Consider the following 57,535-nt stretch of genomic DNA (forward strand, 5'->3'; position numbering starts at 1 on the left):
ACCCGGCGTGCAGATCAAAGTGGTTACTATCCCCCCGGCCAGCGGCGGCTTTATTCCCTATGCCCGGGTGATCCACAGCAAAATAATGATCCTTGACGATCGCCTCGCCTGGGTCGGCACCAGCAACTGGCGCGGCGGCTATCTGGATAACTCGCGAAACCTGGAGCTGGTGTTAAATAACGAGCGCATGGCACAGCGGCTAAAGCAGCTTTATCAGCAGCTGTGGGACAGCCCCTACGCCGCAGCGCTGCGCATCGATTATAATTATCCGCCACCGCAGCCGGGCGGCGAGAAAACGTCGCCCTGACAGTCTGGCTTACAACCCGGGTGGCGGGATGCCTGCCGCCCTGTCTCAGGCCTGGCGCGGCACCATCAGCGCTATGGTCATAAAAGAAATCACGCAGAACGCCACATTCACCAGCAGGCCTGCCGTCGCAGCGGTTGCCGCGCCCAGCGGCAGCATAGCCGCATAGACCGAGGCGGAAATGGCGATGCCGAACGCCCCGCCCAGCGAACTAGCCATTTTGTAGATGCCGGAGGCTACGCCGATTTTATCCTCCGGCGCGTTGGAAATAGCGGTATCGGTAGAGGGCGTGGCATAAAAACCCAGTCCGAGGCCAAACAGGATATAGCCGACAAACACCGCCGCTACGTAGAGGCTGTCAGGCAGCTGCGTTAGCGCCATTAGCGCCACGCCGCTGCCGGTAATCGCAGTACCCCACAGCATGGGTTTACGCGCCCCTACCTTTTGCAGCAGCATTTCCCCCACGCGGATCATCGCCAGTACCGCAATCAGGTAGCCCACGGTCAGCATCCCCGACTGAAAGGCACTGAAGCCGCGCCCCTGCTGCACATAAATACTGGCGACCATCAGCGTACCGGCAACGGCGTTCAGTAAAAAGTTAGAGAGCGTCGCCCCGCTCCAGGCGCGCTGCTTAAACAGGGCGAAATCGATAAAGCTGGCGCTTTTTTTACGTCGCGCGCCGGTGAAAAATAGCATCGCCGCCAGCAAAAATATCCCGCTGGGGATCAGGATCAGACTGTTTGTCCAGCCGAAGGCGTTGCCCTTGGTAATCGCCCAGTTCAGGCAGACCAGCATCACGACAAAGGTCAACAGGCCAAAATAATCAAAGCGATGGCTAGCGGTGGTGGTGACCTTGCTTTCCGGCGTGCCGCGAATCAGCAGCATCCCCGCCAGCGCAAAGAGGATCGACAGAATGAATATCCAATTCCAGCCGCAGTAAGTGGCTATCGCGCCGCCCGCCAGGGAGCAGAGGCCGGAGCCGCCCCAGGAGCCGATTGACCAGTAACTCAGCGCCCGCTGCCGCGCCGCGTCCTGATAACAAGTTTTTATTAATGCCAGCGTAGCCGGCATAATACAGGCGGCGGAAAGTCCCTGAATAATACGCCCAATAGCGAACAACAGGGTATTTTGCGCCACGATCAGACACAGGCAGCCAATAATACTTAATACAAACCCCAGCTGGGTTATTTTCACCCGGCCAACGCGATCGGCAACACCGCCCGCCACCACAATAAAACAGCCGGAAAATAATCCAGTCAGGCTAATGGCTAAATTTAACGATCCCAGCGGAATAGCCACATCCTGCTGAATAGCCGGTACAATATTCACCACCGACTGAGCAAATAGCCAAAACGTCAGCACGCCGGCCATAATTCCAATAATTAATCGACCGCTTCCCTGAACCGCTACGGGTTGATTTTGATTGTCTTCTGTCGCGGGCATCCAGATTCCCTCTGTGTTATACAATGCATAACAGTGATTATTCGACGTCACTCCGACGCGAATATCATTCTGCGCAGTTAATTTAAAAAGCGTTCCGCAAGATGGCTAAAGAACATTGCGCCCGGAATAATTAATTCATCGTTAAAGTCGTAGCCGGGGTGATGCACCATGCATCTTTCCGGCTCATCGCCTGCGCCTAAGAACAGATAGCTGCCGTGCGGATTTTCCGTCAGCATAAAGGCGAAGTCCTCGCTACCCATCACCGGTGTGGTATCTGTACAGACCCGGCTTTCACCGACCAGCTCACACGCTACGTTGATGGCAAACTCCGTCGCCGTAGGATCATTAACCAATACCGGGCTGCCGTTTACATGCTCAATTTTCACCTTCGCGCCAAAACTTTGCGCCTGCGCATGGGCAATATCGCCGATGCGCTTCAGCAGCAGCTGCCGCACCTTGTTATCCAGCGCGCGCACGCTTAGCTTCAGCATGGCGCTGGCGTTGATAATATTGGGCGCGGCTCCTGAGCAGAGGCTGCCGACGGTGACCACCGCAGAGGAAAACGGCGAGACGTTGCGCGAGACAATAGTTTGCAGCGCCAGCACAATTTGACAGGCCACCAGCGTAGCGTCAGTGGTTTTCTCCGGAAAAGCGCCGTGACCACCCTTGCCGCTGACCTCAATATGCAAGGTATCTGACGAGGCCATCATTGCGCCGGTTTTAAAATAAAAATGGCCCTTTTTTAAGCCCGGCATATTGTGCAGCGCATAGATCGCATCGCAGGGAAACTGCTGGAATAACCCATCTTCCAGCATGAGTTTGCCGCCATACAGCAGCTCTTCTGCTGGTTGAAAGATCAGATGCAGCGTACCGTTAAAGTTCTGCGTTTTCGCCAGGTAATCCGCAGCGCACAGCAGCGTCGCCGTATGGCCGTCATGACCGCAGCCGTGGAATTTCCCGTTCGTTCTGCTGCTCCATGATTTGCCGGTTTCTTCCTGCATCGGCAATGCGTCCATATCTGCCCGCAGGCCCAATGTTTTACCGCCGCGCCCGATCTTTAGCGTGCCCACCACCCCGGTTTTCGCCATGCCGCGATGCACCTGATAGCCCCATGAGCGCAATTTCTCGGCGACGATATTACTGGTGCGCAACTCTTCCAGCCCAATCTCAGGATGTTGATGCAGATCGCGGCGCAGCGTGGTAAAGGCGCCTTGATTATTGATAATATGTTGAAATTTCCCTTTCATAGCCAGCCCTATTCAATGCCATAACAAGTCATTTTAATGCAAATACTTCCTCGGCCATTACTTTCACTTTTCCTGACCATTTAAAATGGGTGCGGTTTCACATAAAGCGAAAAAGGGCATCACTAATATTATGGACAGTTAGCGTCAATCTTTAATTAGCTTCCGTCAACCTTAATTCGTACGGATATCATTATCCCTATGACGTTCACCATTACGGCGATGGGGATTTTAACGCGGCACGGCAGGCTTTATAAATTTTTATTTTAACCGTTGCGTTTAGTTAATTAACTCATCATGAGATACGCATTAAATAGCATTTAAATTAAACATTAATCTGCACATCGCTTATTCAAATATCAGCCATACTACATTTATCCCAATTCATCGGTCTTATTCGGTGCGGATTACGCTTATCTAATCCGTTAATCAACATCGGGGAATAATCGTGGCGCCGCAGTGATCGGCTTGAGCGTCGGTATTCATCAGAGGAGAAGTCACATGCTTAGAACCACGGCGGCTCTGCGCCGTGGCTATCCATTAACGCGCCTGGTTCAGGCCAACCTGGTCAAAATCGGCGGCGGCGTGACGCTCTGGCAGCTGCTGCTCACCCCAGGTACGGTTTACGATGCGCCCGCGCTGTACTGCCGGACGCTCGGCGATCTCCTGTACCCAGCGCTGCAGATTTTTGTATGAAGAGACATCAAGGAATTCCGCCGCTTCATACAGGCCACCCTGTACCAGCACGCCATACCACGGCCAAATAGCGATATCGGCGATGCTATATTCCTCACCGGCGATATAACGATGCTGGGCCAGTTGACGATCCAGCACATCCAGCTGACGCTTGGCTTCCATCGCAAAACGGTTGATGGCGTATTCGATTTTCAGTGGCGCGTAGTGATAAAAATGGCCGAAGCCGCCGCCAATATAGGGCGCGGATCCCTGCAGCCAGAACAGCCAGTTTAGAGTTTCGGCGCGCGCAGCGCGCTCCTGCGGCAGAAAGTGGCCAAATTTTTCCGCCAGATAAACCAGAATATTACCGGACTCAAATACGCGCACCGCTGGGTTTTCTGAGCGGTCCAGCAGCGCCGGTATTTTGGAGTTAGGATTCACCGCAACAAAGCCGCTGGAGAACTGATCGCCCTCGCTAATACGAATCAGATGCGCATCATACTCCGCGCCGTTTTCATCCAGCGCCAGCAACTCTTCCAGCAGAATAGTCACCTTCTGTCCGTTCGGTGTCCCCATTGAATAAAGCTGCAACGGGTGTTTACCCACCGGCAGCGCCGCCTCATGCGTTGCGCCAGAAATTGGACGGTTTATTTTTGACCAGCTTCCCGCGCCCTGCTGATCCCATTGCCAGACCTTCGGCGGCTGATAATTATTCTCTGACATGATGTGGTGTCCTTGATAGGAGTGATGAAGTAACTGACTACACTGAACCGAGTGTAGCAGGCAGCATTAAACAAACTTAACCTTGCTGGCCTTCATAAAGTGCGCCCCGTCAAAATGACACGCCTGAGTCATTTTGACATTCCTGAGTGGCATCAAAATGACAGCGCTTATTATTTTAACTTAAGAAATTCATTGAGTTAATCATGGCATACGGCTTGCAATAAACCGGACGACAGCCGCTTTCCGGCTGCTGCGTTCACCGTTAAAGGAGCCACCCATGCCCGGATATAATGATTTACAGCGTCAGGTAGAAATATGCGCCAGCAGCGAGCCTGCGCTGCGCGAGTTGCTGGGCGAAATCGAGGTAGCAGCGTTAATGGCCCATAATGAAAGCTATGCTTTACCGCGACGCAGAGGCATTTTTAACGCGCTACGCCAGCGCTTATTCCGCTTACCGCTTCCGGTTGATGGCGCACGGCAACGATGACGCTTTTTGCTATAGCAAGTTGAAGTAAATGAAAATAATGACGATTGAAGCCAATATCGCCGCCGGTAAAAGCTCGCTGATTGGGCCGCTGGCTGAACGTCTCAGCGCGTTGAGCGGCGAAAGCTGGCAGGTGATGGTGGAACCGGTTGATGCCGATCCGCAGTTTTTGGCGCTGCTGCAGGCCTTTACCAGCAGCCCCGGCGATGCCAACGCCCGGATACGCTTCCAGCTCTATATCACCCTGATGCGCCAGCAGCTGTTAAAGGATCTGCCCGACGGCAACTATTTGATTGAGCGTTCGCTTTACAGCGACGTGGTGTTTTGTCACGCCAACTTTCTGCATACCGAACGCCCCGATGCCGCCTATATGGATTATTACTATCAGATCAAAGCGTGCCTGAGCGATTATCCGCCGATTGACGTCGTGTTGTATATCGATCGCTGCCCACAGGCCTGCTTTGAGAGCTGTATGCAGCGCGCACGCCCTGGCGAAACCGCTTACACGCTGGATTATTTTCTCGATCTGAAACGCTTTCACGACGCCTGCCTGCCGCAGCTGGTGCGCACTTATCCTGCGCGGCTGATTACCTGTGCGGTAGGCGCTGGCTTCGCTGACGCCGATGCGTTGGCTGCACAGTTGGTGCAGCAAGCCGGCTGAAAGATAATGGGCAGCGTTGACCGGCTCCTGCGCGGTTAAATCGCGCCGCGAAGCGGCGTCAGCGAGCCGCCAGACTGGTGGGTTAACGTTTTTTCTTCGGCTGATATTTTTCCGGGATCGGCGGCACCGGCCGCTTATCATCAATCAGATGACGAATGGCGAGAATGGGATGGTGCCAGAGCATCCGCGGCCCCGCCCAGCGCATAATCTGTTTCATCTCTTCGCGTTTGGCCGGCTGATAGCAATGAATCGGGCATTGTTTACAGGCGGGCTTCTCTTCGCCGAAGGCGCAGCGGTCAAGGCGTTTCACCGCATAGTGATATAGCGACCGGTAGCGCTCAGTGTCACTGTCGGCCTGCGGACAATTCGTCTGATACAGGGCAATCATCTTCTCGATGGTGCGCTTTTCTCTCTGGATACGTTTTCCTGACATACAGAATAACCAACGATACTGATAAGGCGTAAATGGTCATGATGGGGTACAGAACGGTGACGTTTTACCCTGGATCGATCAAGAAGGTATTAAGCGCGATCAACAGAAGTGTCTGCGGGTAGCCTTTGAGCCTTCGCATTAAACATCTTCCAAACTTACATTTGATATGTTGGAACAGCAGTTTTGAGATAATCAGAAATAACCATCCTTTTAACTGTCAGATTCCATTAGCATTTTCTCTATAATTTTGAGATGCCGTCATGCGCCAGTTGAGATAACTAAATATCATGGCTCAATTTAATCACGTTGAACTCTCGCTTCTGAACCTGTCTTTGACTCACCTTTGGCTGACGCGCTGGCGGAGCTGGAGTTACTCCGGCATCTGCGACTGGAAACTAACGTTCACCCTATTCTATTTACGCAGTTGAAGGCCGTTTTCTACATGCAGGAGAGTCTCGGTTCCGCAAGGATTGAGGAAACCACACCACGCTTGCCGACTATGTTGAAGGAACGCAGAGTTCGACGGACCAGCTCAAAGAAATCAATAATATTGAAGCCGCGATGGAGTTTATTGACGAATACCTGAACAACGGCGATGACATAACAGAATCTTTTATCCGCGAGTTGCGTAACGATAAGCCAAAGTACGATCTGATGAAGATTGCACTGGCACACCACCGCTTTGGCTGGATACATCCCTTTGGCAATGGTAATGGCAGAACGGTCAGATTGCTGACCTATGGGCTGGCAGAAAGAGGCGAATAATCGAACGCAGTTCAACAGCGGATCCGTACGCAGAAAAGCAAAAACCCGCCTTATGGGCGGGTTCTTTAAATAGTGGTGCCCGGACTCGGAATCGAACCAAGGACACGGGGATTTTCAATCCCCTGCTCTACCGACTGAGCTATCCGGGCAACGGGGCGCATTAAACCGTAAAGCCGTGAAGTCGTCAAATGCTTTTCACTGATTTTTTACTGATTGCGCTCTTTTGCAGCAATAGGTAAAAACCAGGCTAAAAAGGCTTTTGGTGAGGTTCCTGACGCTTAACCTTTAACCCTCCAGGTCGATAACCCATGGTGAAACCCCCATAACACAATAAAGGTTCACCATGTTCAGTACTATTGCATCAGGAATGGCTTCGCTTTTTGCCACCAAACAACGGGGCTCCTCCGCCCTCGCTTCGTTAAATGCGGCGATCGCGATGATTGAGTTTAAGCCCGACGGCACCATCCTTACCGCCAACGATCTTTTTCTGCAACGGATGGGCTATCGTCTCGATGAAATCATCGGACAGCATCATCGTATGTTTTGCCCGACCGAGTTAGTTAACTCGCCGAAATACCTCTCTTTCTGGCAGCGTCTGCAACGCGGCGAAAGCTTCAGCAATAAATTTTTGCGCCTGGACAAACAGGGAAACCCGGTCTGGCTGGAGGCGAACTACGTTCCGGTACGCGATCGCCGCGGCAACGTGGTAAAAATCATCAAGCTGGCCTCCGATATTACCGCCGATATTCTGGATGCGCAGGAGCAGCGCGCGCTAACTACTGCCATCAATCGCTCAATGGCGGTGATCGCTTTTAACCTGCAAGGCGAAGTGCTGAAAGTTAACGCTAACTTTTTGCAGGCCACCGGCTATCGCGAACATGAGGTGATTGGCCAGCATCATCGTATGTTCTGCAGTCCCGAACTGCGCAACAGCGCGGAATATAAAGATTTCTGGCAAAAGCTGAATCACGGCGACTTTATTTCCGGTCTGTTCCATCGTATCGATAAACAGGACCGCCCACTGTGGCTGCGCGCGACCTATAACCCGGTGTTTGATGAAGAGGGGCAGCTGTATAAAATCGTTAAGTTCGCCTCTAACGTCACGGCCCAGATGGAAAAAAGCCAGCTAGAGCGCGACGCCGCGCAGCAAGCGTATGAAACCGCGCTGCGCACCGATGAAAACACACGCGTCGGCGCTACCGTAGTGGAAAGCAGCGTGCAAAATATCAATGCGCTGGCGGGCGAGCTGCACGGCATCTCCGGCGATATTTCCAGCCTGAGCGCCCAGTCAGATCGGATCGGTCTGATTGTCGATACCATTCGCAATATCGCCAGCCAGACCAACCTGCTGGCGCTGAATGCCGCCATTGAGGCCGCACGCGCCGGCGCGCACGGTCGCAGCTTCGCCGTGGTGGCGAATGAGGTGCGCTCGCTGGCGGCGAATATTAACCAGGCCACCAGCGAAATCGAAAAAATGGTGCGGGATAACAACCAGCTGGCGGACAAAGCGTTGAACAGCATCGAAACCAACCTCCAGCGTGCCGATCGCGGCGTGGCGCTGGCGCAGGAAACCGGTGAAGTGATTGCCGAAATCCGCCACAGCGCCGCCGCGGTGGTTAGCGCTATCAGTCATGTCACCGAGGCGCTAAAAGAGGAATAAGCGCGCCTTATGAGGGTGGGTCAGGCAGAAAAATATGATCCAGAATCTGCCTGACTACCGGGGCGGCTACCACGCCCTCGCTGCCGCCGTTCTCCAGGATCAGCGCCATCGCCACTTGCGGATCGTTATAGGGCGCAAACGCGGTATAAAACACATGATCGCGCAGCCGTACCGGGATCATTTTGGCGTTATAAACCTCATTTTGCTTCAGGCTGAACACCTGCGACGTCCCGCTTTTGGCCGCAATGCCATAAGGCGCGGTATGAAAATATTTATAGCCGGTACCGTTGGGCGAGTTAGCCATGCCGAACATGGCGCGTCGCACCAGCGCCCAGTAAGGCGAGTTCGCGTCCGCTATCTGCGGCTGCGGCTGCTTCGGTCGCCAGCGGGTAAAGCGTTTACCGCGCTGCGCGGCATACAGTAGATGCGGCGTGACCACGCGTCCGTTATTAATCAGCGCATCCATTGCCTTGACCATCTGTATCGGCGTGGCGATCCAGTATCCCTGCCCAATACCGACCGATACCGTATCGCCCTGATACCAGACCCGTTTATGCACCCGCTGTTTCCAGGTGCGATCCGGCAACAGCCCGTTGTACTCCTCTTGCAGATCGATGCCGGTGGATTTGCCGTAGCCGAATTGACTCAGCATCTGATGTATACGATCGATACCCATCTCAAAAGCGACCTGGTAGAAAAACGTATCGGCAGACTCCTCAATCGCTTTGGTGACATCCAGCATGCCGTGGCCGCTTTTTTTCCAGTCGCGGTAACGCCGCTGCGTTCCCGGCAGAGTCCAGGTGGGCGCGCCGTAAAAGGTGGTTTGCGGAGCGATCACGCCGCTGAGCAACGCCGACATCGCCATATAGGGCTTTACCGTTGAGGCGGGCGGATAGAGCCCCTGCGTGACACGATTAATCAGCGGCAAATTTTTATCTTGTAGCAGCTGCTGATAAGCCTGATAGCCGATGCCCTTCACAAAAGGGTTGGGATCGTAACTGGGGCTGGAGACCATCGCCAGTACTGCGCCGTCGCGCGGATTTTCAATCAGCACCGCCGCGCGCTGCCCTTTTAACAGGCTCTCCACATACTGCTGCAACGGCAGATCGAGGGTAAGCCAGAGATTTTTTCCGGCCACCGGCGGCACCTCTTTGAGCACCCGGACGATACGCCCGTGGTTATCCACTTCCACTTCCTGGTAGCCGGTTTTGCCATGCAGCAACGCTTCGTAGTAGCGCTCGATCCCCTGTTTACCGATGTTATGGTCGGCGGCGTAGTTTTCCGCCTCACCCTCTTCATTCAGCCGCTGATAGTCGCGGTCATTGATCTTCGATACGTAGCCCACCACATGCGCCAGCGCCGCGCCGTAAGGATATTGCCGATCCTGATAGCTATCGATCTCCACGCCGTCAAAACGGTATTGGTTGACCGCAAAGCGCGCTACCTGCTCCTCGCTTAACGCGCTTTTTAACACCACCGGCCGATAGCGGCTGCTCTGCTTCAGTGCCTGACGGAAATCGGCGATCTCTTCCGGCGTCAGACCAATCACCGGCGTCAACGCCTGGAGTAGCGCCTGCATATTTTTGATTTTGTAAGGCATTACCGTTACGTCATACCAGGTGATGTTTTTTACCAGCGCCGTGCCGTTACGATCGTAAATAATGCCGCGCCGGGGGGCGATGGGGATCATCTTGATGTCATTTTGATCGGATCGCGTCTGGTAATAGCCGTGCTGCTTTACCTGTAAGCGCCAAAGATTGACCACTAAGATGGCAAAACAGGTTATCACCAGGCAAAAAGCGGCGAGCGCACGCCGGGCAAAGAGCTTCTCTTCAGCGGCAAAATCACGAATTTTCATTAATAAACGACTATTTTTCTCATTCTCATTTTGCCGTTCATGATAAAGAGGTCGCCTGGTCAAACTAGCGAAAAGATGCATATCCACCGCTAAAAGTGTGACATTTAATGAGGATGTAACAGATAACGGCGCGAAAGCATGATAAGCGCGGCTGTCAGGTGGGGAAATGCGGGTGAAAATGCGAATAAGCCGCATTCAGATAGCGAATTAATTATCTTTAAAATCAGGCAATTGAAAAGATAAAATGCGTAAAAAAGCATACTCCTTTAACAAACTTTGCTGCATAATTCAGCACGCCATCTTTTATTTGCCACTACCTGAGGAATCGCTATGCTGACTAACGATATGACCGCACGTTTAAACGAGCAGTTAAATCTGGAATTCTATTCTGCTAATCTCTATCTGCAAATGAGCGCCTGGTGCAGCGATAAAGGCTTTGAAGGGGCAGCGGCGTTTCTGAAATCCCATTCGCGTGAAGAGATGGAGCACATGCAGCGCCTGTTTGATTACCTCAGTGATACGGGCGCAATGCCGGTACTGGGCAGTATCGCTGCGCCGCCGGTCGCCTTTAACTCTCTGGCGGATGTGTTTGAGCAAACCTATGAGCATGAGCAGCTGATTACGCGCAAAATCAACGAACTGGCCCATGCGGCAATGACCACGCAGGATTACTCTACTTTTCATTTCCTGCAGTGGTACGTGGCGGAACAGCATGAAGAAGAAAAACTGTTTAAAGCGGTGCTGGATAAGCTGGCTCTGGTCGGCAACAGTGGTAAAGGCCTGTTCTTCGTGGATAAAGATCTGGCAAAAATGGACGGTGAAAACCACGGTCCAACCGCTTAATCAGCGCTTTCCCGACGCGCCTCGGCGCGTCGGGAATCATAATTAAAGTATGGTTAAGCGCAGTTCTGAAGGCTGTGGTCGGCCAAAGAAGTAGCCCTGAAACAGGGTACATCCCTCATCCTTTAGCCTGTCGAACTGCTCACGGTTCTCGACGCCTTCCGCGGTAATCTGAATATCCAGGCTGCGGCTCATGCCGGTAATCGCGCGGATAATCGCCAGGGCTTCCCGACTGTCGTTCATATCATTAATAAACGAACGGTCGATTTTAATCTTATCGAACGGGAAAGATCGCAGATAGCTTAGCGACGAGTAGCCGGTGCCGAAATCATCCAACGCGATCAGCACGCCCAGCGCCTTCAGGTTTTGCAGCGTGCGAATATTTCCCAGCGTATCATCCAGCAATACCGACTCGGTGATTTCTACTTCCAGCCGCCACGGCTCCAGCCCCGATTCACGCAGTGCGCCCTCAACCACCGAGACCAGGGCACTGTTTTTAAACTGGACCGGAGAGAGATTTACCGATACCGTCTGCCTGCCCGCCCAGTTTTTTGCCTCATGGCACGCTTCAAACAGCGCCCAGGCACCAAGGCTATGGATTAGTCCGGTCTCTTCCGCCAGCGGAATAAATTCGCTCGGCATAATCAGCCCTTTTGACGGATGATGCCAGCGCATTAGCGCCTCATAGCCGATAATCGCCTGCTGATCGCTGTCGGTGATCGGCTGATAATAGAGTCGCATCTGGTTTCCCGTTATCGCTTCGCGCAGATCGTTTTCCATACAGCGCCGCGTGCGCGCCTGCGCGTCCATCTCCTGAGTGAAATATTCATAGCGATTACGCCCGTTGCGTTTGGCCTCATACAGCGCCATATCGGCGCAGCGCAATAGTTGCTCCGGAGAAGCCAGTTCAATATCGGCAAAAGCGATACCGATGCTCAGGCCGACCGTTAAATTGTGTCCGTCCACGTTGACCGGCGGGCGCACTACCTCAATCAGCCGCTGCGCCACCATGCTGGCCTCCTGCTGATGATTCAGGTTGGGCAGCACAATAGCGAATTCATCGCCGCCGATACGCGCCAGGGTATCTTGCTCCCGCAGCACGGCGCGCAGGCGTTTGGCAATAACGCGCAGCAGTTCGTCGCCCATCTGGTGTCCCAGGGCGTCGTTAACGTTTTTGAAGTTATCTAAATCGAGACAGAGCGCCGCCGTTTGCCGCTCATGCCGCTCTCCCTGACGCAGCGCGTCGTTTAACCGCTGACGAAACAGAATGCGGTTCGGCAGGCTGGTCAGGTAATCGTGATGCGCCATATGATGAATCCGCGCATCGGCGGCGCGCTGGTCGGTCACATCATCAACGATCAGCATCACATATTGCGTACGCGCATCGTTGCCGCGTACCGTCGCCGCCCGGGTATGCAAAATGCGCTCGCCGCTGGCGGTGATCAGCTGACGCTCGCTCTGGTGGACGCCTTCGCTACGCAGCGCCGCATCCGCCAGCACGTTAAAATAGTCGCTCAGCTCCGGCGGCAGGCATTCATGCGGTTTTTTGCCGTGCATGCTATTTTTCTCGACGCCAAACAGCTGCTCGGCTTTGCGGTTTACCAGCAACAGCTCACGTGAAACCGCATCTTCCACCAGCACGCAGGAGGGAATGCTAGTGATGATAGTATCCAGAAAGCGCGACATAGAGGTCATGCGTTCGCTCTGCGCCTCCGCCAGATCTTTGGCGCGCAGGATTTGCTGCTCATATTCACGCCGCTCGGTAATATCGCGGGTGATTTTTGCGTAGCCAACCAGCTTGCCGTTTTCGTCATGAATCGCGTCGATCACCACATGCGCCCAGAAGGCGCTGCCATCCTTGCGATAGCGCCAGCCCTGATCCTCAAAGCGGCCCGTGGTGCGCGCGATATTCAAATTAATCATCGGCGTTTTGTTCTGCCGCTCCTGCGAGCTGTAAAACAGTGAAAAATGCTGACCGAGGATCTCCTGCGTCGTATAACCTTTGGCACGCTGCGCCCCCGTATTCCAGTTCACTACGTGGCCGCCGGGATCGAGCATATAAATGGCATAATCGGTGACGCTCTCTACCAACAACCGGAACGTCTCTTCCTCTGCGCGCCGCTCGCGCTGTAGCTCGCGCTGTTCGGTACAGTCGCGGGTGATGTTCGCATAGCCGATCAGCTGGCCATTATCATCATGGATGGCGTCGATGATGACGTGAGCCCAGAAAGCGCTGCCGTCTTTTCGATAGCGCCAGCTCTCATTTTCGAAACGTCCGGTGCGGAAAGCGGTCTGGAGATTTTTCTCCGGGATATAGGCCATGCGTTCCTGCATGCTGTAGAAGGTGGAGAAATGTTTTCCAACGATCTCATCCGCGGTATAGCCTTTCGCACGCTGGGCGCCGGCGTTCCAGTTAACCACCAACCCTTCCGTATCCAGCATATAGATGGCGTAGTCGGTCACGCCCTCTACCAGCAGCCGGAATTTTTCCTGCTGCTCGCGCTGCTGGTTAAGCTGCGCCTGCTGTTGCGTGCAGTCGCGGGTGATTACCGCAAAACCGATTAACGCATTGTCATCAGCGTAAATGGCGTCAAACACCACGTGCGCCCAGAAAGCGCTGCCATCATGACGATAACGCCAGCCTTCCGTATCCAGCCTGCCCCGGCTGGCGGCGATAGCCAAATTGTTGGCTGGAACGTTTTTTATCTGTTCGGCTTTGTCATAAAAAATGGCGATGTTTTTACCGATGATCTCTTCCGGCAAATAACCTTTGATCCGCTTAGCGCCCGCATTCCAGTTGGCGATAGTACCATCGGGCCGAATCATATAGATCGCGTAATCGACCACGCTCTGCACCAGTAGCCGATAAAGTGTATCTGGGTTCTCGTTCATCATGTTGCCCGGTTGCTGCCCAAATAAACGCTCTGGGTGGGTTGGACGTGGCAACGTAGTGCGTCTGGCGGATCAGCGCTACGCTAAAGGAAAACTTAACAATTTGCCCGTTATCACATTAGGGGGCGAACTCTTGCCATTCATATCGGCAAGGTTGATAAAATTTTCAGTGATTTACAGATGAAATGATCTTAACAAAAAGACTTAAGCCAGATTGCCGCAATGCGGATGCATTATTATGTTGGGCTAAATCGCCAGCGCGATCCCCAACCCTTCACAGGGGAAATCAAAATCCGCCGGGTTAAACGCGTTATGCTGTTTCAGCTTACACTGACTTATTGACCAGACAGGGCAACGCATGAAAATTGATGCAGACATTAGCTTTCGCAAACTGGAAATTTTTATCGCCTTTATGGCCAGCGGCAATATTGCCCGTACCGCCGAACAGCTGAGTTTAAGCAGTGTTAGCGTCCATCGTGCTCTACACACGCTGGAAGAGAATGTACGCTGTCCGCTATTTATCCATCAGGGCCGCAGCCTGAAGCCGCTGCCTGCCGCCCATACTCTGTTGGAGTATGCGCTGGAGGCGGTAGATACCATGGAGAAAGGGATCTTTGACGCGCGTCAGACCGCCGGGCTGGGGCAAAAGCGCATGCGTATCGGCACGCTCTATTCGCTGACGATGGAAACCGTGCCGCGCCTGATCATGGGCATGAAGCTGCGCCGCCCTGAACTGGAGCTGGATTTGACCATGGGTTCTAACCAACTGCTGCTGAAGAAACTGGAGCTGGGCGAGCTGGATGCGATTTTACTCTCAGTCACCGACAGCCAGATCGACCGGCGGCGCCATGAGGTGTTGCCGCTGTTTGAGGATAATATTTTTCTCGCCGCCCCCAGGGAGGCAAAACTGACGGACGGCGCCAGCGCCGACCTGCGAGATTATCGCCAGCAAAAATTTGTCTCGCTGGCCGAAGGATTCGCCACTTTCCACGGCTTTCAGGAGGCGTTCGGCGTGGCGGGGTTTGATGCCGATATCGTGATGCGCGTTAACGATATTTTTTCCATGCTGAGCCTGGTGCAGGCGGGCGTCGGCTTTGCGCTGGTGCCGGGCAGAATGCGACGGGTATATGAAAACAGCGTACGGCTGTTGCCGCTGGCGGAGCCTTACCAGATGCGCCAGTCGATCGCTATTGTGTTCGATCGCAATCGCGAACACGATCCCAATCTGCTGCCGCTGGTGGCCGAAGGACGGATGTACGCCCGCGAGGTGCTGGCTAACGCTGAACGCGCGCCTGATGCGCCAGCTTAAGCGCCAGCGCGACGCCCCCTTGCTCCAGCGACAACGCATCGCCACGCGTTAGCGGTTCACGCGCCAGCCCGGTCAGCACCGCACCGGGCGGCATTTCCAGCGCCAGTCCTACGTCGCGTTCGTTGGCGGCTTCCATCGCCTCATGCCAGCGTACGGTGCGCGCCATATTCATCGCTAAATCATCGGCAATCTGTGTTGGCTGCCACAGCAGACGTGCGCTGCTGCCGCTGAGATAAGCGCAGCGCGGACGCGTCAGAGTCACTTGCGTAAAGGCCTGCGCCAGCTGACGCGCTGGCTCGTCCAGCAACGCGCAGTGCGAAGGCACACTAACCGCCAGCCGATGAACTTTTTGCGCGCCGTGCGCTACCGCCTGCTGCGCCACCTGCTGCATCGCTGTCTCACTACCGGCGATCACCATCTGCTGAGCGGCATTGATGTTCGCCAGATAACAGTCGCCCAGCAACGGCTCAATCTCCCGCTGGCGCAGACCGGTAATCGCCGTCAGGCCGTAGCCGGAAGGATACGCCTGCTCCATCAGTTCGCCACGCAGCGCCACCAGCCGCAGCGCATCGGCGAAATCCAGGGCGCCAGCCACCACCGCCGCCGGAAAAGCGCCGATGGAGAGACCGCTAACCATATCTGGCTCCAGCCCCTGACGCGCCAGTTCACGCGCCCAGGCGACTCCGGCGATCAGCAGGCAAAGCTGGACGGCGCGAGTATGACGCAGCGCCTGTTCGCTATCCAGCTGCGCGGCCTCTTCATTGAGCGCTGCGCTGGCTTCCTGCAGCAGGCGATCGTTGTCCGGCAATCCTTGTAGCATGCCTACACGCTGCGGCCCCTGCCCGGGAAACATAAACATTATTTTCATCGGTCTGATTCCTCCATTTTCGCCTGCCAGGGATTGCTCACCAGCCGCGGCCCCCGGTTGGTTTTCAGCAGCGCCCGTCCATCGCGCAGCCACTCATTCAGGGCAAAAGCGCCGTTGGGCGTTTCTACCTGGGTGTCCGCCCGGCACGGCAGGCGCGAAACCTGCTGCTGCCAGCGCTGAAACGCGGCGGGCGGCAAGGGCTGCGGCGCGCGAATCAACAGATCGAGATCGCTGGCGCTGTGCAGCACCGGCACATCGGTGGCCAGCGCATAGCCGCAGCTGCCGGTCACGCCCCACGGCCACGGCCATGACTGCTGCGCCAGCAGGATCGCCGCCTGAACCGGCTGCTGCGAAACAAAAGCGGAACGCAGCAGCTGTGCCAGATCCACCAGCGATTCCGGCGTCACGCAGCGTACAATCGCCTCGGCGGGCAGCCAGGCTGCGGCGCGCCGTTCACGTCCCATACCGCGGATCCCCACGGCGATCAATCCGGCCGGGTGCCTGTCCCGGCGCACCACCAGCGGCAGCGCGGGCCGCCACTGCTGCGCGACCCATTCAGGCAGATCGCCTGTTAGCGCCTGCGGATCGTTAAGCCAGATAAGGTCGTGGGGACGCGGTAACATCAATTACATTCCTGCAGTTAAAGAGATAAATAAAGGCAATGTGACAATACAGAGCACGGAACTGATCAGCAAGGCGGCTTCCGCATCAGGAGACTGCACGCCAAACCGGTTGCCGAACACTACGCCGAAGAAACCGGCAGAGAGCGCAATCATCAGGATCGCGGTAATCGCCAGCGAACCGTGCAGGCCCATCATCAGCACCAGCGCCCAGGCGATCAGCGGCTGGATCAGCAGTTTAGTCACGCTGGAGAGCGCAACCGCGCCGTTCAGCTTCAGCTGACGCGCCGACAGAATCAGCCCGGTGAGGAACAGCGCAGCGGCAGTTGCGGCCAGGCCCAGCGGTTTGATCGCCGTCAGTACCAGATCGGGCATATGAACACCCAGCGCCGACAGCACCACGCCCAGCAACGGACCCCAGACGATCGGTTTTTTCACTGAACGCCACATTAATACCGGCAGCATAGTCAACGAAGAACCCTGTACGGTACCCGCCGTGCGCGCTTTTTCACGCTCCAGAATCAGCAGGCAGAAGGGGGTCATCAGCACCGAGCCGCAGGCGATAGAGACCGCAACCGAAAGCGAAGTGGCGCCGGTTTCGCCCAACACGCTGCCCAAAATCGGCAGACCCAGCGCGGCATAGTTCGGTAGCGCGACCGTCAATGTCAGCACGGCGGCATCCTGCGGCGACTTATGGAACCACTTGATGCAGATAAAGTAGATAACAGCGTAGGTAATCCACATCGCCAGCGTCAGGACCACCACCAGCGGCATCTGTTCGACAATACCGCTCCATGGTGTCTGCACGGTAGCGCTAAACAGCGCCGCCGGCAGAGCAAAATCCATTACAAAAATATTCAGTAAAGCGACGTTCTTGTTATCCACCATTTTTGCCTTACCGGCCATAAAGCCTAACAGCATAATGATGAATATAGGAGCAAGTGCGTGGAGAATAATGTAAGTCATATTTCACCTGTATAACAAAGAGTTGTAATTAGCACAGGTGCGATGGTTTATTATTTTTACAGGCTACTTATATGGATGGGCAACAGGTGCCCATCACTATCGACCTGGCAGGTTTGTCTTAACATGATTACCAGTGCGCGCGCATACGTTCGCGCACCAGCGCAGAGCTGCGGCGGTTGTCGCCACGTAGACGATGCTTCAGAGTGCGATCGCCCGCACGCGCATCTTTAATGGCGCGAGTCAGCGACTCGGTCACCTGCTGTTTTTCCTGTTCGCCCGGGGCATCAGGTTTGGCGATATTCAGCATTTCATCGAGGATGCCCAGCGTCTGGAAGTTTTTGACGTCATATGCCATCGGCGGCACGGTAGAGGCCAGCTCGATCAGCGCTTCCACGCTGCGCAGCGTGATACGCGCCGCTGACGCCTGCCCCATGGCGTGGATCATTACGCCGGGATCGTTAAAAGCGATCAGCCGGTTTGCCTGATAGCCGTGCGCCAGAAACGCGCCGGACATCGCTTTGCCGACGATCAGACCAATGACCGGATGGCCGGCCAGACGCGCCTGCGCCCAGGCCGCCGCCGAGGCTGCCAGCGCCTGATGAATGCCAAAGGCTTCTTCACGACGGCCATAGGCCTGACTCGGCACATCAATCACCGCCACGATTGGGCGTTTACGTTCCGCCTGCTCATCGGCGGCAATGGTTTCATGCACCACTTTCGCCAGCGTCCAGCCTTCCAGCAGGCCGACTTCCCCTCCCGCTGCGCGCGGAAAATGGTTGTTTTCATCGGGTACCACAGCGATATAACGCACGCTTTCACCGTCCAGCTCGGCATCCGCCACCTGCACCGACGGACACAGGCCGCCTAAACGCGGCGCGTCCTGACTCAGCAGCGATAGCCAAATCTCGCCACGACTGTTGGTTTTCATAGCGCATCCCCCGCAAAAAATTGTTGAATCTGTTCAGTTTCTGGCTGTTGAGTGGTATCCACTTTATTCAGCCGCGCCAGCATGTCCTGATAGTTATCGGTGCGGTGCTGCGCCGGAACGCCGCGCATCAGCGCCTGGGTTACCGCCTCTTTCACCGCATGTACGCCATCATTAACCAGCACGTCGGCCAGCCCGCTGCGATAGCGTGCCTCACCGCCGGTCATCCGCCAGATAAATGGACGATCGCGCGAGTCATATTCTTCAATGCCCGCTTCCTGTTCGATAACCTGCGGACCGTTCAGCCCCAGACGCGCTTCACGGGTCACGATCAGCGTGCTGCACAGGCCAGCGGCAATCGACATCCCGCCAAAGCAGCCCACGGTACCGGCAATCACGCCCACTACCGGGGTATAGCGACGCAGATCGACAATCGCTGCATGAATGTCCGCAATCGCCGCCAGGCCCAGGTTAGCTTCCTGCAGGCGTACGCCGCCGGTTTCCAGACAAAGCACCGCCTGCGTCGGTACGCCGCGACGATGATCTTCCGCCGCCAGCTCTAACGCCGCCGCCATTTTCGCGCCGGAGACTTCACCCATGCTGCCGCCCTGAAAGGTGCCTTCGATAGCGATCACCACCGTGGGCTTGCCCTCTATTGTGCCTTTGGCGACGATCATGCCGTCATCGGCCTGCGGCACGATGCCCTGCATCGGCAGCCACGGCGACATAACGCCGTCGAACGGATCGAGCAGTTCGCGGTAACTACCCTCATCCAGCAGCAGGCGTGCACGTTCACGCGCCCGCAGTTCAATAAAACTGCTATCGTTACGCATCAGCCGCCTCCTCAAATACCTGTTCGATACGAATACGCGCAACGCCCGGCGTAGCGCCAAAATCATGGATCGTCAGCTGACCTGACGGCAGCTCGGTCAGCGTACTGAGACGGTCAAACAACGCGCGCCAGCGTGCTTCAAAATTAACAATCGAAGTCGTGATGCTGACTTCCAGCCTTTCGCCTTGATCGGCGACAAACAGGGCTTCCATATCACCGGAGCCCACAACGCCAGCCAGCGCACGGCCATACAGGGTGCGAGTGGCGGGGTAAGAAAGTGTGATTTGTTCCATAACATCCTCAATCTGTAGGTAAGCAAATACCATCGAGAAACAGCGTGGCCGCCAGCAGATCGGCCGCGCCGCCCGGCGAAGCGTTCAGCTTCAGCATCGCGGCATCAAGACGGGCCAGCGCCTGGCCTCCGGCAGCGGTGGCGCAGCCGCCGAGGTCCAGCACCTGCTGCGCGCCCTGCTGCATCGTCTGTAGCCCGGTCAGGCCGGCGCGCGACAGCACGCAGGTATCGCTCAGCGAGGTCATGATCGCCATCAGGGCGTCAATACGCGCTTCCGCTTCCGCGGCGCCTGCCGCCCGGCTGCGCCGCAGCTGCGGTAAAGCCAGCTGGATAATGTGCGGAAAGGCCTGCTGCGCCTCTTCGCGCGCGCCGGGCACCCGATAACGCTGCGTGGCCCGCAACCCTTTACTGAAGCTGCGCGGGGCGCGTTCGTCCGGCAGACGGGCCAGCGCGGCGGCAGCCTGGCAAACCGCCGTGGCGGTCGCTTTGCCGTTCAGCATGGCCGCGCCGCTGACCAATAGCCCCAGCGCCCAAATAGCGCCGCGGTGGGTGTTTACCCCCTGCGTGGCGGCCATCATCTGCGCTTCGCCGCTACGCCCCAGCTCGCCGACCTGCTGACGCAGCGCAACATCTGCTGGTCGCAGCCAGCTGTATAACGCCAGCGCATAAAAGGTCGGCTGCAACGCGTGGGCGGATCGCTCCATCAGCGCCAGGTTTAAATCCTGATGCGCCCCGCTGCCGCGCCCGTCAACCAGACCCGGCTTCGGCGTCAATCGCGCTTCCGCGATCAGGGCGGCGGTCGCCTGCTCTGCCAGCCGTAAGGCCAGCGTTTCGGCACGCTGCGGTGAGAGTTGCGGTTGGGTTGCCATTACCAGCTCCGGAATTTAGCCGGTGGGTTATAAAGGCCGCCGGACCATTCCACCAGGTCCGCCACGCTGCCTGCGGCCAGCAGCGAACGGCTGGCTTCGCTACGGCGAATGCCTAAATCTTCCGGCCAGGCGATTTTGCCTCCCTGACGCAGTTTCGCGACGCGCTGGGCATCAACGCCCAGACCGATGTCGGTAATCCCGGCAACCGCCGCCACCATTGCCCGACGTTCTTCCATCGATTCGGCGCGGTAGAGATAAGCAATACCTTCCTCGGTCAGAACATGGGTAACGTCGTCGCCGTAAATCATGACCGGCGCCAGCGGCATCCCCGAGGCTTTCGCCACATCAACGGCATCCAGTTTTTCAACGAAGGTCGGCTTGCCGCCTGCCTGGAAGGTTTCTACCATCTGTACTACCAGTTTGCGGCCGCGCACCATTGGGTCGGGCTTATCGATCATCGCCAGCCAGGCCGGTGTGGCATGCCGACGTCCGTGCGGATCGTGTCCCATATTCGGCGCGCCGCCGAAGCCGGAAAGACGGCCGCGGGTAACGGTTGACGAGTTGGCATAGCCGTCGACCTGCAGCGTTGAGCCGATAAACATATCGACCGCATACTGGCCAGCCAGCTGACAGAAGGCGCGGTTAGAGCGCATTGAACCGTCGGCACCGGTAAAGAAAATATCGGGACGCGCGGCGATGTAGTTTTCCATCCCCAGTTCACTGCCGAAGCTGTGAATGCTGTCCACCCAGCCGCTTTCAATGGCCGGAATCAGCGTTGGATGCGGGTTCAGCGTCCAGTGTTTACAAATTTTGCCTTTCAGCCCCAGCTTTTCGCCGTAGGTCGGCAGCAGTAGCTCAATGGCGGCGGTATTAAAGCCGATGCCGTGGTTCAGCGACTATACCTGATGCTCGGCATAGATGCCTTTAATCGCCATCATCGCCATCAGGATATGTTCCTGTTTAATCAGGCGCGGATCGCGAGTAAACAGCGGTTCAATAAAGAACGGTTGGTCAGCCACTACTACATAGTCGATCCACGAACCGGGGATATCGACGCGCGGCAGATCGCTAACGTCATCCACCAGCTCATTGACCTGAGCGATAACAATACCGTTACGGAAGGCGGCAGCTTCGACCAGCGCCGGGGTATCTTCCGTGCTGGGACCGGTGTACAGGTTGCCCTGGCGGTCCGCCTTGAAGCCGGCAACCAGCGCGACATTCGGCACCAGATCAACATAAAGGCGGGCATAGAGTTCGATATAGGTGTGAATAGCGCCGATTTCCAACTGCCCATCTTCCAGCAGCTGCGAGATACGCAGGCTTTGCGTGCCGGAAAAAGAGAAATCGAGCTTACGGGCGATGCCCTTTTCGAAAAGATCCAGATGCTCGCTGCGGCTCACGCTCGGCATAATCATATGCAGATCGTGTAACTTTTGCGGATTAACCTCTGCCAGCATGCGTGACAAAAAATCGGCCTGTTTCTGGTTATTCCCTTCCAGCACCACGCGGTCGCCGGGGGCAATCAGTTTTTCCAGAACGGTGGGTAAATCATGGGTGGGCAGAACTTTACCTGGGATAGAGAGTGATGCGATGCGTCGTTGTTTCTCAGTGCGACGCGTATCCCAGACGCGGCCTGCCGATGCTTCAGGCAACATGGCTAACCTCCTGGCTTGATAGTGACTTAACTAAAATCGACAGGGGAAAGTCTCTGCCTGTTGGGCAGAAGCATCAATTAAGGCGGACGTTAAAACATTAGCCTGAGAGTAATGGAATTTTTCCGCGTTTGGTGTACCTTAAACGGGTTATAACGCTTTTAACCCTGCTAACCGTTGGGGTATTAACGTTATCTGCCTAACACACATAACGTTAATAGCTTACCTGCCTTACCAGCATCATTGCTCTGTCTCCTCTGCTCACTGGGTAGAATTCACAGAATCATTACGCTAAACGGCTATGCCTCATAAAAGCGCAGCGTAAAGATTTTTCCAGTAAGATCGCCAAGGCTTAAGTGTAACCGCTTTAGGGTTGCTGACGCGCCTTCCGCCTTCCCCGGACTGGCGCAATTATTTGTTGATAACTCGCCTCTCTCCTTACCAGAGGTAAAATAACCGCAGGCATAATATTTATTATCCACTCTGAGTTAAATTATCCAGGCACAATTAATAATACCTTTTATAGATGAGCGTTAAAGACTTACTTATTTTCTTTGAATACTGTTGTCAATCAATATCTGGCAAGAAAGAAATAGTTCCCATTTTTCTCTAATTTGATTTCACAAGGGTTTTAATCCTATCAGAAGGAAAAAGCCTTATCATCGACAAAATCTCACTAATTATTGTATTTAGTGGTTAAGAATAGGCAATTATTGCGCATCAGCACTGCGGCTTAATTAGAGACAATTCTCACATTGATGGATTATCCAGGTCGCTATAATGCTTCACTGGTTACGCTAAAAAACGCACTAATAAATATTATTTTTATAGGTTTTATAATATCACTCAGGATTAATTATGATTAACAGTGTATTTATTGTGGATGACCACCCATTTATCTGCTCCGGCATTAAGGCTTATTTACGTGCTAATGGCTATACCATTGCCGGTATCGCGCAGGATGGCGTGTCGGTGATTGCGGATGTCGGCCTGCATCGTCCCGACCTGGTTATTATGGATCTCAATATCCCCGGCAGGGACGGGATGCAGGTCATTGAAAGCCTGAAACGCGTTAACGCACAACAGAAGATTATCGTATTAACCGCCTCCGAAAGCGAGTTCCATATGCAACGCTGTCTGCTGCTGGGCGTTGACGGCTACCTGTGTAAAAACCATGATATTACGCAACTGCTACAGGCAATCCGCAGCATGGAGAAAGGCATTAAATTCTATCCCTGCTCGCATAATACCGAAGTAAAATCGCTGCATCCGGAAAGCGAAAAATTAATGACGCTCTCCCGCCGTGAGTTAATGGTGCTCAGGAAACTGGCCGCAGGCTACTCCAATAAAGAAATAGCCTTGCAGCTTTCACTTAGCAATAAAACCATCAGCACTTATAAAATTAAAATATTGCGTAAGCTGGGTATCAAAAGCGTGGTTGATATTAATGAAGTCGCTAAAAGAAACTACCTGGTTTAACCGGTAAATAACGCACAAGATTCGCTTTAATTCTTACGATAACACCACGCCATGTCTTCGGTAAATTTAACCCGAGCGGGCAGCCCGTTATGCCGCCCCGCCCGTGGTTTAGCTGTGATGAGTTTGTTGTTGCGCGACGGGATGCCAAAAGTCAGTGACCGCGCCTTCGCCGCCGGTAAGCGGATCGAACTGCGGTAACGGCACCCGTTTAATTGTGTTCAGGGAGCGTTCCAGAATATTTTTGTCATCACGCAACGTATCAGGCTCCATGCCCGCCGGGTAAGCGCCAACGGTGAAGAAATCTTCGCTGGCCGCAATCTGTTGATGACCCACGCCCGCAGGGATAAGCACCGCATCGCCCATACGCAGCGTTACCATTCGCCCGCTTTCGCCGCCAAACAGTACTTCAGCCCAGCCAGCGCCGACGCCCAGCAGTTCATGGCAGTTAGAGTGATAGTGAGTATAAGGAAATATGGGTGAACGCCAGCGTGGCGGCCAGTGGTTCTCTGCAAAACGCTGTTCGAACCAGGCCGCAATATCCTCGACATCATTCGGCACCACGCGCGGATAGATAATCAGCGGCAACGGATTATTTGGAATACCGTTTGAAGGCATAGCCAGCATAAGATGCTGCGGGTTGTTGGACGTCCCTGCAAACAGAGTGCCTGCCGCAAATGACATCATAGCCAAAAGACTGCACGATGAGGGAAACATACTACGCCTCCTGTTGGTCGCAATGTTAATTGATTGTGGCAAAAGCCCATGACTTTGCAATAGCAAGAATGGCTTCCACCTCACAAAAATCTTTTATTTTCAATACTTAACTCAAATTTTTATCCCATCCGGCTGGAAATGGCTTTCCTGGCTCTTTACCCGTCGTAAATTAACGCTACAACGGCACAGGGTATTACGTGCGTACCCTGCCAGACGCAGCGGTGAACGATATTCTTAACCATCCCTCTACGCCGGAGCACGTTAAAGCGGGCATTCATAAGCTGATGACGCTGAAAGACGAAGTCGATTTTTATGATGTCTATCATCTGACCTGGGGCAATAAGCCCGCCGACAGCGTGTGATCTTGATTTGCCGCCATTACATCATGGCGGCGATCAACCCTCCCAGGATGGCCACAGCGGCTTCCTGCGCGCTGTCCCACGGCCAGGATGTGTTAAAGCGGAAATAGTTGGCATACTGCTGCCCCGAGGAAAACATGCTGCCCGGGGCGATACTGATATTATGTTCCAGCGCGCGGTAATAGAGCTGCGTTGCATTTACCTGCCCCGGTAGTTCAATCCACAGAAAGTAGCCGCCGCGCGAATCGTTGATTTTAGCCCCGTACGGCAAATGACGCTTAAGCGACTGCCGGGCCAGATTTTTACGCTGTTCCAGTACCTGACGCAGCTTGCGCAGATGACTGTCATAGCTACGGGTTCCCAGATAATTCGCCAACGCCAGCTGCATCGGCGCACTGGTGGAAAGCGTACTCATTAGCTGAAGACGCTGAATACGCTGCGCCTGTTTGCCTGCCGCCACCCAGCCCACGCGAAAACCCGCCACTAAATTTTTGGAAAAGGATGAGCAGTGCAGTACGCTGCCATGGCGATCGAACGCCTTTGCCGGCAACGGCTTATCGGCGCCGAAGTAAAGTTCGCTGTAAACGTCATCCTCGATCAGCGCCACCTGATGCGTCGCCAGCAGCGCTACCAGCGATCTTTTTTTCTCCCGGCTTAGGGTAAAACCCACCGGATTTTGCTGGTTGGTCATCAACCAGCAGGCTTTAATCGGCCAGCGTTTTAACGCCTGCTCCAGCTCGTTTAAATCCATGCCGTGCTGCGGATCGGTGGCGATGGCCACCGCCTTCAGTTTTAAGCGCTCAATGGCCTGCAGCGCGCCATAAAAGGTCGGGTTTTCCACCACCACCCAGTCACCCGGTTCGGTAACCGCCTGCAGACTCAGGTTGAGCGCCTCCATCGCGCCGTTAGTAATCACAATTTCATCCGGCGAGACGGCGATGCCCTGCTGCGCATAGCGGCGCGCCAGCGTTTTGCGCAGCGCTTCATTGCCCGGCGGCAGGTTATTGATGGCGTCGCCCGGCGTCAGGCTATGGGAAACATTATTCAGCGCACGCATCAGCTGCCGCTGCGGAAAAAGCTCCGGATCGGGAAAGGCGGAGCCGAACGGGATCATCAACGGATCGCGGCAGGCCTGTAATACGTCGAAAATAAAGGAATTGATATCGACCGCTTCCGCCAGCTGCACCTTTTGATGGTTAACCGGCTGGCTAAGAAATTCGGCGCGCGGCGCGACATAGTAGCCGGATTGCGGACGTGAAACGATGGTGCCCTGACTTTCCAGCACCTGATAAGCATGCATTACCGTCATCAGACTCATGCCGCTCAGGCTAACCTGATCGCGTAGCGAAGGAAGTTTTTCGCCTGGCAGCCAGACTTCGGCATCAATTTGCGCCTGGATTTGCTCCACCAGCTGAAGGTATTTCGCCATAAACTGTTACAGGTCCCGGAAGAATAAAGGACGACTATTATAGTTTTTTCGGCGCGCGGCCGATATGTCAGCCGCGCTTTTCTCACTGCCGGTCAGCCTCAGGCGACCGGAGTGGAATCGGTAGTTTTAATATATTCCTTTAGCTCATTAATGCGATCGGGAGGAATCGGTTTCCCCAGCAGGTAGCCCTGCAAACTGTCACAGCCGAGATGGGTTAAGAAGGCCTGTTGCTCAGGCGTCTCTACCCCTTCCGCCACCACCTTAAGATTAAGCGACTGCGCCAACGCCACGATCGCCGAGACAATAGTGGCGTCTCCGCTGTTCTCGCTAAGTTCGTTGACAAAGGCGCGATCGATTTTCAACTCGCTGGCGGGCAGACGTTTCAGGTAAAGCAGGCTGGAATAGCCGGTACCAAAGTCATCAATCGAGGCGTTTACGCCGAGGTCGGTCAGCGCGGTAAGAATGCGTACGCTTTCGTCGGGATTGAGCATCGCGGTAGTTTCCGTCACCTCCAGCGTCAGCAGATGCGGTGGGATTTGATGTTTTTCCAGCGCCGTCACTACGGTATCCACCAGGCTGTTCTGTTCAAACTGCCGCGCCGACAGATTAACCGCCACCGACCAGTTTTTATGGCCCTGTTGACGCCATTCGTGCAGCTGGCGGCACGCTTCGTTAATCACCCAATTGCCAACGCTAATAATCAGGCCGCTTTTTTCCGCCAGCGGCAGGAATAGATCCGGCGTCAGCAGGCCGCGCCGTGGGTGCTGCCAGCGCAGCAGCGCTTCAAAGCCGACAATCGGCCCGCTTGGCGCCGTATATTTCGGCTGGTAGAACAGGCGCAGCTCATCGCTATCCAGCGCCAGCCATAAATCGTTGATCAGCTGAAGCTGGTTTTGCGCAATGGTGTTCATTGAAGGCTGGAAGAAATAATAACCGTTGCGCCCGTTATTTTTGGTGTGATACATGGCGGCATCGGCGTTAAACATCAGTTCACGTTCATCCACACCATCTCCCGGATAAACCGCAATGCCGATACTCAGCGAAACGTTCAGTTCATAGCGTGAAATGTTAAAGGGCTTCTCAATCAGCTTAACCAGCGCATCTGCAGTAACCGCGGCATCGTTCGGCTCCTCGATCTCCATTAACAGGACAAACTCATCACCGCCCAATCGCGCCAGCGTATAGTGTCCGCTGATATTGGTGGTCATACGTTCCGTCACCGCCACCAGCAGGCTGTCGCCGATATGATGGCCAAAGGCATCGTTGATCGCCTTAAAGCCGTCAAGATCCATAAACATCAGCGCAAAACGCGTGTTTTCCCGCGTCGCCTTATTAATCGCCTGATCGAGCCGGTCCTCCAGCAGAATACGGTTCGGCAGACGCGTCAGGTTATCCTGCAACGCCAGCTGCGCCAGCTCGCGGTTAGCTTCCGCCAGTGAAGAGGCCAGCATGGAAGTGCGTGCCTGCAGACGCGCATCCAGCATCGAAACCAATAGCGTAATCCCTAGAATAGAAAGCGTGACCACCGCTACCAGAATTGCCAGCCAGTCGCTGTCGACGCCATGATGCATCATATGTCCCTGGGTGGGAAAGCTGGCGGCGGCCATACCGCTATAGTGCATGCCGGCGATAGCGAAGCCCATCACCACCGCTGCGCCGGCACGCAGCAACGCCAGCCGGCCCGCGCCGTTACGCAGCCGGAACGCCAGCCACAGGGCGATACCTGACGCCAGCAGCGCAATAAGCACCGACAGAACTACCCAGCGCCAGTCCCAGATAATTCCCGGCTCGAACATCAGCGCGGCCATGCCGGTGTAATGCATCGCCGCCACGCCGCTGCCCAGCACCAGCGCGCCATAGCTTAAGCGCAACCAGCGCAGATCGCCGTAGCAGACGATCCACAAGGCAAAGAGCGAGGCGGCGATGGCGATAATCATCGACAGCAGCGTTAATGGGCCGTCGTAGCTCATCATCATCGGCATGTGCATCGCCAGCATGCCGATAAAGTGCATCGCCCAGATGCCGATACCCATGGCAAACCCACCGCCAAGCAGCCATACCTGCGCCGCTTTGCCGGTGCTGTTGACCACTCGACCTGCCATATCCAGCGCGGTATATGACGCCAGGAAAGCCACGATTATCGAGACGATCACCATCACCGTATCGTAAGAAGTTACCAACATAGGCCTACCCGCCAGTTAACGCCTACAGCAGGCGCGGAAGTGAAAAAGCAACAGCAAGCGTTATACGGTTTGCTATGGCTAAATTATCGGCAACGTTAGCCCGATGCTTATTACCATTTTTATAAATAAAAGAGTTTATCGGGAACAGCAGCATTATCCCCAGCCTGAGCGCCACCCTGCCTGGCTCGGGCATGCTTTTCTGCCACCCAAATACATAAGACTTACTTTTGTTTCCCTGGGGAATTATTACGTTAATTTTAACTGCGCATACTATAATTTAGCGGTTTTTGTACTGAGAAAAAGGCAATATAACCGCCGTTTTTCCAGGGTTACAGCGCCATCTATACCTATAAAAATGAGAATTCCCTCAAACGATCAAAGAAAATAGCATTGATCTCTCCTTTCGGATAGATGTTACGAGAAGAGATCTTTTCATTATCAGCCACAGGGGAGAAGATAAGCCTTGTGACGCGGCTTTCCGGTTGTCAACAAAACCGCAGCGTTAAAATTTTAACTTTCTGGTTACCGCTTTGCTGAAGCTTGCTATATAGTAAAAGTGGCTAATATAAAGGGTTTAAAATTAAATCCAGCATACTTTCTGGATGATAAGCTGTTTTTCGTTTGGTTTTTTCTTGTATTTATTGCTTTTGGGTAACGCTCTTTACTGAACACCAGGTGATAACGTCATTACGCCATCGCTATCAGTAAGGAAAATTTATGAAACTGAAGTTATTGCTGGCTGTAGCCGGCTGCGCGCTTCCGCTTATCGCTACATCCTCTTTTGCCGCCACCACCACCGGCACCATTAATGCAACATTAACGCTAACCACCGGCTGTCTGGTTAACGGCCAGCCCGGCACCACCGGCGTTAACTTCGGTACGTTGGACTTTGGCAGCAGCGCTGCGACCTTTGATACCTTAAACGCCACGTTGGTCGGCGCGGCGGGCACCGGTATTTATGTACGCTGCACCACCGGCCAAACCTATAATGTGCAGGTCACCAGCAGCAATGCCGCGCCAGCGACCGTGTATGGCGAAGTGACCGGTCAGCCGCGTTATCTGCTGTTGGGATCCGATAATACTCAGGGCATCTCTTACACCCTCTACAGCGATGCAGGCTTTGCCAACGCCATTGCGAATAATACTAACCTGCCCGCCAACGGCACGGCCGATCCTACGCTGGGTGAGAATTACCAAATTTTTGGCCGCATTGTTGGCGGTGGATTTGACGCCACCATTCCGGCTGGCACCTATACCGATACCATCAGCGTTGCCGTGAACTACTGAGACCGCCGCCAGGAAAAGCAACGTGTCGTGGAAATGGCTGCGCGCAGCGGGCCGTTATGGCCCGCCGATTCTATTGGCGCTGATAACGGGTAATTATGCTCTGGCATTGCCAACGCAAACCTTTCAGGTGAGCGCGGCAATTGTGGCCGGCTGCGTGGTTTCCGGCACCAATACCGGCGTATTCGGCGCGCTTAATTTTGGGACGCGATCGGGCGTAGAAACCAACACCATCAGCGCCAGCTATGTGCAAAGCAGCAATATTAATATCGCCTGTACGCCCGGCACCTCGTTGTCGATGAGCATTAACGGCGGCAGCTATTACACCACCACGCGCAATCTGAAGCTGGCGAATTTTAACAATACGGTGGCTTATCGTCTCTATACCAATGCCAGCTACAGCGCCGCCAGCGAAATTCCGGTTAATCAGAATGTAGCGCTGAGCTACAGCAATGCCAATAACATTACTTTGCCAATTTATGGCCGTTTACAGCTCAGCGGCGTTCAACGCCCCGGTAGTTACAGCGATACGCTAACGGTGACGCTAAGCTGGTAATAAATAACAAGGATTTAGGTATGACGCTCTTTCGCACGCTTATGATGGCTCTCTTTATGCTGCTCGCTCCGCTGGCCCATGCGGCCAATTCGGTTATGATCTGGCCTATCGATCCCAAAATAATCAGCGAAGATAAGGCCAGCGAACTGTGGCTGGAGAACCGCGGCAAAGCGACCACGCTCATGCAAGTGCGCATCTTCGCCTGGCAACAGGTAGAGGGCCGTGAACAGTATCAAACCCAGCAGCAGGTGCTGGCCAGCCCACCGGTGGTGAGAATCGAGCCGGGGCAAAAACAGCTGGTGCGCCTGATTAAAATGACGCCGCCCGCAGCCGGACAAGAGGTCGCTTACCGCGTGGTGTTGGATGAGATCCCGACGCCGCAGCAGCCGGGAGAAAATCAGGCCGGGCTGCGCTTTCAGATGCGCTATTCAGTTCCGCTGTTCGTGTATGGTAGCGGACTGTCGCCGGATAGCTCGTTGCCACAGCTGAGCTGGCGGACGGTAATGGAAGGCGGCCAGCGCTGGCTGGAAATGAACAACCGCGGCGCCATTCACGCCCGGCTCAGCAATGTCTCATTAAACGGGCGCGCCCTGGGGGATGGATTGTTTGGTTACGTGCTGGCGAATAGCCGTCACCGCTGGCCGCTCTCTTTCGCTCCCGCTTCCGGCGCACAGCTCTCCGCGGAGGTAAACAATAAAAGCTGGCGCAGCGCCAGCAGCGCCCATTAATTTATGAACCTGCTTCGCTGGCCAGCGCTGCGCTGCGGCTCGCTGGCTGTCGTCGGCCTTTATGGCTGCCTTTTACCCTTAAGCGGCGGCGCGGAAACCTTTTCCTCTTTGCCGCCGCCGCCGTCGGCGTCCAGCCAACAGAACGCCAGCCCGCAATATATGCTGGGGCTGGTGGTGAACCAGCAGGAGAGCGACCAGGTGGTGCCGGTGATCTTTCGCAACGGGCACTACTGGCTGCGCGCCGGAGATTTACGGCGGGCCGGGCTGCCTGCGGAAAAACTCAACGGCGCAGAGGTGGATATCTCCGCCATGCCGAAAATTCAGGCGGAGTATGACAGTCAGCGGCAGCGCCTGCTGCTGACCGTTCCCGCCGACTGGCTGCCGGAACAGACCTTTAACGGCAGAGATAACGCCCAGCGCTATCCGGCGCAAAGCAGTACCGGCGCGCTGCTTAATTACGATTTTTATACCAGCCATAACAGTCAGGCGGGCAGCCGGCTTTCGGCGTGGAATGAGTTTCGTCTGTTCGGTGCAGCGGGCCAGTTTTCTTCTAACGGCGTCTGGCAAGAGCAGCTTAGCGGCAATGGCTATCTTAACGATGGTTACCTGCGCTACGACACCTGATGGAGCTACGAAGATGAAACCCGCGCCCTGAGCTGGCGCGTTGGCGATCTGGTCACCGATGCGCTGGGCTGGAGCAGCAGCGTCCGGCTGGGCGGTATTCAGCTGGCGCGTGATTTTAGCGTACGGCCGGATATGGTGACCTGGCCGCTGCCAAGCTTTGCCGGACAGGCGGCGGTACCTTCCACTGTCGATCTGTTCGTCAATGGCTATCGCACCAGCAGTAATCAGGTTCAGCCCGGCCCGTGGACGATGAATAATATGCCGTTCGTTAACGGTGCCGGTGATGCGGTAGTAGTGACCACTGACGCAGTAGGGCGTCAGGTCAGCACGTCCCTGCCGTTTTATGTCTCCAGCGATCTGCTCAAATCCGGCCTTTCCGACTTCTCTTTTTCCGCCGGGGCGCTGCGTAATAATTACGGTATCAAAAATTTTGATTACGGTACGGCGGCCGCCAGCGGATCTTATCGTTATGGCGTGGCCAACTGGCTGACGCTGGAAACCCATGCGGAAGGTGCCGACAGCCTGGCGCTGGGCGGCGGCGGCGTGCAGCTCAGGCTGGGCGCTTTCGGCGTGGTAAACGGCGCGCTGGCGCAAAGCCGGATGGATGGCACCAGCGGAGCGCAGTACAGCTGGGGCTATCAATATAACAACCGCTGGTTTAGCCTGGGCACCCAGCATACTATCCGCAGCACGGATTTCGCCGATCTGGCGCTGTATAGCACCCGCAGTACCAATACCAACGATATTACCTGGTCGTTAAGCCGTCGTAGCGCCCAGTACAATGCCAGCGTGTCGCTAAACCGCCTCGGCAGTCTTGGCGCCGCCTTTATTGACATCACCAGCGGCAGCGGCGATCGCACGCGCCTTTGGAACCTCTCCTGGAGCAAAAACCTTTGGGGTAATAGCAGCCTGTACGTGGCCGCCACGCGTGATGTTAGCAGCGGCGCATGGACCGGCGCAGTTTCATTGATTATCCCCTTCGGCGAGCACAGCAACGCCAGCCTCAGTTTTGAACGCGATCAGCAGGGCGGTAATGCGCAGCGCGTTTATCTGTCGCGGGCGATGCCCAGCGACGGCGGCTTCGCCTGGGACGCCTCCTGGGCCAATCAGAACAGCGGCGGCGATTATCGCCAGGGCAGCCTGCGCTGGCGCAACCAGAAGATCGATACCTCTACCGGCTTTTACGGTGACAGCGATAACCGCACCGAATGGGCAGATGTTACCGGTTCGCTGGTGCTGATGGATAGCCGCCTGTTTGCCGCCAACGAAGTGAGCGATGCGTTTGTGCTGGTCAAAACCGGTTATCCGGACGTGACGGTGCGCTATGAAAACCAGGTGATGGGCCGCACGGACCGCGACGGCTACCTGCTGGTGCCGCGTATCAGCTCTTACTATCCGGCGAAGTATGATATCGACGCGCTCGATTTACCGGCAGATATGACGGTGCCGCGCGTGGAGCAGCGCTTTGCGGTGAAACGTCAGAGCGGCTTCCTGCTGCGCTTCTCGATTGAGCCGCTGCGCGCCGCAAGCGTAATTCTGTACAACCAGCACGGCGAACCGCTGCCGGTTTCCAGTCAGGTGCTACGTTCCGGCCAGCCGACAGAGTATGTCGGCTGGGACGGGCTGGCCTGGCTGGATAATCTTCAGAGCGAGAACGCTATCACGGTAGTCACGCCCGACGGACGGCACTGCATCACCCACCTCTCGCTGGCGCAGGGGCGACCGCAGGCGCTGAAAGTCTACGGCCCGGTGATTTGCCCGCTGCCGGAACGGCCAGACGACGTGCCGGACAGCTCATCTACTAACTCAACCGCAGGAATTTTGCCATGACGATACGGCCAGCGCTGTTTTTAGCTCTGCTGCTGGGCGGCTTTAGCGGGACGCTGCATGCGGCCTGTACCCTGCCCGCGTCTACCGCCAGCTTCGGTTCGGTCACCTCTTTCGCCATTAACAGCACCGCCAGCACCAGCTCAACTACGGCTAACGTTAACTGCGGCGCCGGTAGTGTGCTGTCGTTACTGTCGGGCAATAATATTACGCTGCGCCTCGCCAGCGCTTCTAACGTGTCCGGCACACGCGGCACGCTGACGCTGGCGGGCGCCAGCGGCGGCGATAACATTCCGCTACAGCTCTGTACAGCCTCAACCTGCGCCACGGAGATGACCATCGGCGCTGCGGCTATCACCTACAGCCCTGCACAGTTGGTAAACCTGATCGGCCTGCTTGGCGGGCTTAACTTCTCGATTCCGCTCTATTTACGCACCGTGCCCGGGCAGGTGGTCGCCGCCGGCACCTACAGCGGTACGCTGAACCTGGCGGTAACGTACCGTATCTGTACCGGCATTGCGGCGCTCGGCCTCTGCCTGGCGGGTCAGGATCAAAACGGCTCCGGCACTATTCCTATTACGGTTACCCTGACCGTCACTAACGACTGCACCACTATTACCGCGCCTAATATCAGCTTCGGCAGCGCGCCGCTGGTCAGCAGCTTTTCTGCCATATCGCAGTCGATCAGCGTGGTGTGTACCAAAGGCAGCACCTACACGGTGGGATTAAGCAACGGCAATAACGCCAATGGCAGCATGCGCAATATGGCGAACGGCACAAATCGGTTGAGCTATGAGATTTATAAAGGCAGCAGCACCAACCGCTGGGGACCTGCCGGTACGGAACGCCAGTCGAGCGTCAATGCCGCCAGCGTGAGCAGCAATGGCCTCACGCGGACTTTCCCCTACACGGCGCGTATCTTAAGCACGCAAAACACGCCGCCGGCAGGAAACTATACCGACAGCGTGGTAGTGGATTTAGCGTTCTGATCAGAGGGCGGTGGCGGTTACGTGCTGCTGACGCATTTGATATTGCTTCAGCAAACGTTTGATAAGCAGCGTACCCAGCAGACCGCAGACCGCGGCGAAGGTCAGCCAGACGCCGGGCATCGCTTTATCGCCGGTGGCATGAATAAGATAGCTGGAGACGGCCGGGGTAAAGCCGCCGAACAGCGCGGTCGCCAGGCTATAGGCCAGCGAGAAGCCGCTGGCGCGCACCTCAGCGGGCATCACCTCGGCCAAATAGACCACCATCGCCCCATTGTAACTGGCATACAGAAAAGAGAGCCACAATTCCGCCTCCAGCAGATGGGCGAAGGAAGGCGATCCCACCAGCCAGTGCAGCACCGGCCAGGCGGTTAATATCATCAACAGGGTAAAGGTAATCAATAACGGACGACGACCCACCCGATCGGACAACGCACCCATTAGCGGCAGCCAGATTAGGTTAGAGAGACCGATGCACAGCGTGACGAGGAAGCTCTGCTTATCGCTCATCATCAACACGGTTTTGCCAAAGGTCGGGGTAAAGGCGGTGATCATATAAAACATCACGGTGGTGGTGACCACCATCAGCATGCCCGCCAGCACCAGCGCCCAGTTACTGGCGACCGTGCGTACAATGGCACCCATAGAAGGATGCTGCTTACGCTGGCTGAAGGCCTCCGTCTCTTCCAGCATGCGACGGATCCAGAACAGGAACGGCACAATCAGGCAGCCCACGACAAACGGAATGCGCCAGCCCCACTCGGTCACCTGCTGCGGCGCTAACAGATGGTTAAGCAGCAGGCCAAGCAGCGCGGCAAAAATCACCGCGATCTGCTGGCTGCCGGACTGCCAGCTAACATAAAAACCTTTACGCCCTTTCGGCGCAACTTCAGAAAGATAGACCGAGACGCCGCCCAGTTCGACGCCAGCGGAAAAACCCTGCAGCAGGCGCCCCAGCAGGATCAGCATCGGCGCGGCGGCGCCAAGGGTGGCGTAGCCCGGCACGCAGGCGATGGTGAGCGTGCCCAACGCCATCAGCCCCAGCGTAAGCAGCAGTCCTTTGCGGCGGCCATGATGATCGATATAGGCACCCAGCACGATCGCGCCCAGCGGGCGCATCAGAAAACCTGCCCCGAAAGTCATCAGCGTCAACATTAGCGAGGCGAATGGGTTGTCGCCGGGAAAGAAAGTTTTAGCGATGGCGCTGGCATAATAGCCGAACACCATAAAATCATACATTTCGAGAAAATTGCCGCTGGTTACGCTAAAAATGGTTTTAGCAGCGCTGCGGCGTGGGCTTTGTAAATTTCTGGCTACGTTCATACCGGCTTCCTTGTGTTTTTCCCTCTTGTAGCCCGATTTTTGCCATTATAACGTGATTACTGTCACCATTTCAGTTTACAAAACGATCGGTTTAGTAACTTTTATTTAACAAGGTCGCCATTGGCCTATTTTACTCGGCGAAAAACGCCATTAGCCGGTAATTATTCATATTTGTTAATATTTTCTTATACTTTCCCGCTGCGTTTTTTTGCAGCCAGGTCAGCTACTTGACTGATCCAAACAGTTACCGGCCTCGACATCCGCTCAGTTTCTCCTAGCCTTTACAGTGAATTTCATTAAATACATCAGGAGGAAACATGGCAGACCAATATAAAATGCAGAATCCTCTCACCCAGTACTACGCCGGTGAATACCCGAAACAACGTCAACCCGCGCCAGGCATCCAGCAGGATATGCAGCCGGTGCCGGACTGCGGCGAAAAAAGCTACCGCGGCAGTCAGCGTCTGGAAGGACGCAAGGCGCTGGTAACCGGCGCTGATTCCGGTATTGGCCGCGCCGCCGCTATTGCTTATGCGCGTGAAGGCGCCGACGTCGCCATCAACTATCTGCCCGCTGAGCAGCGCGATGCGGAAGAAGTGGCAAACTATATTCGCGAAGCGGGCCGTAAGGTTGTGCTGATCCCGGGCGATATTAGTGAAGAAGCCTTTTGTAAACAGCTGGTTACTCAGGCACATGAAGAGCTGGGCGGGCTGGATATCCTGGCGCTGGTGGCCGGTAAGCAGGTTGCGGTGGAGCAAATTGCTGAACTGACAACCGAGCAGTTCCGTAAAACCTATGAAACCAACGTGTTTTCCCTGTTCTGGATCACCCAGGCTGCGATCCCGCTGCTGCCGGAAGGCGCCTCGATCATTACTACCTCATCGATTCAGGCTTATCAGCCCAGCCCGCACCTGCTGGATTACGCCTCCACCAAGGCGGCGATCCTCGCCTATACCCGCGCGTTGGCGAAGCAGGTTGCAGAGAAAGGCATACGCGTTAATAGCGTAGCGCCAGGCCCCATCTGGACTGCGTTGCAAATCGCAGGCGGACAACCGCAGGAGAAACTGCCGGAGTTTGGTAAGCAGACGCCAATGAAGCGTGCCGGCCAGCCTGCGGAACTGGCAGGGGTTTATGTCTACCTGGCCTCGCAGGAATCCAGCTATGTGACGGCGGAAGTGCATGGCGTAACCGGTGGCGAACACCTGGGTTAAAATACAGGCCAGATGCAGGCACAAAAAAACCGGGGCGAAAGCCCCGGTTTTTTATACTTAGCGATCAGCACGATTATTTTTGCGCGGTTTCCATCCCCATCAGGCCAATCTTAAGATAGCCTGCGCCGCGTAATGCATCCATTGCGCTCATCAGCGTTTCATAATCCACAGATTTATCCGCCTGGAAAAAGATGGTGGTATCTTTTTTGCCTTCGGTTTGGGCGTTCAGCACGTCGATCAGCTTATCCTTGTTGACCGCTTCGTTGCCGATATACATCTGCTTATCGGCTTTAATCGAAAGATAAACCGGCTTTTCTGGTCGCGGCTGCGGCGCGCTGGTTGAGGCAGGTAAGTTAACCCTGACATCTACCGTGGCCAGCGGCGCGGCGACCATAAAGATAATCAGCAGCACCAACATCACGTCGATAAACGGCGTCACGTTGATCTCATGCATTTCACCGTTACTGTCTACATCGTCATTTAACCGCATCGCCATAGCGCTTAACCTACCCGCAGTTTATGTGCACTCTGTACCGGTTGCGCGTCGCTTTTGCTGCGCGCCAGATCCAGATCGCGGCTTTGCAGCAGCAGCACCTGCGCCGCTACATCGCCCAGGCCCGCTTTATAGCTGGCGATCATGCGGGCAAAAATATTGTAGGTGACGACCGCCGGAATAGCGGCGATCAGGCCGATGGCGGTGGCCAGCAGCGCCTCGGCGATACCCGGCGCGACAACCGCCAGGTTAGTGGTTTGCGTTTGCGCGATGCCGATAAAGCTGTTCATGATGCCCCATACGGTGCCGAACAGGCCGATAAAGGGCGCGACGGAACCGATAGTCGCCAGGAAGCCGTTGCCGCGACCGGCATGGCGGCTGATAGCCGCGACGCGACGCTCCAGGCGGAAGCCGGTACGCTCTTTAATGCCTTCGTTATCGTCCGATCCTGCGGAAAGCTCCAGTTCGTTCTGCGCTTCCTGCAGCAGTAGCGTACTCTGGCTGCGCGCATGAAAATTGTCGCTTAGCTCAGCGGCCTGACGCAGCGAACGCGCTTCCGCCAGCGCCTGCTGTTCCTGTTTCAAACGCCGACGCGCCGATGTCAGCTCGGTAAACTTGCCGAAGAAGATGGTCCAGGTGACAACGGACGCCAACAGCAGCCCGATCATTACCGCTTTTACTACGATGTCCGCATGTTCATACATGCCCCAGACAGAGAGATCCGTCTGCATCAGTTCATTGGTCACCACGCTAGTTCTCCAACCTTAAGAAGAGTCATTCAAACAGTTCCGGATCATACCAAAACAAGAGCGAATTGATACTAGTTCTCATTACTATTTACAAAGAATTCTCGTGCTTTTCTCCCCAGCCGGGCAAGACAGCGAAATGATGTAACCGGTTAGTTTTTAAATTGTGACGCTGCGTATAAATTTATTAAAACATCGTTTTAATTATGTGATGCGATTCATTCAATTCAGCTGCGCCAATTTTTCGCCAGCACAATTTATCTATAGTGAATCAGCCCCGCTGGCATCTGACCTTTGCCCTCCCCTCCCTCAGACCAGGAATCGGGCTCCCTTTAAGCGCAGGAGATCATCAAATGAAAATGAAAAAACTGTTGCTGGCGTTATCGCTGGCATCCACCGCGCTGTTTGCCTCGACAGTCGCCTCGGCAAAGGTGCTGAAGGTGGCGGAAGTTCAGCCTGCCGGTTATCCCACCGTCGTTGCACTTGAACATATGGGGGAAAAGCTGAAGCAGGCAACCGATGGCCGACTGGAGATGCGTGTGTATGCTGGCGGCACGCTGGGCGATGAAGAGCAAACGCTGCAACAGGTACAGCTCGGCGCGGTGGATATGATTCGCGTTTCGCTGGCGCCGGTCTCGACTATTGCGCCAGAAACCGGCGTGCTGACGCTGCCGTATGTTTTCCGCGATGAGGCGCATATGCACCACGTGCTGGACGGCGAACCCGGCAAAGCGATCGTCGAAAAGTTCGAGCAGAATCCCCGATCGCGCATGGTGTTCCTTGGCTGGACCGACGCCGGCGTGCGCAACATGATCACGAAAGATCCGATAACCAAGCCGGAAGATCTGAAAGGCATGAAAATTCGCGTGCAGAACAGCGCCATTTCGCTGGCGACGCTGAAGGCAATGGGCGCCAATCCAGTGGCGATGGGCGTCAGCGAGGTGTTTAGCGCAATGCAAACCGGCGTGGTGGACGGCACGGAAAACAACCCGCCAACCTTTGTTGCCCATAACTATCTGCCGGTAGCGAAGTATTACACCCTGACCGGACACTTTATCCAGCCGGAGATGATTCTGTTCTCTAAACGCAGCTGGGACAAGCTGTCAGCGGAAGATCAAACGCTGCTGCGCAAGCTGGGCAAAGAAGCGCAGGAAGATGAACGCAAGCTATGGGCAGCCTATAACCAGCAGTCGCTGGATAAAATGAAAGCGGGCGGCGTAACTTTTCAGCAGATCGATCGCGATGTTTTTATGAAAGCGACGCAGCCGGTCCGCGATCAATACGGTAAGGATTATCAGGATCTGATGCAGCAAATCGCTGCGGTGAAATAACCTTTTCTCTTTCCTGCGCCACGTCTTCTCGTGGCGCCGCTAACCAGGTAACACACTATGTCTGCATATTCACGTTTGATGGATGCGGTCTACCTGCTGTGCATGACGATCGCCGCCGTATCCTTATTGTTAATGGTGACGGTGATCCCCATCGGTATTTTTGCCCGCTATGTGATGAACGATGCCCTCTCGTGGCCGGAGCCGGTCGCCATTGTCTGCATGATTATTTTTACCTTTATCGGCGCGCCGGTCGGGTTTCGGGCGGGCACCCATATCTGCGTCTCAATGGTGACCGATCGCCTGTCGCCGCGCGGGCAAAAAATCGCGCTGCTGTTAAGCAATCTGCTGATGCTGGCCGCCTGCCTGATTATTTTTCAGGCGAGCTATGCGCTGTGCGAAGCGATGTGGGAGCAGCCGCAGGCTTCCTTGCCAGCTATCACCTTTGGTGAGATGTATCTGCCTATCCCGGTCGGCGCGCTGCTGACTATTCTGTTTGTGATTGAACGCCTGCTGTGCGGCGATCAGTCCGAGCGCCCGCTGGTCAGCCTTGGCGGCACCCACTGATTCGGAGCTTATGATGGACGCACTGATCTTAATTGGCAGTTTGATGCTCCTGTTGCTGATAGGTTTTCCGGTCGCTTTTGCCGTCGGCCTCAGCGCTTTTATCGGCGCCTGGTGGATTGACCTGCCGCTGGAGGCGGTAGTTATCCAGATTACCAATGGCGTGAATAAGTTCTCATTACTGACCATTCCGTTCTTTATTCTGGCCGGGGCGATTATGGCCGAAGGGGGCATCGCCCGACGGCTGGTTAACTTCGCCTATATTTTCGTCGGCTTTATCCGTGGCGGGCTGTCGCTGGTGAATATCGTCGCCTCGACCTTTTTTGGCGCGATCTCCGGTTCGTCAGTAGCGGATACCGCCTCTATCGGCTCGGTGATGATCCCGCAGATGGAAGAGAAAGGGTATCCGCGTGATTTCGCCGCGGCGGTCACCGCCAGCGGATCGGTGCAGGCGGTGCTGACGCCGCCCAGCCATAATTCGGTGATCTATTCGCTGGCCACCGGCGGGGTGGTGACGATCTCCTCACTGTTTGTCGCCGGGATCTTTCCTGGTCTGCTGCTGGGGCTGTGCCTGATGGTGATGTGCCTCGCCTTCGCACGCAAGCGCGGCTATCCCAAAGGCGAACGCATTCCGTTTCGCCAGGCGGTAAAAATCTTCTTCGACGCCTTTTGGGGCCTCTTTACCATCGTGATCATTCTGGGCGGCATTCTCTCCGGCATCTTCACCGCGTCGGAGTCGGCGGCTATCGCCTGTCTCTGGGCCTTCTTCGTCACCATGTTTATCTACCGCGACTTTAAGTGGAATCAACTGCATATCCTGCTGTTCCGCACCATAAAAACCGTCACCATCGTGATGGTGCTGATCGCCTTCGCCTCCGGTTTTGGCGCGGTAATGACCTTTATGCAGCTGCCGACCCTTATCACCGATGCCTTTACCACGCTGTCGGATAACAAGTACGTGATTCTGATGTGCATCAACCTGCTGCTGCTGGTGATCGGCACCTTGATGGATATGGCGCCGATTATCCTGATCCTGACGCCAGTGCTGCTGCCGGTGGCGACCTCGCTGGGCATCGATCCGGTGCACTTCGGTATGATCATGATGACCAACCTCGGGATCGGCCTGATTACGCCGCCGGTAGGCACGGTGCTGTTTGTCGCCAGCGCGGTCGGCAAACAGAAAATTGAGCAGGTGGTCAAGGCAATGCTGCCGTTTTACTGCGCGCTGTTTGTGGTGCTGATACTGATCACCTATGTCCCGGCGATCTCCCTGTGGCTACCGCATGTGATGGGAGTGATGTGACGGGCGTCGCGTAAGCGCTGATACTCCCCGGTGGGCGACGGCGCCTTTTCCGCTGCCGCCCGCTTTTTTCACCTTTCTGGTCACTGTCTGATAGTGGCAAATCGCTCTCAACCCCGGCCCGCTAAACGTGGTAAGTTAACGCCTCACTACAGGTAAGGCAGGACCGCTTGCAGCATGTCGAAAAAAAATATTGAAACCACACTGATTAGCGCAGGAAGACAACCACGTTACACTCAAGGCTCCGTTAATAGCGTTATTCAACGCGCCTCTTCACTGGTCTTCCCTACCGTCGCCGATAAGAAACGCGCCACCGCCGGACGCGCGCAGGGCGAACTCTTTTATGGCCGTCGCGGTACGCTGACGCATTTCTCGCTGCAGGAAGCGATGTGCGAGCTGGAAGGCGGCGCGGGCTGCGCGCTCTATCCGTGCGGCGCGGCGGCGGTATCAAATGCAATACTGGCCTTTGTCGAGGCGGGCGATGAGGTGCTGATGGCCGGCTCGGTTTACGAGCCTACGCAGGATTTTTGCAATAAGATCCTCGCTAAGCTGGGCGTCACTACGCGCTATTTCGATCATCTCGCCGGCGCTGAAATCGTCGATCTGGTGCAGCCTCATACCAAAGTGGTTTTCCTCGAGTCTCCGGCTTCCATTACCATGGAAGTGCAGGATGTGCCCGCCATCGTGCAGGCGGTGCGCAGTAAAGCGCCCGAGGCGATCATTATGCTGGATAATACCTGGGCTGCCGGTTTGCTGTTTCGTCCGCTGGATCACGGCGTGGATATCTCGATTCAGGCGGGCACCAAGTATCTGGTGGGGCATTCCGATGCGATGATCGGCACGGCCGTCAGCAATGCGCGCTGCTGGGATCGTCTGCGTGAAAATTCTTATCTGATGGGGCAGATGGTGGATGCGGATACCGCCTACGTTACCAGTCGCGGCCTGCGTACGCTGGCGGTGCGCCTGCGTCAGCATGAGGAGAGCGCGCTGGCGGTGGCTAACTGGCTGGCAGCGCGTCCCGAAGTGGCGCGCGTTAATCATCCGGCGCTGGCGCAGTGCTCTGGTCATCAGGCCTGGCAGCGTGATTTTAGCGGCAGCAGCGGCCTGTTTTCCTTTGTGCTGGCGCAAAAACTGAGCGATGAAAAACTGGCACAATTCCTCGATGGTTTTCACCACTTCAGCATGGCTTACTCCTGGGGCGGATTCGAGTCTCTGATTCTGGCCAATCAGCCGGAAGAGCTGGCGGCGATTCGTCCGCTTAACGGCGTGGATTTTAGCGGGACGCTGGTCCGGTTGCATATCGGCCTGGAGCATATCGATGATTTAATTGCCGATCTGGCCGCCGGTTTTGCGCGTATCGCCCAGCCATAAGCGGTAAAAATCAGGCTAACCTTAAACAGACGCTTAACAGGTCGCCCGCGGTTATTTAGCAGACAGGATGCGGGCGACGCTTTGCAGTTACACTTAAACGATTACCACAGTCAACGAGGAAGCACATGGGTGTGATACATGAGATTGTTCAGGCGCTATGGCATCAGGATTTTGCCGCGCTGGCCAATCCAGATGTGGTTTGGATCGTTTACGGCATTATGTTTCTTACGCTATTTCTGGAAAACGGCCTGCTGCCCGCCTCTTTCCTGCCGGGCGATAGCCTGCTGCTGCTGGCGGGCGCAATGATCGCCAAAGGGGTAATGGATTTTGTCCCCACGCTGCTCATTTTGACCACCGCCGCCAGCCTCGGCTGCTGGCTGAGCTATTTGCAAGGGCGCTGGCTGGGCAATACCCGCCTGGTGAAAAGCTGGCTGATGCATTTGCCGGCGCAATATCATCAACGCGCCTGGCATCTGTTTAACCGCCACGGCCTGATGGCGCTGCTGGTCGGTCGTTTTCTGGCGTTTGTGCGCACGTTGCTGCCAACCATGGCGGGCATTTCCGGCCTGCAAAACGGCCGTTTTCAGCTGTTTAACTGGCTGAGCGGCCTGCTGTGGGTAACAATTGTAACCGCCTTTGGCTATGGCATCAGCCAGGTGCCGTTTATCAAGCGCCATGAAGATCAGGTGATGGCGATTTTGATTATTTTACCGGTCGCCCTGCTGTTCCTCGGCCTGGCGGGCAGCGTCGCGCTGCTGTGGAAAAAGCGCCGTCAGCGCGCCTGATTTGCCCCGGCTGGCGGGGCGTTATCCTGCCAGCCGCATTCGGGTGATCTCTTCCCCCGGCGTGACGCCGAAGTAGCGCTTAAACTCGCGCGAGAACTGCGAGGCGCTTTCATAACCCACCTTCATTGCCGCCGCGCTGGCCTTTAGTCCCTCCTGCAGCATCATATTACGCGCCTGGTGCAACCGATAGGTTTTCAGATACTGCAGCGGCGAGGTGCTGGTGACCGCCTTAAAGTTATGGTGGAACGCCGAGACGCTCATGTTCACCTCCGCCGCCAGCAGCTCTACGCTGAGGTTATCGGTATAACAGCTTTCTATGCGCCGCAGCGCTCGTGCTATCTGGCTGAACTGAGTGTGACGGCTGACCAGCGACAGTAGTGCGCCGCCACAGGGGCCGGTGAGTACATAATAGAGGATTTCCCTTACGATTTGCGGCCCGAGCACGCGCGCATCCCGATCTTTATGCATCACATCCAGCAGCCGTTCGGTGGCGCAGAGCAGTTCTTCAGAGAGGAAAGCGGAGTGAATGCCCTGATTAAGCGGCCTGGGCTGGAAGCTTTCATCATTATTGAGTTCGATGAGTAAGTCCTGCAGCCTGGGCATATCCACATGCAGCATGATACCTGCCAGCGGGCTTTCCGGCGTGGCGAAGGTTTCGCATTCAAACGGCAGCGGCACGGTCAGCATTAAATATTTGCTGGCATCGTAGTTAAAGGTAGTGGTGCCGATATAACCCACTTTTTTGCCCTGAAACAGAATAACGATGCCGGGTCGATACATTACCGGTGTGCGGGCCCAGGTTTTATCAGCATAAAGCAGCTGCACCTCTGGCAGTTCAGGCAAGGCGGCGCGTCCGGCTTGACGCAGCTGAATCACTTTTTGCGCCAGGGTGGCGCTGATCGCTTCCCGATCCATTTTCTCTACTCGCGTTGACTAACCCACCGGCAGTTTGCCCGTAGTTGGCGAAATTCTCCAGCCGTCTGGAGAATCAGGCAAGTTTCCTGCAGAAATAAGCACGGGCTTTTTTACCGTGGCTTTAGACGGTTCAGCCGCCGCCGTATATCTCGACTAGACTTAAGCGTTATCGGGTCCAACTAACCAGTAAGGAGAAGTTATGGCAGACCAACCGATTATTAAACTGCGTGACGGCAGTATGATGCCGCAGCTGGGGCTGGGCGTATGGCAGGCCACGATTGAAGAGGCGCGCAATGCGGCGCTGAAGGCACTGGAAGTGGGCTATCGCTCGATCGATACCGCCGCCATTTATAAAAATGAGGAAGGCATTGGCCAGGCTTTACAGCAGACTGACGTGCCGCGTGAGGATATTTTCGTCACTACCAAGCTGTGGAATGAGGATCAGCTGAACTGGCAGCAGGCAATGGAGAGCAGCCTGGAGAAATTACAGCTGGAGTCTGTCGATCTTTATCTGATGCACTGGCCCTGCCCGGAAAAGGATAATTACGTTGAGGCGTGGAAAGGGATGATCGAACTGCAACAGCAGGGGCTGGCGAAAAGCATCGGCGTATGTAATTTCCAGGAGAAGCACCTGAAGCGCTTAATTGATGAAACGGGCGTGACGCCAGTGATCAATCAGATAGAGCTGCATCCAATGCTTCAGCAACGTGAGCTGCACGCCTGGAACGCCATGCATCAGATTCAAACGGAGTCCTGGAGTCCGCTGGCGCAGGGCGGTAAAGGTGTGTTCGATCAGGATGTGATTAAGCAGCTGGCGAAGAAATATGGCAAGACGCCGGCACAGGTGGTAATTCGCTGGCATCTGGATAGCGGCCTGGTCGTGATCCCGAAATCGGTGACGCCATCGCGCATTGAGGAGAATTTCCATGTGTTTGATTTCCGTCTCGAGAAAACGGAGATCAGTGAAATCGCTAAGATGGATAGCGGTACGCGTCTGGGACCGCACCCGGATGAGCTGAATTAACGGGACTGATTGATCAGATGTTCGTCGGGTGGATCTGGTGCTCATCGCTGTGGGTCTGGCGCTACTCGCTGTGGGTCTGGCGTCTCCCGCTGTGGTTCTGGCGTCTCCCGCTGTGGTTCTGGAGCCTCCCGCTGTGGGTCTGGCGCCCGCGCAGGGAGACCGGGCCGATCGTAAAGACGCAAACCACGTCATCCCTGACAGCTCGGCCCGCGCCGTCCATGGCGCGGGACGCTTTACTCTTCTGCCCGGTCTCCCCACGCTTTAGCTTTCGACATTGCTTTTAGTTATGTTCGCTCACCATCTGCACTATTAATTAAATGGTTTTTAAAACCTGGCTATGTTCGCGCTTCCTGCGCTGGCATTGTATCGCTTTTATTTGCGTCCGCTTACAGCCTAAACTGTTAACTTAATGGTTTTCAGCGCCTGCTATATTCAGCGTTAGCGCGCATCCGCGCTGGCGTTTAACGCCCGACGTTAGCCGACCTGGCTCGGCTGCACCAGCAGCTGCCCCGCCGTGCCGCGATCCGCCATCTCCAGCGTTTGGCTGTAATAAACAAACGGGAAATGCTCCGAGGAGGGCTGGTTAAAGGCCACCAGCAGCTCCACTTCGCCATCCACCCAAACGGTATCTTTCCAGCCGCGATCTTCGCCGAACGGCTGCGCGCCGTTGACGCTTTTGACTAAGAAGCTCACGCCCTGAATATGAAACGCCTGCGGCGTATCAGCATGCACAATCCAGCGCTCGTAGCTGCCCTGCTGCGCCTGAATATCAATACGCGACATATCCCACAGCGCGCCGTTAATGCCCGGCTGCGCATCGCCCAGCCGTAGCTCACGGGTGCGAACCGGCGTGCCGTCAAGCAGCTGATCGGCCAGCAGGCGCATCGGCAGATTATCGGTCACCAACGGCAGCAGGCCGGTCGGCCGCAGCGTCAAAATCAGCGTCGAGGTTAAAATACTGGAGGGTTCAAACAGGCCGCGCAGACGATCCATAATGCCTGCCGCTACGCCAGCGGTGATCGACACCTCTTCGCCCTGCGACATATCCAGCAGCACTTCGCGGCGCTCGCCGGGTGCCAGCGAAAGCTGTTGCACCGCCACCGGCGCCGGCAAAAAGCCCTGATCGCTGGCGATGACATGGAAAGGTCGATTATCGCTCAGGATCATTTCATAGCGTCGCGCGTTAGAGGCGTTCAGCAGTCGCAGGCGCACCCAGCCGCGCGATACCTCGACAAACGGGCTCTGTACGCCGTTCACCAGCAGCGTATCGCCGATCAGTCCACCGTTTTCCGGCGGGTTGTAGATCGGCACGCCAAAGTTATCGAGGCGTTTGTCCTGAATAATCAGCGGGAAGTCATCAACGCCGTAGTGTTTAGGGATCGGGAGCGATTTACTCACCTCATCCTCAATCAGCCACATGCCCGCCAGGCCGTTGTAGACGTGCTGCGCCATCCGGTTCGGCGTGCTGGCGTGATACCAGCAGGTTGCCGCGCGCTGACGCACCGGCAACACCGGCGCCCAGTCCACGCCCGGCGACATCATGCGCGGCGCTCCGCCGCACAGCGCACCCGGCACCTGTAAACCGCCGACGCTCATCGCCACCGGCTCATTCAGCCGATTATTGTAAATCAGCTTAACGTCATCGCCGCTCCAGACGCGCACCGTCGGCCCCAGGTAAAGACCATTGATTCCCCATACCGGCACCTTGTTTCTGTCGCCAGAAAAAGACCAGTGGCTGCGCTGCGCCGTCAGAAACAGCGGCTGCCCGCGGCGTGACTCCAGCAGCGGCGGAATAGGCAATGGCGTTTCACTGCTTGCCGCTTGCGCGCTAACCGGCAGCGCGCCCGCGCACAGGGCTATGCCCGAAGCCTGTATAAATTGACGTCGACTGAAAGACATAACGACTCCATAGCGGCGCGCGGCGCCAGGCTGACGCGGTCCGTTTTTATTGTTGTTCAGAGATTGCTGTGGGGCCACGGCTGTGGCCCGTATGAATTATACCTTGCCGTTGGCTTCCCGCTCGGCGACTTCCGCATCCAGTTCGTTAAGTTTGGCCTGCATCAGCTCACGACAGTGCGTCGCCAGCTTACGCACCGACTCTTTTTCAAAGGCGGCCACATCTACCGGCGGCAGCATTTCGATAATCACCAGACCGTTTTTCCAACGGTTGAGCTTAATTTTATCATGCGTGGTCGAGACGACGATTGGAATAATCGGCACGCCTGCGGCGACGGCGGCATGGAAAGCGCCGGTCTTAAACGGCAGCAGACCGCGTCCACGACTGCGCGTCCCTTCCGGGAACATCCAGAAAGAGATGCGTTTTCTTTTAAACTCATCCACCACTTTACCAATGGTGGTATGCGCTTTGGTGCGATTATCGCGGTCGATCAGCAGATTGCCCGTTAGCCAGTAGAGCAGGCCGAAGAAAGGGATCCACAGCAGGCTTTTTTTACCCACCGTCACCGTAGAGGGCTGCACGATATTCGACGCAGTAATCATGTCATAGTTGTTCTGATGGTTGGCGATGTAGATCGCATTGCCATAGTTCTCAGCCCCTGCCGGCTTACGCAGCTCAACCTTGACGCCAAACAGCGGCGCCAGCGCGCCGAACAGATGGCCAAACGTGGCGACATGGCGCGGATTACGCGGAGAAAACAGGCACCAGATGCAGCCAAATACACAAACCAGAATTGAATAAATAACAACCAAAAAGACACGTAAAATTAGCAGCATAACGACCTCATTGTGGCTTCCGCCTAAGTATACCGGCTTTATGTGAAAACACACCGGTATTGCACCGCCGCGCCGCGCGGTTAACCGGCGGCGCGGCGGATTCCCTGCGCTATCAGGCTTCGCTATCGTCAGAAACGGCGCGTGCCGGCGCATCCACCTCAACGCGGTCGATACGCTGCAGGCCGCGCGGCAACAGCGTGCCGCGACGTCCGCGCTCGGCACGGAATTTCTGTAGCTCTTCCGGACGCAGCGTCAGCTTACGTTTGCCCACATACAGCGTAATGGCGCTGCCCGGCGGCAGCAGATAGAGCCAGGCAAGACGGTCTTCACCGCTGCTGGCCTGCGCCGACGGAATAGAGATGATCTTATTCCCCTTGCCTTTCGACAGCTGCGGCAGATCGCCCACCGGGAACATCAGCATGCGGCCCGCCGCGGTAATCGCCAGCAGCATATCGTCATCGCTGTGGATCGCCATTGGCGTCATCACTTTGGCGTTTTCCGGCAGCGTCAACAGCGCTTTACCGGCGCGGTTGCGCGAGACCAGATCGGCGAAGGTGCAGACAAAACCGTAGCCCGCGTCAGAGGCCATCAGCAGGCGCTGCTCTTCCGCCTCCATCAGCACCTGTTCCATTACCGCGCCCGGCGGCGGCGTCAGCTTGCCGGTTAGCGGCTCGCCCTGGCTGCGCGCCGACGGCAACGTGGAAGGATCCAGCGTGTAGCTGCGACCAGTTGAGTCGATAAAGGCGACCGGCTGATTGCTTTTGCCCCGCGCGGCGGCCAGATAGCTGTCGCCAGCCTTGTAGCTTAATCCGGCAGGATCAATATCATGGCCTTTGGCGCTGCGCACCCAGCCCATTTGCGACAGCACCACCGTGACCGGCTCGGAAGGCACCAGCTCGTTTTCGCTGATCGCTTTCGCCTCTTCACGTTCGTGCAGCGGCGAACGGCGCTCATCGCCATAGGCTTCGCTATCCGCCTGAAGCTCTTTCTTCAACAGCGTATTCATCCGGCGCTCGGAAGCCAGCGTGGCCTGCAGCTGATCGCGCTCTTTGGCCAGCTCATCCTGCTCGCCGCGAATTTTCATCTCTTCCAGCTTCGCCAGATGACGCAGCTTTAATTCCAGGATCGCTTCCGCCTGGGTTTCGCTGATATCGAAACGCGACATCAGCACCGGCTTCGGCTGATCTTCGCTGCGGATAATCTCGATCACTTCGTCGATATTGAGGAAAGCGACCAGCAGACCTTCAAGGATATGCAGGCGCTTCAGGACTTTATCGAGACGATGCTGCAAACGGCGGCGTACCGTGTCGCGTCGGAACACCAGCCATTCGCTGAGAATTTCCAGCAGGTTTTTCACCGCAGGACGGTTATCCAGCCCGATCATGTTCAGGTTGATGCGGTAGCTTTTTTCCAGATCGGTGGTGGCGAACAGATGGTTCATCACCTGATCGAGATCGACACGGTTCGAGCGCGGCACCAGTACCAGACGCGTGGGGTTCTCGTGATCGGATTCGTCACGCAGATCCTCGACCATCGGCAGCTTTTTATTGCGCATCTGCGCGGCGATCTGCTCCAGCACGCGCGCGCCGGAAACCTGATGCGGCAGCGCGGTGATCACCACTTCGCCATCTTCTTTTTTCCATACCGCCCGCTGACGCACCGATCCGCGACCGTTCTGGTAGATCTTACGGATCTCGGCGCGCGGGGTGATAATTTCCGCTTCGGTCGGGAAATCAGGCCCCTGCACGATATCCAGCAGATCGTCCAGGCTGGTCTTCGGATTATCAATCAGCGCCATGGTTGCCTGCGCCACTTCACGCAGGTTATGCGGCGGAATATCGGTCGCCATGCCCACGGCGATGCCGGTAGTGCCGTTCAGCAAAATATTGGGCAGGCGCGCCGGCAGCATTTTCGGCTCGTTTAACGTACCGTCAAAGTTCGGTACGAAATCCACCGTGCCCTGGCCCAGCTCGCCCAGCAATACCTCGGCGTAGCGCGACAGGCGTGATTCGGTGTAACGCATGGCGGCGAAGGATTTCGGATCGTCCGGCGCACCCCAGTTCCCCTGCCCATCCACCAGCGGATAGCGGTAGGAGAACGGCTGCGCCATTAATACCATCGCTTCATAACAGGCGCTGTCGCCGTGCGGATGGTATTTACCCAGCACGTCACCCACGGTACGCGCCGATTTTTTGAATTTTGCGCTGGCGTTCAGGCCCAGCTCCGACATCGCATAGACGATACGGCGCTGCACCGGCTTCAGGCCATCGCCAATATAGGGAAGCGCCCTGTCCATGATGACGTACATGGAATAGTTCAGGTAGGCATTCTCAGTAAATTTATGCAGGGCAAGACGCTCTGCACCATCCTGCGTCAAGTCACTCATTATGATTCCTCACGTTGCGGCGGGCGTCAGCGCGCCGCGTGGCGATCTGTTTGGCGAGGATAGTACCTTATCTGATGCGGCGATGTCACAGTTTAGTCGCGGTTGCCGCGGCGCATTATCGACGCTGAGCGGCGCCTGAGATTCAGCTATTTTCTTTCACATTACGCGCTGATTATTGCGTTATGCGCAAAAGTGTTATGATCAAACGTACATTTTTCTTTGCCTGCTACGCACGTAAACTGACCTCAGAATTTTCAACGGAGCGACAAAGAAGATGAGTAAGATTTTAATTCTTGATGCGGGCAAACAATTCGCCCACTCAAACGGTGAACTGAACCACACGATGACCGAAGTGGCAGAAACCTTTTTACGCGATCGGGGCCATGAAGTGCAGGTCACGCGCATTGACGACGGCTATGATATCCAGCAGGAAGTGCAGAAGTACCTTGATAACGACGTAGTGATTTATCAGATGCCAGGCTGGTGGATGGGCGAGCCGTGGATCCTGAAAAAATATATCGATGAAGTCTTTACCGAAGGTCACGGTGCGCTGTATGCCAGCGATGGCCGCACCCGTTCCGACGCCAGCAAGAAATATGGTTCCGGCGGCCTGCTGCAGGGCAAAAAATATATGCTGTCGTTAACCTGGAACGCGCCGCTGGAAGCCTTTACCGATCCGCAGCAGTTCTTTGAAGGCGTAGGCGTGGACGGGCTTTATCTCCATTTCCATAAGGCTAACCAGTTCCTGGGAATGGAAGGCCTGCCGACCTTTATCTGTAATGACGTGATTAAACAGCCTGACATCCCGCGTGATATCGAGCGCTACCGTGAGCACCTGGCTAAAATCTTTGCTTAACTTAACGCTCTGAAACTCTTACCAGGGAGCGAGTATGCTGACAGTTGTAGCCGAAATTTGCGTTAAGCCTGGCCGCCGGGAGGCGGTGCTGGCAGCCATTCACGATCTTACGCCGCGGGTGTTAGAAGAAGAAGGCTGCCATAAATATCAGGCGCTGGTCGATCATCAGGCGCAGGTACCGTGGAAGCAGAACCTGCCGGATTCCATTTTTATGCTGGAATATTGGCAGTCGCTGCGCCATCTGGAACAGCATCAGCAACAGCCGCATATGGAAGCCCATCGCGAACGCATCAAAGATGATGTACTGGATGTGAAGATCTTTGTGATGGAAAAACCGACGGACGCCGTGCCGGATCCTGTCGTACCGTAAGCGCGCAAGAAAAAAATAATCTGCTATCAATGCAAACCGCCCGGGCATCGACGATGAACGGGCGGTTTTTTATTGCGGCATATCGGCAATCTGAGACTTATACCTCGATCTCTGCCTTATCGCCTTTTTCCTGCAGCCAGTTGCGACGATCTTCTGAACGCTTTTTCGCCAGCAGCATATCCATCATCGCCAGCGTCTGGTCCACGTCTTCATCATCAATGGTAAGCTGCACCAGGCGACGCGTATTAGGATCGAGCGTGGTTTCGCGCAGCTGCATCGGGTTCATCTCGCCCAGGCCTTTAAAACGCTGCACGTTCGGCTTGCCTTTCTTACGCTTCAGCTGCTCCAGCACGCCATCCTTCTCTTCTTCATCCAGCGCGTACCACACCTCTTTACCCAAATCGATGCGGTAAAGCGGCGGCATCGCCACATAAACGTGGCCGCCTTTAACCAGCGAGCGGAAGTGCTTAACAAACAGCGCGCACAGCAGCGTGGCGATATGCAGGCCGTCTGAATCCGCATCCGCCAGGATACAGATCTTGCCGTAACGCAGCTGGCTAAGATCTTCGCTGTCCGGATCGATGCCGATGGCGACGGAGATATCATGCACTTCCTGCGACGCCAGCACTTCGTCTGAAGAGACTTCCCAGGTATTTAAGATCTTACCTTTCAGCGGCATGATCGCCTGATATTCGCGATCGCGCGCCTGCTTGGCGGAGCCGCCTGCGGAATCCCCTTCTACCAGGAACAGTTCGGTTTTACTTAAATCCTGCGCGGTGCAGTCGGCCAGCTTACCAGGCAGCGCCGGACCGCTGGTGAGCTTTTTACGCACCACTTTTTTCGCTGCGCGCATACGACGCTGAGCGCTGGAGATAGCCAGCTCCGCCAGCTGCTCTGCCGCCTGCACGTTCTGGTTAAGCCACAGGCTGAAGGCATCCTTAACCACGCCGGCAACAAACGCCGCGCACTGACGGGAAGAGAGACGCTCTTTGGTTTGCCCGGCGAACTGCGGATCCTGCATTTTTACCGATAGCACGTAAGCGCAGCGATCCCAGATATCCTCCGCTGACAGCTTCACGCCGCGCGGCAGGATATTGCGGTACTCACAGAAATCACGCATCGCATCAAGCAGGCCCTGACGCAGGCCGTTGACGTGAGTGCCGCCCTGCATGGTCGGGATCAGGTTAACATAGCTTTCCGCCAGCAGATCGCCGCCTTCCGGCAGCCACAGCAACGCCCAGTCCACCGCTTCGACATCACCCGCGAAACTGCCAACAAATGGGGTTTCCGGCAGCGTGATCAGGCCGTTTACCGCCTCGCTCAAATAATCGGTGAGGCCATCCTGATAGCACCAGCTCTGCTCGGTATTATTGACCTTATCTTTGAACACGATCTCAACGCCTGGGCAAAGCACCGCTTTCGCCTTCAGCAGATGCGACAGACGTGAAACGGAGAAGCGCGGGCTGTCGAAAAAGCTGCCGTCCGGCCAGAAACGCACGCGCGTCCCGGTATTGCGTTTAGCCACCGTGCCGGTAACGGTCAGATCCTGCACTTTATCGCCGTTTTCAAAGGCCATATCGTACACTTCGCCATTACGGCGCACCGTGACTTCGACGCGTTTCGACAGGGCGTTAACCACGGAAATCCCGACGCCATGCAGACCGCCGGAAAACTGATAGTTTTTATTGGAAAATTTGCCGCCGGCATGCAGGCGGCAGAAGATCAGCTCAACCGCCGGAACGCCCTCTTCCGGATGAATATCGACCGGCATACCGCGCCCGTCATCGATCACTTCCAGTGACTGATCGGCGTGTAGAATGACCTCCACGCGTTTTGCATGGCCGGCCAACGCTTCATCAACACTGTTATCGATAACTTCCTGTCCCAGATGGTTAGGGCGCGAGGTATCGGTGTACATTCCCGGACGACGACGAACGGGTTCGAGGCCGCTGAGTACCTCAATGTCTTTAGCGTTATAGCTGGATTGAGTCATCGTATCGTTCTGAATTGGTGGGTGAAAAAAGAGTTATACGATCCTGGCATCAGGCGCGATTCAGACCGATAAAGTCAAGAATCGAAGGGAAAAAGCGTTCGAATCCGGTAAAGGCGTGATTGCCGCCCTCTTCGACCGTCTGGCGACAGGCCTGGTAGTAATCCAGTGCCTGACGATAATCGAGCACCTCATCACCCGTCTGCTGCAGTAGCCAAAGCAAATCCGGCGACTCAAGCGGGTCAATCTGCATGACCTTCAGATCGTAAATGTGGCGAGACTCTAACACATATTTTTGGCCGGTGTATGGATTCTCGTTGGTGCCAAGATAATTGAGCAACAGGTCAAAAGGACGCACCGCCGGGTTGATTACCACCGCCGGTAAGGTAAAGCACTGCGACAGCCAGGTGGCGTAGTAGCCACCCAGCGAGGAGCCCACAACGCCCAACGGTTCGCCGGCGCGCGCCATCACCATCTCTTCCAGCATTTGCGCCGCCTCGCCTGGAAAAGCGGGCAGCTGCGGCACCAGCATCGTCACCGCTGGATGATGTTGAGTCAGCCAGCGCTGCAGTTGCGTCGCCTTCGCCGAGGCGGGAGAGCTGTTGAAACCGTGCAGATAGAGCAGCGTCGCCATGCTTAGTAACCTTCGGAATCAAGATCGGGCGTAAAGGCGCGGGTCGACAGGCGCTGGACCTGCGTTTGCACCGCGCCGCTGTCGTCGAGTTCCAGCCAGCGCCAGCCCGGCGCGACGGCATCAATGGTAAAGTTGGTGCAGTGCGGCTTGAACTGAACGCAGGTTGACGGCGTGGCTAATAACCGCCGTCCGTGCCAGTCCACATCCATCTCCTGATGAATATGGCCGCAAATGAGCGTCTTCGCCAGCGGCCATGACTGCAGCACCGCGTCCAGGGCGTGCGCATTGCGTAGGCTATGCTGATCCAGCCAGGTACAACCCGACGGCAGCGGATGATGATGCAGCAGCACCAGCGTATGGCGGTGCGCATGTTGCGCCAGCGTTTTGTCCAGCCAGTCGAGCTGATAATCGCTAAGCATGCCGTGCGGCACGCCCGCCACCTGGCTGTCGAGCAGCACCAGCTGCCACTGCTCGCCCAGCAGCACCTGCTTGGCTTCCGCAATGCCTGAATGCGCCAGCGTATCGTACATGGTGGGCTGGAAATCGTGATTGCCCGGCAGCCAGACGCAGGGCGCCGGCAGACGCGCAATACCCTCAGCAAAGTGCTGATAGGCTTCAGGCGAGTGGTCCTGCGCCAGATCGCCGGTGGCGATGATCAGATCGATCGGCCGCTGCTCCACCTCAATGGCTTCCAGCACCGCATTGAAACTGGCCCAGGTATTCACGCCCAGCAGCGTTTCATGCTTGCCTGAAAAAAGGTGGGTATCCGTGATTTGTAATATCCTGATATTGGCCCCACTCACCACAGGAAGTTTTAGCAGGCTATCCAAAAAATGTCCTTAATCTCTACGCCATATCAAGGTTATTGCGGCTTACCAGGCCGGGACGGCCATGGCTCCGTGCGATAGACAATAACGCAGCCAGTCAGCAAGAAACTGGTTGATTTGATGCTTTTCATCACGCTGGTGCAATTTTTTATTCGGGTAATCATAACGCGCTTTAAAACGATAGATCTGCTGTGTTGAACACACTTCAGCAACCATCGCATCGTGATATAGCCTGACAGACATTGAAGGCAGACTCCAGTAGCTGACGGCAGGCGCGGTCTGACGAATCTCAACCAGGGTGGTGTAACGCGTAGATTCAATAATGGTAATGCTATAGCTGGCGCCGTTTACCTGATAGGTCACCGAGGCCCCCGCTTCATCATTGCGCGGCAGTAGCCGACGCAGCTGGGCGAAGTTCGTTTCGCTCAACCGCATCATTTCGGGAAAATCAGGGACGTAGCGCTTGATCATGTTGGATTCCACTCTTTTCGCAATTTCTCATAGTGCAGCATCAGCCATTGCAGCGCGATGACGGAGGCCGCGTTGTCGATTTTCCCCTCTTCCACCCAGCGGTAAGCCTGTTCGCGGCTCACCACATGAACAAGAATATCCTCATTCTCTTCCTCCAGACCGTGGCATCCCTGCGCCACGCTGGCATCCACTTCTCCCACCAGCACCGACAGGCGCTCGCTGGTGCCACCTGGGCTGGCCAGGTAGTTAATCACCGGTTCTACACGTTTTACTGTTAAACCCGCTTCTTCCATCGCCTCGCGACGCACCACCTGCTCAACGTTTTCGCCAGGCTCAATGATCCCGGCCACTAATTCCAGTAGCCAGGGCGTTGGGCTGGTATCATAAGCGGGAATGCGGATCTGTTCGATCAGCACCACTTCATCGCGCTGGGGATCATAGGGTAGCAGGACTGCGGCATGTCCGCGCTCAAAAACTTCGCGCACGACTTCTTTGCTCATTTCACCGTTAAACAGGCGGTGACGGAAACGATAGCGTACTAAAGAAAAAAAACCTTCATACAGTGGCTCGCGTGCAATAATTTCTACATCGTTTTTGCTGAAAGTCACAGGGTATTTTGCGTTTTTAACCATAAAGCCGGTGTCCTTTACAGTGGGGGGCGCGGTGAATGGTTTCAACCAGACTCCGCCCGGGAGGGTGGTTCTTTATGAATTATTTACGTAAATTAACGGAAGATGGCACGTTCAGCCAACTTATCACTCTGGCACACTCTGCTAGAATCGGCGCATATTTTTTTAGCTTATGTCAGCGCTACCATAGCAACTTTGCTGCACTACAAGGAATGCAAATGAAGAAACTGCTCCCTTTACTTATTGGCCTGAGCCTGGGCGGCTTCAGCATGGCGAGTCAGGCGGAGAACCTGCTGCAGATCTATCAACAGGCCCGATTGACTAACCCTGATTTGCGCAGCTCTGCGGCGGATCGTGACGCGGCATTTGAAAAGATTAACGAAGCGCGTAGTCCGTTGCTGCCTCAGCTGGGCCTTGGCGTCGATTATACCTATAACAGCGGCTACCGCGATGCGCGTGATACCCATTCGAATACCACCAGCGGCTCGCTGCAGTTAACACAAACTATTTTTGATATGAGCAAATGGCGCTCCCTGACGCTGCAGGAAAAGAATGCGGGCATTCAGGACGTCACCTGGCAGACGGCTCAGCAGAACCTGATGCTGAACACCGCCACCGCCTATTTCAACGTGCTGCGCGCCATTGATGCGCTTTCCTATATTGAAGCGCAGAAACAGTCTATTTACCGTCAGCTTGATCAGACCACCCAGCGTTTTAACGTCGGCCTGGTCGCTATCACCGACGTGCAAAACGCCCGCGCGCAGTATGATAACGTGCTGGCGAACGAAGTCACGGCGCGTAATGCCCTGGATAACGCGGTAGAGACGCTGCGCCAGGTGACCGGCAACTACTACCCGACGCTGGCATCGCTGAATATCGACCGCTTCCGCACCGATAAGCCGCAGCCGGTGAGCGCTTTACTGAAAGAGGCGGAAAGCCGCAACCTGAGCCTGTTATCCGCTCGCCTGTCGCAGGACCTGGCGCGCGAACAGATCCGCTATTATGAGTCCGGTCATATGCCGACGCTGGATTTGAACGCTTCTACCGGCCTCTCCAACAATAAATATGGCGGCAGCCGTGCGGTACAAAACGACA

General features: G+C 55.7%; 51 protein-coding genes, 1 tRNA gene and 3 pseudogenes (2 of these 55 running past the window's edge). 25 read left to right on the plus strand and 30 right to left on the minus strand.

Translation table 11 applies throughout. The annotated features are described in order from the left end of the window. A protein-coding gene (locus K6958_RS17145) for a phospholipase D-like domain-containing protein (protein ID WP_350355797.1) crosses the window boundary here: on the plus strand, positions 1 to 307 show its end. The gene continues 953 nt to the left of window position 1, outside the view; 307 of the gene's 1,260 nt are visible here — the last part of the coding sequence; its start codon lies beyond the left edge, outside the window; the stop codon is at positions 305 to 307. A 45-nt stretch (positions 308 to 352) separates the two neighbouring features. Here K6958_RS17145 and K6958_RS17150 read toward each other — a convergent pair whose 3' ends face one another. The 3 genes from K6958_RS17150 to yghU all read right to left on the minus strand — a co-directional run bounded on the left by K6958_RS17150 (position 353) and on the right by yghU (position 4,389). Continuing rightward, a complete protein-coding gene (locus K6958_RS17150) occupies positions 353 to 1,747 on the minus strand; it encodes an MFS transporter (protein WP_249892241.1) in 1,395 nt (464 codons plus the stop codon). 77 nt (positions 1,748 to 1,824) lie between these two features. Beyond that, positions 1,825 to 2,994: a M20 aminoacylase family protein gene (locus K6958_RS17155; RefSeq protein ID WP_249892242.1), complete on the minus strand. Its 1,170-nt coding sequence runs from the start codon at positions 2,992 to 2,994 to the stop codon at positions 1,825 to 1,827. Between the two features lie 537 nt (positions 2,995 to 3,531). Then, a complete protein-coding gene (gene yghU / locus K6958_RS17160) occupies positions 3,532 to 4,389 on the minus strand; it encodes a glutathione-dependent disulfide-bond oxidoreductase (protein WP_249892243.1) in 858 nt (285 codons plus the stop codon). Between the two features lie 277 nt (positions 4,390 to 4,666). Here yghU and K6958_RS17165 point away from each other — a divergent pair, with 277 nt between their 5' ends. After that, a complete protein-coding gene (locus K6958_RS17165) occupies positions 4,667 to 4,876 on the plus strand; it encodes a hypothetical protein (protein WP_249892244.1) in 210 nt (69 codons plus the stop codon). Between the two features lie 37 nt (positions 4,877 to 4,913). Then, positions 4,914 to 5,534, plus strand: a complete 621-nt coding sequence (locus tag K6958_RS17170) for a deoxynucleoside kinase (RefSeq protein WP_249892245.1) — start codon at positions 4,914 to 4,916, stop codon at positions 5,532 to 5,534. An 82-nt stretch (positions 5,535 to 5,616) separates the two neighbouring features. On the opposite strand, the gene K6958_RS17175 is transcribed toward K6958_RS17170, so the two are convergent. After that, complete coding sequence (locus K6958_RS17175; RefSeq protein WP_249892246.1) at positions 5,617 to 5,967, minus strand: nitrous oxide-stimulated promoter family protein; 351 nt, start codon at positions 5,965 to 5,967, stop codon at positions 5,617 to 5,619. A 287-nt stretch (positions 5,968 to 6,254) separates the two neighbouring features. Between K6958_RS17175 and K6958_RS17180 the strand changes: the two are divergent. Continuing rightward, positions 6,255 to 6,714: pseudogene (locus K6958_RS17180) on the plus strand (Fic family protein); the annotation flags it as partial. Positions 6,715 to 6,805: 91 nt separating this feature from the next. On the opposite strand, the gene K6958_RS17185 reads toward K6958_RS17180, so the two are convergent. Further along, a tRNA-Phe gene (locus K6958_RS17185) sits at positions 6,806 to 6,881 on the minus strand. 194 nt (positions 6,882 to 7,075) lie between these two features. Here K6958_RS17185 and K6958_RS17190 point away from each other — a divergent pair. Next, positions 7,076 to 8,392, plus strand: a complete 1,317-nt coding sequence (locus tag K6958_RS17190) for a methyl-accepting chemotaxis protein (RefSeq protein WP_249892247.1) — start codon at positions 7,076 to 7,078, stop codon at positions 8,390 to 8,392. Positions 8,393 to 8,399: 7 nt separating this feature from the next. Here the strand turns inward: K6958_RS17190 and mrdA are convergent, their stop codons facing one another. Further along, on the minus strand, positions 8,400 to 10,250 hold the full coding sequence (mrdA, locus tag K6958_RS17195; protein ID WP_249892248.1) for a penicillin-binding protein 2: 1,851 nt from the start codon (positions 10,248 to 10,250) through the stop codon (positions 8,400 to 8,402). Between the two features lie 330 nt (positions 10,251 to 10,580). Here mrdA and ftnA point away from each other — a divergent pair, with 330 nt between their 5' ends. Next, positions 10,581 to 11,093, plus strand: coding sequence for a non-heme ferritin (gene ftnA / locus K6958_RS17200; RefSeq protein ID WP_249892249.1), 513 nt, complete (start codon positions 10,581 to 10,583; stop codon positions 11,091 to 11,093). A 42-nt stretch (positions 11,094 to 11,135) separates the two neighbouring features. Here the strand turns inward: ftnA and K6958_RS17205 are convergent, their stop codons facing one another. Next, positions 11,136 to 13,982 carry a bifunctional diguanylate cyclase/phosphodiesterase gene (locus K6958_RS17205; RefSeq protein ID WP_249894722.1) on the minus strand — a complete coding sequence of 949 codons (2,847 nt, stop codon included), beginning with the start codon at positions 13,980 to 13,982 and terminating at the stop codon, positions 11,136 to 11,138. Between the two features lie 358 nt (positions 13,983 to 14,340). Here K6958_RS17205 and K6958_RS17210 point away from each other — a divergent pair, with 358 nt between their 5' ends. Next, entirely contained in the window at positions 14,341 to 15,291 is a 951-nt protein-coding gene (locus K6958_RS17210) for a LysR family transcriptional regulator (RefSeq protein WP_249892250.1), read from the plus strand. Here the strand turns inward: K6958_RS17210 and mdcH are convergent. From mdcH to mdcA, 8 genes and pseudogenes are all read right to left on the minus strand, one after another. Next, positions 15,257 to 16,159, minus strand: coding sequence for a malonate decarboxylase subunit epsilon (gene mdcH / locus K6958_RS17215; protein WP_249892251.1), 903 nt, complete (start codon positions 16,157 to 16,159; stop codon positions 15,257 to 15,259). The two genes, K6958_RS17210 and mdcH, sit on opposite strands and share 35 nt — an antisense overlap. After that, positions 16,156 to 16,782, minus strand: a complete 627-nt coding sequence (locus K6958_RS17220) for a malonate decarboxylase holo-ACP synthase (protein ID WP_249892252.1) — start codon at positions 16,780 to 16,782, stop codon at positions 16,156 to 16,158. The genes mdcH and K6958_RS17220 overlap by 4 nt, the downstream gene beginning before the upstream one ends. A 3-nt stretch (positions 16,783 to 16,785) precedes the next feature. Then, entirely contained in the window at positions 16,786 to 17,745 is a 960-nt protein-coding gene (locus tag K6958_RS17225) for an AEC family transporter (RefSeq protein ID WP_249892253.1), read from the minus strand. Positions 17,746 to 17,872: 127 nt separating this feature from the next. Then, on the minus strand, positions 17,873 to 18,673 hold the full coding sequence (mdcE, locus tag K6958_RS17230) for a biotin-independent malonate decarboxylase subunit gamma (protein WP_249892254.1): 801 nt from the start codon (positions 18,671 to 18,673) through the stop codon (positions 17,873 to 17,875). Continuing rightward, the gene (locus tag K6958_RS17235) at positions 18,670 to 19,503 is read right to left on the minus strand and encodes a biotin-independent malonate decarboxylase subunit beta (protein WP_249892255.1); all 834 of its coding nucleotides are present in this window, start codon (positions 19,501 to 19,503) and stop codon (positions 18,670 to 18,672) included. The genes mdcE and K6958_RS17235 overlap by 4 nt, the downstream gene beginning before the upstream one ends. Continuing rightward, entirely contained in the window at positions 19,496 to 19,795 is a 300-nt protein-coding gene (mdcC, locus tag K6958_RS17240; RefSeq protein ID WP_249892256.1) for a malonate decarboxylase acyl carrier protein, read from the minus strand. Before mdcC ends, K6958_RS17235 begins: the two co-directional genes overlap by 8 nt. A 7-nt stretch (positions 19,796 to 19,802) precedes the next feature. Next, positions 19,803 to 20,663: a triphosphoribosyl-dephospho-CoA synthase gene (locus K6958_RS17245; RefSeq protein WP_249892257.1), complete on the minus strand. Its 861-nt coding sequence runs from the start codon at positions 20,661 to 20,663 to the stop codon at positions 19,803 to 19,805. Further along, positions 20,663 to 22,318: pseudogene (gene mdcA / locus K6958_RS17250) on the minus strand (malonate decarboxylase subunit alpha). Before mdcA ends, K6958_RS17245 begins: the two are co-directional and overlap by 1 nt. An 855-nt stretch (positions 22,319 to 23,173) precedes the next feature. Here mdcA and K6958_RS17255 point away from each other — a divergent pair. Continuing rightward, a complete protein-coding gene (locus K6958_RS17255) occupies positions 23,174 to 23,794 on the plus strand; it encodes a response regulator transcription factor (RefSeq protein WP_249892258.1) in 621 nt (206 codons plus the stop codon). Positions 23,795 to 23,902: 108 nt separating this feature from the next. Here K6958_RS17255 and K6958_RS17260 read toward each other — a convergent pair whose 3' ends face one another. Beyond that, positions 23,903 to 24,508, minus strand: coding sequence for a hypothetical protein (locus K6958_RS17260; protein WP_249892259.1), 606 nt, complete (start codon positions 24,506 to 24,508; stop codon positions 23,903 to 23,905). 197 nt (positions 24,509 to 24,705) lie between these two features. Between K6958_RS17260 and K6958_RS17265 the strand changes: the two genes are divergently transcribed. Beyond that, a complete protein-coding gene (locus K6958_RS17265; RefSeq protein WP_249892260.1) occupies positions 24,706 to 24,870 on the plus strand; it encodes a YlaC family protein in 165 nt (54 codons plus the stop codon). Between the two features lie 16 nt (positions 24,871 to 24,886). Here K6958_RS17265 and K6958_RS17270 read toward each other — a convergent pair whose 3' ends face one another. Further along, positions 24,887 to 26,296, minus strand: a complete 1,410-nt coding sequence (locus tag K6958_RS17270; protein ID WP_249892261.1) for an aminotransferase-like domain-containing protein — start codon at positions 26,294 to 26,296, stop codon at positions 24,887 to 24,889. Positions 26,297 to 26,394: 98 nt separating this feature from the next. Next, positions 26,395 to 28,479: a putative bifunctional diguanylate cyclase/phosphodiesterase gene (locus tag K6958_RS17275; protein ID WP_249892262.1), complete on the minus strand. Its 2,085-nt coding sequence runs from the start codon at positions 28,477 to 28,479 to the stop codon at positions 26,395 to 26,397. Positions 28,480 to 29,196: 717 nt separating this feature from the next. On the opposite strand from K6958_RS17275, the gene K6958_RS17280 reads away from it, so the two are divergent. The 5 genes and pseudogenes from K6958_RS17280 to K6958_RS17300 all read left to right on the plus strand — a co-directional run bounded on the left by K6958_RS17280 (position 29,197) and on the right by K6958_RS17300 (position 34,487). After that, positions 29,197 to 29,766 carry a Csu type fimbrial protein gene (locus tag K6958_RS17280; protein ID WP_249892263.1) on the plus strand — a complete coding sequence of 190 codons (570 nt, stop codon included), beginning with the start codon at positions 29,197 to 29,199 and terminating at the stop codon, positions 29,764 to 29,766. Between the two features lie 67 nt (positions 29,767 to 29,833). Next, positions 29,834 to 30,319 carry a Csu type fimbrial protein gene (locus K6958_RS17285; protein ID WP_249894723.1) on the plus strand — a complete coding sequence of 162 codons (486 nt, stop codon included), beginning with the start codon at positions 29,834 to 29,836 and terminating at the stop codon, positions 30,317 to 30,319. Between the two features lie 20 nt (positions 30,320 to 30,339). After that, a complete protein-coding gene (locus K6958_RS17290) occupies positions 30,340 to 31,047 on the plus strand; it encodes a fimbrial biogenesis chaperone (protein ID WP_249892264.1) in 708 nt (235 codons plus the stop codon). Between the two features lie 3 nt (positions 31,048 to 31,050). Continuing rightward, positions 31,051 to 33,501 (plus strand): annotated as a pseudogene (locus tag K6958_RS17295) (fimbria/pilus outer membrane usher protein). Further along, a complete protein-coding gene (locus tag K6958_RS17300; RefSeq protein ID WP_249892265.1) occupies positions 33,498 to 34,487 on the plus strand; it encodes a Csu type fimbrial protein in 990 nt (329 codons plus the stop codon). Before K6958_RS17295 ends, K6958_RS17300 begins: the two are co-directional and overlap by 4 nt. Here the strand turns inward: K6958_RS17300 and K6958_RS17305 are convergent, their stop codons facing one another. Further along, positions 34,488 to 35,807, minus strand: coding sequence for an MFS transporter (locus K6958_RS17305; protein ID WP_249892266.1), 1,320 nt, complete (start codon positions 35,805 to 35,807; stop codon positions 34,488 to 34,490). It lies immediately after the preceding gene. 317 nt (positions 35,808 to 36,124) lie between these two features. Here K6958_RS17305 and K6958_RS17310 point away from each other — a divergent pair, with 317 nt between their 5' ends. Next, complete coding sequence (locus K6958_RS17310; protein WP_249892267.1) at positions 36,125 to 37,018, plus strand: SDR family oxidoreductase; 894 nt, start codon at positions 36,125 to 36,127, stop codon at positions 37,016 to 37,018. Positions 37,019 to 37,091: 73 nt separating this feature from the next. On the opposite strand, the gene exbD is transcribed toward K6958_RS17310, so the two are convergent. Both exbD and exbB read right to left on the minus strand, forming a co-directional pair. After that, on the minus strand, positions 37,092 to 37,514 hold the full coding sequence (exbD, locus tag K6958_RS17315; RefSeq protein ID WP_249892268.1) for a TonB system transport protein ExbD: 423 nt from the start codon (positions 37,512 to 37,514) through the stop codon (positions 37,092 to 37,094). A 5-nt stretch (positions 37,515 to 37,519) separates the two neighbouring features. Beyond that, on the minus strand, positions 37,520 to 38,257 hold the full coding sequence (exbB, locus tag K6958_RS17320; RefSeq protein ID WP_249894724.1) for a tol-pal system-associated acyl-CoA thioesterase: 738 nt from the start codon (positions 38,255 to 38,257) through the stop codon (positions 37,520 to 37,522). 353 nt (positions 38,258 to 38,610) lie between these two features. Here exbB and K6958_RS17325 point away from each other — a divergent pair, with 353 nt between their 5' ends. From K6958_RS17325 to K6958_RS17345, 5 genes are all read left to right on the plus strand, one after another. After that, on the plus strand, positions 38,611 to 39,588 hold the full coding sequence (locus tag K6958_RS17325) for a TRAP transporter substrate-binding protein (RefSeq protein WP_249892269.1): 978 nt from the start codon (positions 38,611 to 38,613) through the stop codon (positions 39,586 to 39,588). A 57-nt stretch (positions 39,589 to 39,645) separates the two neighbouring features. Continuing rightward, a complete protein-coding gene (locus K6958_RS17330; RefSeq protein ID WP_249892270.1) occupies positions 39,646 to 40,152 on the plus strand; it encodes a TRAP transporter small permease in 507 nt (168 codons plus the stop codon). Positions 40,153 to 40,165: 13 nt separating this feature from the next. Beyond that, positions 40,166 to 41,452 carry a TRAP transporter large permease gene (locus K6958_RS17335; protein WP_249894725.1) on the plus strand — a complete coding sequence of 429 codons (1,287 nt, stop codon included), beginning with the start codon at positions 40,166 to 40,168 and terminating at the stop codon, positions 41,450 to 41,452. Between the two features lie 174 nt (positions 41,453 to 41,626). Next, positions 41,627 to 42,820 (plus strand): cystathionine beta-lyase, encoded by a 1,194-nt coding sequence (metC, locus tag K6958_RS17340; RefSeq protein WP_249892271.1) that lies wholly within the window; start codon positions 41,627 to 41,629, stop codon positions 42,818 to 42,820. 125 nt (positions 42,821 to 42,945) lie between these two features. Then, the gene (locus K6958_RS17345) at positions 42,946 to 43,605 is read left to right on the plus strand and encodes a DedA family protein (protein ID WP_249892272.1); all 660 of its coding nucleotides are present in this window, start codon (positions 42,946 to 42,948) and stop codon (positions 43,603 to 43,605) included. 21 nt (positions 43,606 to 43,626) lie between these two features. Here the strand turns inward: K6958_RS17345 and K6958_RS17350 are convergent, their stop codons facing one another. Further along, on the minus strand, positions 43,627 to 44,520 hold the full coding sequence (locus tag K6958_RS17350; RefSeq protein ID WP_249892273.1) for an AraC family transcriptional regulator: 894 nt from the start codon (positions 44,518 to 44,520) through the stop codon (positions 43,627 to 43,629). Between the two features lie 199 nt (positions 44,521 to 44,719). Here K6958_RS17350 and dkgA point away from each other — a divergent pair, with 199 nt between their 5' ends. After that, positions 44,720 to 45,544, plus strand: coding sequence for a 2,5-didehydrogluconate reductase DkgA (dkgA, locus tag K6958_RS17355; RefSeq protein WP_249892274.1), 825 nt, complete (start codon positions 44,720 to 44,722; stop codon positions 45,542 to 45,544). A 474-nt stretch (positions 45,545 to 46,018) separates the two neighbouring features. Here dkgA and ftsP read toward each other — a convergent pair whose 3' ends face one another. The 3 genes from ftsP to parC form a co-directional block, all read right to left on the minus strand. Beyond that, positions 46,019 to 47,443: a cell division protein FtsP gene (gene ftsP / locus K6958_RS17360; protein WP_249892275.1), complete on the minus strand. Its 1,425-nt coding sequence runs from the start codon at positions 47,441 to 47,443 to the stop codon at positions 46,019 to 46,021. A 96-nt stretch (positions 47,444 to 47,539) separates the two neighbouring features. Further along, on the minus strand, positions 47,540 to 48,277 hold the full coding sequence (locus K6958_RS17365) for a 1-acylglycerol-3-phosphate O-acyltransferase (RefSeq protein ID WP_249892276.1): 738 nt from the start codon (positions 48,275 to 48,277) through the stop codon (positions 47,540 to 47,542). 112 nt (positions 48,278 to 48,389) lie between these two features. After that, positions 48,390 to 50,663 (minus strand): DNA topoisomerase IV subunit A, encoded by a 2,274-nt coding sequence (gene parC / locus K6958_RS17370; RefSeq protein WP_249892277.1) that lies wholly within the window; start codon positions 50,661 to 50,663, stop codon positions 48,390 to 48,392. Position 50,664: 1 nt separating this feature from the next. Here parC and K6958_RS17375 point away from each other — a divergent pair, with 1 nt between their 5' ends. From K6958_RS17375 to K6958_RS17385, 3 genes are all read left to right on the plus strand, one after another. Beyond that, the gene (locus K6958_RS17375; protein ID WP_249892278.1) at positions 50,665 to 50,802 is read left to right on the plus strand and encodes a hypothetical protein; all 138 of its coding nucleotides are present in this window, start codon (positions 50,665 to 50,667) and stop codon (positions 50,800 to 50,802) included. A 135-nt stretch (positions 50,803 to 50,937) separates the two neighbouring features. Next, positions 50,938 to 51,519 (plus strand): NAD(P)H-dependent oxidoreductase, encoded by a 582-nt coding sequence (locus tag K6958_RS17380; protein ID WP_249892279.1) that lies wholly within the window; start codon positions 50,938 to 50,940, stop codon positions 51,517 to 51,519. Between the two features lie 34 nt (positions 51,520 to 51,553). Next, a complete protein-coding gene (locus tag K6958_RS17385; RefSeq protein WP_249892280.1) occupies positions 51,554 to 51,889 on the plus strand; it encodes a putative quinol monooxygenase in 336 nt (111 codons plus the stop codon). Positions 51,890 to 51,986: 97 nt separating this feature from the next. On the opposite strand, the gene parE is transcribed toward K6958_RS17385, so the two are convergent. From parE to nudF, 5 genes are read right to left on the minus strand one after another with little or no spacing between them, the layout of a single operon-like run. Next, positions 51,987 to 53,882 (minus strand): DNA topoisomerase IV subunit B, encoded by a 1,896-nt coding sequence (parE, locus tag K6958_RS17390; RefSeq protein ID WP_249892281.1) that lies wholly within the window; start codon positions 53,880 to 53,882, stop codon positions 51,987 to 51,989. A 49-nt stretch (positions 53,883 to 53,931) separates the two neighbouring features. Then, positions 53,932 to 54,513: an esterase YqiA gene (yqiA, locus tag K6958_RS17395; protein ID WP_249892282.1), complete on the minus strand. Its 582-nt coding sequence runs from the start codon at positions 54,511 to 54,513 to the stop codon at positions 53,932 to 53,934. Between the two features lie 2 nt (positions 54,514 to 54,515). Then, positions 54,516 to 55,343, minus strand: coding sequence for a 3',5'-cyclic-AMP phosphodiesterase (cpdA, locus tag K6958_RS17400; protein WP_249892283.1), 828 nt, complete (start codon positions 55,341 to 55,343; stop codon positions 54,516 to 54,518). A 42-nt stretch (positions 55,344 to 55,385) separates the two neighbouring features. After that, entirely contained in the window at positions 55,386 to 55,811 is a 426-nt protein-coding gene (locus tag K6958_RS17405; protein ID WP_249892284.1) for a DUF1249 family protein, read from the minus strand. Continuing rightward, complete coding sequence (gene nudF, locus K6958_RS17410; protein ID WP_249892285.1) at positions 55,808 to 56,443, minus strand: ADP-ribose diphosphatase; 636 nt, start codon at positions 56,441 to 56,443, stop codon at positions 55,808 to 55,810. The genes K6958_RS17405 and nudF overlap by 4 nt, the downstream gene beginning before the upstream one ends. 215 nt (positions 56,444 to 56,658) lie before the next feature. Between nudF and tolC the strand changes: the two genes are divergently transcribed. Beyond that, positions 56,659 to 57,535: the 5' portion of an outer membrane channel protein TolC gene (tolC, locus tag K6958_RS17415; RefSeq protein ID WP_249892286.1), read on the plus strand. 602 nt of this gene lie beyond the right edge of the window; 877 of the gene's 1,479 nt are visible here — the first part of the coding sequence; its start codon is at positions 56,659 to 56,661; its stop codon lies beyond the right edge, outside the window.

Origin of the sequence: Mixta hanseatica (assembly GCF_023517775.1) — a bacterium.
Taxonomy (GTDB): domain Bacteria; phylum Pseudomonadota; class Gammaproteobacteria; order Enterobacterales; family Enterobacteriaceae; genus Mixta; species Mixta hanseatica.

Excerpts from the sequence above, each read along its gene's own strand:
- K6958_RS17150 (WP_249892241.1), bottom strand. The coding sequence starts at position 1,747 with ATGCCCGCGACAGAAGACAATCAAAATCAACCCGTAGCGGTTCAGGGA.
- K6958_RS17155 (WP_249892242.1), bottom strand. The coding sequence starts at position 2,994 with ATGAAAGGGAAATTTCAACATATTATCAATAATCAAGGCGCCTTTACC.
- yghU (WP_249892243.1), bottom strand. The coding sequence starts at position 4,389 with ATGTCAGAGAATAATTATCAGCCGCCGAAGGTCTGGCAATGGGATCAG.
- K6958_RS17165 (WP_249892244.1), top strand. The coding sequence starts at position 4,667 with ATGCCCGGATATAATGATTTACAGCGTCAGGTAGAAATATGCGCCAGC.
- K6958_RS17170 (WP_249892245.1), top strand. The coding sequence starts at position 4,914 with ATGACGATTGAAGCCAATATCGCCGCCGGTAAAAGCTCGCTGATTGGG.
- K6958_RS17175 (WP_249892246.1), bottom strand. The coding sequence starts at position 5,967 with ATGTCAGGAAAACGTATCCAGAGAGAAAAGCGCACCATCGAGAAGATG.
- K6958_RS17190 (WP_249892247.1), top strand. The coding sequence starts at position 7,076 with ATGTTCAGTACTATTGCATCAGGAATGGCTTCGCTTTTTGCCACCAAA.
- mrdA (WP_249892248.1), bottom strand. The coding sequence starts at position 10,250 with ATGAAAATTCGTGATTTTGCCGCTGAAGAGAAGCTCTTTGCCCGGCGT.
- ftnA (WP_249892249.1), top strand. The coding sequence starts at position 10,581 with ATGCTGACTAACGATATGACCGCACGTTTAAACGAGCAGTTAAATCTG.
- K6958_RS17205 (WP_249894722.1), bottom strand. The coding sequence starts at position 13,982 with ATGAACGAGAACCCAGATACACTTTATCGGCTACTGGTGCAGAGCGTG.
- K6958_RS17210 (WP_249892250.1), top strand. The coding sequence starts at position 14,341 with ATGAAAATTGATGCAGACATTAGCTTTCGCAAACTGGAAATTTTTATC.
- mdcH (WP_249892251.1), bottom strand. The coding sequence starts at position 16,159 with ATGAAAATAATGTTTATGTTTCCCGGGCAGGGGCCGCAGCGTGTAGGC.
- K6958_RS17220 (WP_249892252.1), bottom strand. The coding sequence starts at position 16,782 with ATGTTACCGCGTCCCCACGACCTTATCTGGCTTAACGATCCGCAGGCG.
- K6958_RS17225 (WP_249892253.1), bottom strand. The coding sequence starts at position 17,745 with ATGACTTACATTATTCTCCACGCACTTGCTCCTATATTCATCATTATG.
- mdcE (WP_249892254.1), bottom strand. The coding sequence starts at position 18,673 with ATGAAAACCAACAGTCGTGGCGAGATTTGGCTATCGCTGCTGAGTCAG.
- K6958_RS17235 (WP_249892255.1), bottom strand. The coding sequence starts at position 19,503 with ATGCGTAACGATAGCAGTTTTATTGAACTGCGGGCGCGTGAACGTGCA.
- mdcC (WP_249892256.1), bottom strand. The coding sequence starts at position 19,795 with ATGGAACAAATCACACTTTCTTACCCCGCCACTCGCACCCTGTATGGC.
- K6958_RS17245 (WP_249892257.1), bottom strand. The coding sequence starts at position 20,663 with ATGGCAACCCAACCGCAACTCTCACCGCAGCGTGCCGAAACGCTGGCC.
- K6958_RS17255 (WP_249892258.1), top strand. The coding sequence starts at position 23,174 with ATGATTAACAGTGTATTTATTGTGGATGACCACCCATTTATCTGCTCC.
- K6958_RS17260 (WP_249892259.1), bottom strand. The coding sequence starts at position 24,508 with ATGTTTCCCTCATCGTGCAGTCTTTTGGCTATGATGTCATTTGCGGCA.
- K6958_RS17270 (WP_249892261.1), bottom strand. The coding sequence starts at position 26,296 with ATGGCGAAATACCTTCAGCTGGTGGAGCAAATCCAGGCGCAAATTGAT.
- K6958_RS17275 (WP_249892262.1), bottom strand. The coding sequence starts at position 28,479 with ATGTTGGTAACTTCTTACGATACGGTGATGGTGATCGTCTCGATAATC.
- K6958_RS17280 (WP_249892263.1), top strand. The coding sequence starts at position 29,197 with ATGAAACTGAAGTTATTGCTGGCTGTAGCCGGCTGCGCGCTTCCGCTT.
- K6958_RS17290 (WP_249892264.1), top strand. The coding sequence starts at position 30,340 with ATGACGCTCTTTCGCACGCTTATGATGGCTCTCTTTATGCTGCTCGCT.
- K6958_RS17300 (WP_249892265.1), top strand. The coding sequence starts at position 33,498 with ATGACGATACGGCCAGCGCTGTTTTTAGCTCTGCTGCTGGGCGGCTTT.
- K6958_RS17305 (WP_249892266.1), bottom strand. The coding sequence starts at position 35,807 with ATGAACGTAGCCAGAAATTTACAAAGCCCACGCCGCAGCGCTGCTAAA.
- K6958_RS17310 (WP_249892267.1), top strand. The coding sequence starts at position 36,125 with ATGGCAGACCAATATAAAATGCAGAATCCTCTCACCCAGTACTACGCC.
- exbD (WP_249892268.1), bottom strand. The coding sequence starts at position 37,514 with ATGGCGATGCGGTTAAATGACGATGTAGACAGTAACGGTGAAATGCAT.
- K6958_RS17325 (WP_249892269.1), top strand. The coding sequence starts at position 38,611 with ATGAAAATGAAAAAACTGTTGCTGGCGTTATCGCTGGCATCCACCGCG.
- K6958_RS17330 (WP_249892270.1), top strand. The coding sequence starts at position 39,646 with ATGTCTGCATATTCACGTTTGATGGATGCGGTCTACCTGCTGTGCATG.
- K6958_RS17335 (WP_249894725.1), top strand. The coding sequence starts at position 40,166 with ATGGACGCACTGATCTTAATTGGCAGTTTGATGCTCCTGTTGCTGATA.
- metC (WP_249892271.1), top strand. The coding sequence starts at position 41,627 with ATGTCGAAAAAAAATATTGAAACCACACTGATTAGCGCAGGAAGACAA.
- K6958_RS17345 (WP_249892272.1), top strand. The coding sequence starts at position 42,946 with ATGGGTGTGATACATGAGATTGTTCAGGCGCTATGGCATCAGGATTTT.
- K6958_RS17350 (WP_249892273.1), bottom strand. The coding sequence starts at position 44,520 with ATGGATCGGGAAGCGATCAGCGCCACCCTGGCGCAAAAAGTGATTCAG.
- dkgA (WP_249892274.1), top strand. The coding sequence starts at position 44,720 with ATGGCAGACCAACCGATTATTAAACTGCGTGACGGCAGTATGATGCCG.
- ftsP (WP_249892275.1), bottom strand. The coding sequence starts at position 47,443 with ATGTCTTTCAGTCGACGTCAATTTATACAGGCTTCGGGCATAGCCCTG.
- K6958_RS17365 (WP_249892276.1), bottom strand. The coding sequence starts at position 48,277 with ATGCTGCTAATTTTACGTGTCTTTTTGGTTGTTATTTATTCAATTCTG.
- parC (WP_249892277.1), bottom strand. The coding sequence starts at position 50,663 with ATGAGTGACTTGACGCAGGATGGTGCAGAGCGTCTTGCCCTGCATAAA.
- K6958_RS17375 (WP_249892278.1), top strand. The coding sequence starts at position 50,665 with ATGATTCCTCACGTTGCGGCGGGCGTCAGCGCGCCGCGTGGCGATCTG.
- K6958_RS17380 (WP_249892279.1), top strand. The coding sequence starts at position 50,938 with ATGAGTAAGATTTTAATTCTTGATGCGGGCAAACAATTCGCCCACTCA.
- K6958_RS17385 (WP_249892280.1), top strand. The coding sequence starts at position 51,554 with ATGCTGACAGTTGTAGCCGAAATTTGCGTTAAGCCTGGCCGCCGGGAG.
- parE (WP_249892281.1), bottom strand. The coding sequence starts at position 53,882 with ATGACTCAATCCAGCTATAACGCTAAAGACATTGAGGTACTCAGCGGC.
- yqiA (WP_249892282.1), bottom strand. The coding sequence starts at position 54,513 with ATGGCGACGCTGCTCTATCTGCACGGTTTCAACAGCTCTCCCGCCTCG.
- K6958_RS17405 (WP_249892284.1), bottom strand. The coding sequence starts at position 55,811 with ATGATCAAGCGCTACGTCCCTGATTTTCCCGAAATGATGCGGTTGAGC.
- nudF (WP_249892285.1), bottom strand. The coding sequence starts at position 56,443 with ATGGTTAAAAACGCAAAATACCCTGTGACTTTCAGCAAAAACGATGTA.